Source organism: Pseudoduganella umbonata (genome assembly GCF_014192225.1).
Classification (GTDB): Bacteria; Pseudomonadota; Gammaproteobacteria; order Burkholderiales; family Burkholderiaceae_D; genus Rugamonas; species Rugamonas umbonata.
Genome location: NZ_JACHXS010000008.1, coordinates 285,614 through 341,816 on the forward strand (window position 1 = coordinate 285,614; position 56,203 = coordinate 341,816).

Genomic DNA, 56,203 nt, shown 5'->3' on the forward strand with positions numbered 1-56,203 from the left:
GCCGATCGCGCCGCCGTTGTCGCCGAACTGCAGCACCGCCGTGGGGCTGGCCTTGATGCCCAGCTTGTGCTCGATGGAGACGCAATGCGCGTCGTTGCGCGCGCCCAGCGAGCCGTCGGCGTTGACCAGGAACTTCGGCACGATGAACAGCGAAATGCCCTTCACGCCCGGCGGCGCATCCGGCGTGCGCGCCAGCACCAGGTGCACGATGTTCTCCGTCATGTCGTGCTCGCCGTAGGTGATGAAGATCTTGGTGCCGAAGATCTTGTAGGTGCCATCGCCCTGCGGCTCGGCGCGCGTACGCACGGCGGCGAGATCCGAGCCGGCCTGCGGCTCGGTCAGGTTCATCGTGCCGGTCCACTTGCCGGTGACGAGCGGCTCCAGGTAGGTGGCCTTCTGCTCGTCGCTGCCGGCCGTCATCAGCGCTTCGATGGCGCCGTCGGACAGCAGCGCGACCAGCGCGAAGGACAGGTTCGCCCCGTGCAGCATTTCCACGCAAGGCGTGCCGATCAGCTTCGGCAGGCCCTGGCCGCCGAAGTCCTGCGGGTGCTGCAGGCCTTGCCAGCCGGCGTCCGCGAACTGGCGGAACGCTTCCTTGAACCCTTTGGTCGTCGTGACCTGGCCGTCGTGCCAGAAACTCGGTTCCTTGTCGCCGGCATGGTTCAGCGGCTCGATCACGCCGCTGACGAACTTGGCGTTTTCTTCCAGCACGGCTTCGGCCGTATCGCGCGTGGCGTCTTCGCAGCCGGGCAGCGCGCTGACGGCATCCAGGTTGGCCAGTTCGCTCATCACGAACAGCATGTCTTTGATCGGGGCGTTATAGCTCATTGTCGTCTCCAAAAAAAAAGCCACGGTGGCCGGGCGGTGGTGCCTGGCCAGCGTGGCTCGATGTCAGCTTGTTCCCTCGTGCGGAATCAGCCCAGTTCTTTTACCAGTGCCGGAACGATCTCGAACAGGTCGCCGACGATGCCGTAGTCGGCCACCGAGAAGATCGGCGCTTCCGGATCCTTGTTGATCGCCACGATGGTCTTCGAATCCTTCATGCCGGCCAGATGCTGGATCGCGCCCGAGATACCGACGGCGATGTACAGCGACGGCGCAACGATCTTACCGGTCTGGCCCACCTGCCAGTCGTTCGGCACGTAGCCGGCGTCGACGGCGGCGCGCGAGGCGCCCATGGCCGCGTTCAGCTTGTCGGCCAGCGGTTCCAGGACCTTGAAGTTGTCGGCCGAACCGATGCCGCGGCCGCCGGAGACGATGACCTTGGCGGCCGTCAGCTCGGGACGGTCCGACTTGGCCACTTCGCGGCCCACGAAGCTCGACTTGCCGGAATCGGCGACGACGGTGACGTTTTCAACGGCAGCCGAACCGCCGGTGGATGCGGCCGAATCGAAACCGGTGGTGCGGACGGTGATGACTTTCACCTTGTCCGACGACTGCACGGTGGCGATCGCGTTGCCGGCATAGATCGGGCGCTCGAACGTGTCGGGCGAATCGACCTTGGTGATCTCGGAAATCTGCGCCACGTCCAGCTTGGCGGCCACGCGCGGCAGGATGTTCTTGCCGTAGGCGGTGGCCGGCGCCAGGATGTGCGAGTACGCGCCCGCAACGGCCAGGATCTGCTCGGCCACGTTCTCGGCCAGGCCGTCGGCGAAGTGCGGCGCGTCGGCCAGCAGCACTTTCGTGACGCCGGCGATTTGCGCGGCCTGCTGCGCGGCGGCCGCAGCGTTCGCGCCGGCGACCAGGACGTGGACTTCACCGCCGGCTTGCGCGGCGGCGGTAACGGTGTGGTGGGTGCTGCCTTTCAGGCTGGCGTTGTCGTGTTCTGCGATGACGAGTGCGACCATGATGTGTGATTCCTGTATTTTTAGATGACTTTTGCTTCGGTGCGCAGCTTCGACACCAGCGTGGCAACGTCCGGCACCATGACGCCGGCCGAGCGCTTGGCCGGCTCGGCCACTTTCAGCGTCTTCAGGCGCGGCGTCACGTCAACGCCCAGGTCTTCCGGCTTGACCGTTTCCAGCGGCTTCTTCTTGGCCTTCATGATGTTCGGCAGCGTCACGTAGCGCGGCTCGTTCAGGCGCAGGTCGGTGGTGACGATCGCCGGCAGGCTCAAGGACAGTGTTTCCAGGCCGCCGTCCACTTCGCGGGTCACGGTGACCTTGCCGTCTTCCAGCACGACCTTCGAGGCGAAGGTGGCTTGCGGCCAGCCCAGCAGTGCACCCAGCATCTGGCCCGTCTGGTTCGAATCGTCGTCGATCGCCTGCTTACCCAGGATGATCAGTTGGGGCTGCTCCTTGTCGGCCAGCGCCTTCAGCAGCTTGGCCACGGCCAGCGGCTCCAGTTCGGCCGTCGTTTCGATCAGCACGCCGCGGTCGGCGCCGATCGCCATGCCCGTGCGCAGCGTTTCCTGGCACTGCGTCACACCGGCCGACACCGCCACGATCTCGGTCACCTTGCCCGCTTCCTTCAGGCGCGTGGCTTCTTCCAGGGCGATCTCATCGAACGGGTTCATCGACATTTTGACGTTGGCGATATCGACGCCAGTGCCGTCGGACTTCACGCGTACCTTGACGTTGTAGTCGACCACGCGCTTGACAGGTACCAGGACTTTCATGGGATGCCTTTGGGAAAAGTGATAAGTGAAATGGGCTAGATTATAGAAGTTTTTCCAGGCCACGGCGGAATTAAAGCACGACCGTACGATTTCAGGTTAGTGGCTGTCTTCTAAAACGAATCTTGTTCGACGGGATCGCTTGAAAGTTGGTCAATATTCCGTTTCAGGCACTGGAAACGGCAATGCGACTACAACGGAAACAACAAGGGGACAGTCCTGCTGCCAGGAACTGTCCCCTTGTCCGCCGCTGTGGCGGCGCGATGGTTGTCGCCGGGTTACTTACGCTGCATCAGGAAAGTAAACTCAGCGCCCTGCTGGACATGCGACAACAAAGGATTGCCGGTCTGTTTGGCGAATGCCTGAAAGTCGCGCACGGAACCGGGATCGGTCGCCACGATGCGCAGCACCTGGCCGCTCTCCAGTTCGGCCAGCGCCTTCTTCGCCTTCAGGATCGGCAGCGGGCAGTTCAAGCCCCGTGCGTCGATTTCCTTATGAAATTCCATGATTTCGGTGTCGAGTAAAGTATCGCTCATCAAAAATTCTCACAAGTGATTGTGCTGAGTCATGACAGTCTACTCCAAAATGTGCCCCTTGACGCGGTGCACCAAAAGACTTCGTATCTGGTTGCAAAGTTGCAACAGGCGATACTCAAAAGGAAAGACAGGCGGGAGCCAGCGGCCGAAAACCGCAGTATAGGCGAAAATCAGGCTTTGACGCAGCGCGTCATGAGTAACCGATCGCAGCGCGTCATGAGTAACCGATCGCAGCGCGTCATGACCAACTGATCGCAGCGCAGCAGAGCGCGCCGGGGGAACGCGGGGCGCTCGCCTTCATGATACGGGCATGCCTTGCCGCGCCGCGCGCTCCTGGCCGGCCCGCACGGCATCTATCTTGTCGAGCAGGCTGGCGGAACGCTGCGCATCGAACTTGCGGGCGAACAGCTTGCCGGATGCGTACAGCGGCTCGAAGTCGCGGTCGACGAGCACGGCGGGATCCTCGCGCTCCGGACTCCAGTCGATATAGTGCAGCGACGCCTTGTTCTCGTTCTTCAGCTCGCCAGGCCGGCGCTGGCCGTCCACGTCGTACAGGTTCAGCGTGGCGGCATACGGAGAATTCAGCACGATGGTCTGGAAGTAGATCTCGTCGCAGCAGGAGACGCTGCGGAAGAAATCGACGAACCGGCCATTGCGCGGATCGTGGGTGAATTCGACGATATGGCGCGCGATGTCCTGGCTGATGCACCACGACGTGGAGCCGCGGTAGGCCTGCATGCCGTCGATGAAGCGCCGGTCCGGCAGGCGGGCGCTGATCCGGTTGACGGCGACCGCGGCGGCGCGCTGCAGGAAGCGCGTGGGCAGCCTGGCATACAGGTCGTAGGAAGCGAAATTACGGATCTTCTCGACCTGGGCCGTGCCGTCCGCCAGCGCGTAGAAGTTCATGTAGCTGCGGCCGGGATGGCGCTGCAGCACGTCCAGCAGGTGGCCGTGCGAGTGCAGCGGGAAATCGCGGCCGCTGAGGAAGATATAGTAGTCGTGGTGCCCTGCCCGCACCGCCTGCTCCAGCAGCTTGAGCATGGCGCTGACCTGGGAAAAGCCGCCCCAGTTCACCTTGACGGGATCCGGCGCGAAGTCCACGGCGACGCCCGCGCAGGCGCCGGCAAACGGGGCACGGTCGAATTTCGCATCGATATGGGCATAGATCGCCACATCCTGCGCATGTACGGCGCGGACCAGCCGGCCGAACATGTCCGGCTGGTCGTGGGCCAATATCAAGTATGCAATCCGCATTCGTTCTCCTTGCTTTCCCAATATTGCCAACCACTACAAAGTGGAAGAGTGTATAGCACATCTTGCACTTTAATCAATTGTCGCGTCGTAAAAAAGGCGGCCGAAGCCGCCGGTTTTTGCCAGGAATTTGCCGGCTTTCGCCGGCGCCGGCTGTCAGGCGCGCTGCTCGACCCAGCCCTGCACGCCAGCCAGGGCTTCCGGCAACGCGGCCGGGTTGGTGCCGCCGGCCTGCGCCATGTCCGGACGGCCGCCGCCCTTGCCGCCCACCTGCTGGGCGACGAAGTTCACCAGTTCGCCGGCCTTGACCTTGCCGATCGAATCGGCGGTCACGCCGGCGATCAGGCTGACCTTGTCGCCGTTGACGGATGCCAGCACGATCGCGGCCGTCTTCAGCTTGTCCTTCAGCTTGTCCATCGTTTCGCGCAGCGCGTTCACGTCGGCGCCTTCCAGCGTCGCGGCGAGCACCTTGATACCCTTGATGTCGACGGCCTTCGTGGCCAGTTCGTCGCCCTGGCCGGATGCCAGCTTCGACTTCAGCGCGTTCAGTTCCTTTTCCAGCGCCTTGACCTGGTCCTGCACCTGGCCGATGCGGGAGGTGATCTCTTCCGGCGTCGATTTCAGCGCCGCGGCGGCTTCGTTCAGGCGGCGGTTCATCGCCTGCACCAGCGCCAGCGCGCCCTCGCCCGTCACGGCTTCCACGCGGCGGATACCAGCCGCCACGCCGCCTTCGGAAACGATCTTGAACAGGCCGATGTCGCCGGTGCGCGTGACGTGCACGCCGCCGCACAGCTCTTTCGACGAGCCGATGTCCAGCACGCGCACTTCGTCGCCGTACTTCTCGCCGAACAGCGCCATCGCGCCATGCTTGACGGCGTCGTCGAACGACATGTGCTGCGCCTTGGTCGGATGATTTTCCAGGATCTCGGCATTGACGATCGCTTCCACCTGCGCGATCTGTTCGGCCGTGAGCGGTGCGTTGTGGCTGAAGTCGAAGCGGGTCTTGTCCGGATCGACCAGCGAGCCCTTTTGCTGCACGTGGCCGCCCAGCACTTCACGCAGCGCCTTGTGCATCAGGTGCGTTGCCGAGTGGTTGCGGATGGTGCGCGCGCGCTTCACGGTATCGACCTGCGCGGAGACCTTGTCGCCCACCTTCAGCGTGCCGTTTTCTAGCACGCCGTGCTGGCCGAACACATCGGCCTGGATCTTCAGCGTGTCGTCCACGGTGAACTTGGCGGTGCTGCTTTGGATGATGCCCTGGTCGCCTACCTGGCCGCCCGATTCGGCGTAGAACGGCGTGCTGTCGAGCACCACGATGCCCGCTTCGCCGGCCTTCAGTTCCTGCACCGGCGCGCCATTGGCGTACAGCGCGATGACGGCCGAATCGAACACCAGCTGGTCGTAGCCGACGAAGCTCGTCTTCGCGCCGGTGTATTCCACGTTGGCGGCCATCTTGAACTTGCCGGCGGCGCGCGCAGTGCGCTTCTGGTTTTCCATCGCCGCGGCGAAGCCTTCCTCGTCCAGCGTCACGCCGCGCTCGCGGCAGATGTCGGCCGTCAGGTCGAGCGGGAAGCCGTAGGTGTCGTACAGCGTGAAGGCGGTGCCGCCATCGAGCTTGTGCGGATCCTTGACCAGCTGCGCTTCGAGGATCTTCATGCCGTTTTCCAGCGTTTCGCCGAAGCGCTCTTCTTCCGTCTTCAGAACCTGCTGTACGTAGGCCAGCTTGTCCGTCAGTTCCGGATAGGCGGTGCCCATTTCCTTGTCCAGGTCCGCGGCCAGCTTGTAGAAGAACGGCTTGGTCTGGCCCAGCTTGTGGCCGTGGCGCAGCGCGCGGCGGATGATGCGGCGCAGCACGTAGCCGTGGCCTTCCGAGCTGGGGATGATGCCGTCGACGATCAGGAACGAGGCGGCGCGGATATGGTCGGCGATCACGCGCAGCGACTTGCTTTCCAGGTCTTCCGTATGCGTTTCGCGGGCAGCCGCCTTGATCAGGGCCTGGAACAGGTCGATCTCGTAGTTGCTGTGCACGTGCTGCAGCACGGCGGCCAGGCGCTCCATGCCCATGCCGGTATCGACGCACGGCTTCGGCAGCTTCGTCATGTTGCCGGCTTCATCGCGGTTGAACTGCATGAACACCAGGTTCCAGATCTCGATGAAGCGGTCGCCGTCTTCCTCGGCCGAACCTGGAGGACCGCCCCAGATCTCGGCGCCGTGGTCGTAGAACACCTCGGTGCACGGGCCGCACGGGCCGGTGTCGGCCATCTGCCAGAAGTTGTCCGACGCGTAGCGGGCACCCTTGTTGTCGCCGATGCGGATGATGCGCTCTTTCGGCACGCCGATCTCGTTGGCCCAGATGTCGTAGGCTTCGTCGTCTTCCTGGTAGACGGTGACGGTCAGCTTCTCGGCCGGCAGGCCATACACCTTGGTCAGCAGTTCCCACGCGTAGGCGATCGCGTCGCGCTTGAAATAGTCGCCGAAGCTGAAGTTACCCAGCATCTCGAAGAACGTGTGGTGGCGCGCCGTGTAGCCCACGTTTTCCAGGTCGTTGTGCTTGCCGCCGGCGCGCACGCAGCGCTGCACGGTGGTGGCGCGCGAATACGGGCGCGTATCCAGGCCGAGGAACACGTCCTTGAACTGCACCATGCCGGAGTTCGTCAGCAGCATGGTCGGATCGTTGCCCGGCACCAGCGGGCTGGAACGGACGATCGTGTGACCCTTGGACTCGAAGAATTTAAGGAACTTCTCGCGGATTTCGGATGATTTCATTTGGTTGGTGCAGGTTATTTGAGACAGGCTGAAGGCGAGCGCACGCCAGGACTGGTATGCAAAACGTCGATTATATAACGCTTATGCTTACTTGAAGTCGGCCGGCAGGAGGTCGATCCGGTCGGTGCAGATCGCATCCACTCCCCACGACAGCAAGGTGCGGGCGCGTCCGGGATCGTTGACGGTATAGCAAAACAGGCCGAATCCGGCCGCTTTGACGGCCTGCGCCAGCGCCGGCGTCAGCTGCACATGATCGACGTGCACCGACAGTACGCCCAGCTCGCGCGCTTGTCTTTCCCAGTTGTCCGGCAGGCCTTCGAAGGCGATCGCACGGGGCAGTTCCGGCGCCGCGGCCCGGGCGGCCCGCAGCGCGGCGGCGCTGAACGACGACAGCAGCGGCAGCCCGCTTGCGCAACCCCTTGCGTCGCTTCCCGCCCCGCTTTCGGCGGGGAACAGCCTGCGCACCGTTTCGGCCACATGGCGGCCGGTGGCTTCGTCATGGCCCGGCGCCGGCTTGATCTCCACGTTCATCCAGATACCGTGGCTCTTGCAGTATTCGGCGAACGGCACGAACAGCGGCACCGGCTCGCCGGCGAACTCGCTGCCGAACCATGAACCGGCGTCAAGCCTGGCGATATCGGCTGCATCGGTTGCGGCAATGCTGCCCGTTCCGGCCACCGTGCGCCCGAAGTCCGGGTCGTGCATGATGACGCCGATGCCGTCGCGCGACAGCATCACATCGAACTCGACCGCGCGATAGCCATGGCGCAGGCCGGCCGCCAGCGCGGCAATGGTATTTTCAGGAGCGGTCGAGCCGCCGCCGCGGTGAGCAATCATGGTTGGATAGGGCCACATGGTCGCGACACTACCACGCCTGCCGCAAAAGAGGCAAAGCGGCATGGGCAAAAAAAAGACCGCTTCGATATCGAAGCGGCCCTGCAAGGCGCCGGTTGCCACCGGCGCCAGCGCCCCAACTCAATGCAGGTGCTGCTTGAAGTCGATCAGTTCATTGTGCATGTGGTTGACGGCCGATTTCATCTGGCCCGACAGCGGCAGGCCGCTGCCGCACACGCGGCGCGCGCGGGCGCCCAGCAATTCCATGTCGCTGATCAGCTTGACGATGCGCGCGCGGTCGCGCAGCGCGAGAATGTCGGTGATGCGGTCGGTTTGCCGGTCCAGCTTTTGGATGTAATCGCGCAGTTCGCCAGGCAGGTTGCGCTCGGCGGACAGCGCCTGCGCGGCCTGCCCGACGGCGAGCTGGATGCTGCTGAGGCGGCTGCGGATTTCCTGTTCTCCCATATTCCCCTCCATGGATGTACGGCTGCGGATGCGCCGGTGATGCTTGGAGGGCCTGGCGGGCGGAAGGTTGCCTGAGTCCGCCACGCATTTGAGCGGACTCAACGTTCACTTAGTCAACGTTCACTTAGTCAACGTTCACGCAGTCAACGTTTACGCTTATGCCGCCTGCGCCTTCAGCGCCGCTTCCACGGGTACCAGCTTGCGAAGCCGCAGCGCGACCAGGGAACCGGCGGACAACAGCGACGCCAGCAGCGCTACCACGCCCGGCCAACCGGCATGCGCCCACAGTACGCCGCACAACCAGCCGACGGCGCTCGATCCCAGGTAGTAGAAGAACAGGTACAGCGCCGATGCCAGTGCCTGCGGCGCGCGGGCCCGCCGGCCCACCCAGCTGCTGGCCATCGAGTGGCTGGCAAAGAACGCAAAGGTAAACAACGCCATGCCGGCGACGATCGCCACCAGGTTGTCGGCCAGCGTCAGCAACAGGCCGGCCAGCATCGCCGACAGCGTGGCCCACAGGACCTTGCGGCGGCCCAGGCGGTCCGCCAGGCGACCGGCCCATACGGAACTGTAGATGCCCAGCAGGTACAGGAAGGAAATCCCGCCGACGATGCCCGGGCGCAGCGAGAACGGCTCGCCCATCAGCCGGAAACCGATGAAATTGTAGGCGCTGACGAAGCAGCCCATCAGCAGGAATGCCAGCGCGAACAGCCACGGCAGGCCAGCGTCGGACAAATGGCGGCGCAAGCCGGCAGCCATGCCGTCCAGCCCGCCCTGCGCGGGCCGGAAGTTGCGCGATGCGGGCAGGCTGCGCCAGAATTCCCAGGCCGCATACAAGCCGGCCGCGCCTATCGCCGCCAGTGCGACGCGCCACGAAAACACGTCGGACAAGGTCGACGTCACGACCCGCCCCAGCATGCCGCCGAACGCACTGCCGCTGATGTACAGCCCCATCGACAGGCCCAGCGACTCCGGTTCGATTTCCTCGCTCAGGTAAGCCATCGCGACCGCCGGCATGCCGCCCAGCCCGAGGCCCAGCAGCGCGCGCGCCGCCAGCAGCTGCGGGTAATTGCGCGCCAGCGCGCAGACCAGCGTCATCACGGCGGCCAGGAACAGCGCGGCGACCATCAGCCCCCTGCGGCCGATACGGTCCGACACGATCGACGACAGCAGTAGCGATACGGCCAAAGCCCCGGTCGACACCGACAGCGACAGGCTGCTCTGCGCCGGCGTCAGCGCGAACTGGTGCGCCAGCAGCGGCATCAGCGGCTGGACGCAGTACAACAGGGCGAAACAGGAAAAACCGCCGAAGAACAGCGCGCGGTTGGTACGCCGAAAGGCGGGACTGGCGGGGGAAATGCGCTCCATGGTGCTTTGCTTTCAAGGACGATGGAGCGATGGTAGGATTGCCCGGTATTACTGTCCAATATATATTTGAGTCATCATTAATACTTCAAAGCGATAACAGATGGAGCTTCGACACCTGCGTTATTTCGTCGCCGTGGCCGAGGAACTGAGCTTTACGCGGGCGGCCGAGCGCCTGCACATCGGCCAGCCCCCGCTCTCGCAGCAGATCCAGGCACTGGAACATGAAGTGGGCGCGCGGCTGTTCGAGCGCAGCAAGCGCTGGGTGCGCCTCACGGAGGCGGGCAAGCTGTTCCTCGTCGATGCGCGGCGCGTGCTGGCGCTGTCCGAACAGGCCAAGGAAACCGCGCGCCGCGCACAGCGGGGCGAAGCGGGCGAACTGCGCGTGGGCTTCACCTTCTCGACGCCGTTCACGGCGCTGTTCGCCTCCGTGGTACGGCGCTACCGGCAGCAGTATCCCGGCGTGCTGCTGACCTTCGTGGAGATGGCAACCTTGCCGCAGCTGGCGAAACTGGAGGCGCGCGAACTGGACCTGGGCTTCGTGCGCACGGTCAGCGTGCCGATCCCGGAAACCATCACGCTGACGACGCTGCGCCACGATCCGCTGCGGCTGGTGCTGCCGGCCGACTGGCCGATCGCGGCGATGGAACGCATCACGGTGAAGGACCTGGAGGGCTTGCCGTTCGTGATCTTCCCGAAGGATGCGGGCACCGGCATCCACCCGCAACTGTTCCGCATGTGCCGCGCCGCCGGCTTCACGCCGCAGATCGCGATGGAAGCGGGCGAGGCGTCGACGATCATCGGGCTGGTGGCCGCCGGCTGCGGCATCTCCGTGCTGCCCAGTTCATTCGAGGGCATCCACATGGACGGCGTGGTGTACCGGCCGCTGGACGACCCGCAGGCGACGACGGCACTGATGCTGGCGCAGCGCAGCGACGACGCCGGCCCGCTGGTCGAGGCATTCCTGGCATTGGCAAAAGCTGCCGCAGGGGAATAGTTGCCGGAAAAATGGGGACAAAAAACGGAGGACAGACGGCGTGCGATGCGGTCGACACGGCGGCGATCTGGTGTCGGACACCGGGTTGATGGTGTCGGACACCGGTTCTTGCGTGGTGACATACTGGCGAAAACCGGTGTCCGACACATGAATGTGTCCGACACCAGCGACGCGAACGCCGGCGCAATGTCGACGAAAACCATCGGCGGAGCGCTCAGTCGTAGTCGGGATCCAGTTCCGAGCCGGCGTAGTTTTCCAGCTCGGCGAACAGCGTCTTCATCGCCGTGCGCCCCGGAATGTGCTGCAGCACCGTGCATCCCTTGCGGTAGACGTCGATGCGGTTCAGCAGCACCGGGTGGTGCTGGGCAGGCACGGCGGCGGCCAGTTCGGCCCAGCCGGCTTCGAAATCGGGCTTGTTCGCGCGCACCGCCTTGACGAAGCGCTCGAAGTCCTTCTGGCCGGTGCGGGCCACGATACGGCCGCCGCCTTCGACGGCGAAGATGATCGCCAGCGCGATCACGCCTTCCGCGTTCAGGTCGGTATCCTTGATGGCACCGGCGCTGTTATGGCGGCGCAGCCAGTTGGCGAAACGCACCACCGCCTGCGCTTCCTGCCGCTGCTTCAACTGCTCCTGGTAGCGCGCCGGGCCGTCCCAGTTGGCGTTCGGGTCGGTCAGGCAGATGTCGAAGAAGATGTCGCGCAGGCGCCGCTGCGCATAGACCGGATCCTGGTCGTATTCGCCCACCAGCGTATCTTCCGGCATTGCGGCCAGGTCCTTCAGCTGGCGGAAGCCGGCCTGGAATGCCGCCTCGGCGCCGTTATCGACGAGGAAGTCCAGCGCGGCGGCGTCGCTGTCCACGGCGAGCAGTTGCTCGAGGCCCAGCGATACGCCGCCCACCGTCAGGTTGACGGCCTTCTGGATGCCTTCGGAAGTACGGTGGTTGGTGAACTTCTCGGCAACCATCGCCGTGATGCCGGCCAGCTCGTCGGCAAGCATCACGGCCGCATCCGGACGGGTATCGCCCGGCAGCAGCTTGATCGCGCGCGTCAGTCTCGGCAGGTTTTCGCGTACGAGTGCCGGCAGCATCAGGAGAAGATCCCCGTGCCGAGATTGCGGCGGCCGCCGCGCGTGCTGCCGCTGCGGGTGCTCGGCACCTGCTTGCGCAGCCGGTACAGCAGCTCTTTCGTCGAGCGCTGCAGCACCGACGGTTCTTCGTCGTCCGGATCGTCGGAATATTCGGCGTCGGCCAGGTCGGCGCTGTGGCGGAACTCGGGGAACAGTTCGAACAGTGCACGGTCCCAGCCATCCTCGCTGGCCTGCGCCAGCGCGACGGCCAGCGGTACCACGTCGCTGTCGGAGGACGACTGCGCCGTGATGTACTGGCCCTTCGAGATCACTTCGCCGGCCACTTCCAGCATTTCCTTCGGCGCCAGCGAGAACACGATCGCAAACACGGTCGCGCCATGGTCGGTGGCGGACGCTTCCTGCAGCAGCTCGCGGCGGCGCTCCTCATCCTCGGTGCCGAACACCACGCCGTGGATGTGCGAGAACAGCGACTCGGCGATGCGTTCGGGATCGTCCTCGATCATGTCCTCGTTCCACGTGGCGGCGATGTAGGCCAGGCTGTCGGCCCATGCCTTCGGCGGCACCAGCAGCGTGGCCAGCGACAGCTTGCCGCCGTCGAAGCCGGCCATGTGCAGCGCCGTCACGTGCGGCGGAATGTTCTGCAGCACCTCGGCCACGGCCAGGTCGCCGTGCTGCTCGGCCGCGTCGGCGAATGCCTGCTCGGCATGGCCCAGCGAACCGGCCAGCACCAGTTCCGTCACCTGCTTGCTGATTGCTGGCAGATTGGACTTTTCGTCGGACATCAACGCTCTCCTTCCTGGTCGAACATCTGGGTGAATTCCTCGCTGGCGCCGCCGTCTTCCTCGTCGTCATCGCCGTCGTCGCCTTCGGCGAGCTGGTCGAGCGAGGTATCGTCGTCGTCCCACATGCGCGGATGCTTGTGCAGGAACGCGGTCACGATGGCCTGGCGGCCCAGGTCGGGATGGTTTTCCTCGATGGCTTCCAGCATGCGGGCGGCCTCGCCGTCCGGGCACGATACGGCCGAGAACACGCGCGCCGGGTCGCCGAATTCGAAGTCCTCGGCATCGGCCAGCAGCGTTTTCGGTTCGGCGATCTCGATCACGTCGACCAGCGCGAACGCCATCATGTTCAGGTCCTCGATGCCGCCGCCATTGGCATACTCGGTCACCAGCGCCTTCGTCATCGCCTGGTAGTTCTTGCGGTCCGGCGGATCGCCCAGGATGCCTTCGATCTGATCGGCCAGTTCGCGCGCCTGGAAGGCGAACTCGGGGTGTACTCTTCTCATGTCAATCTTTCAAAAATGCGTGACCATTGTTGGCCTTGCGGGACCTCGAGAAATCGTCGGTTTATCGCGGCCCCTCGACTAGGCGGCAGGTAGTGTGACGCCGTGCAGGCTGAAGACGGAGCGCCACAACTGGTAGGCTTCCTCTTCCGGGTCGATGATGATCCGGTGGTTCAGGCTCTGGTTGTATTCTTCCCGCTTGGCCGGATCGGACAGTACCTCGTAGGCCTTGACGATGGCCTTGAAACGGGCATCGGCGCCCGGTTCGGGATTGCGGTCCGGGTGGAAGCGCATCGCCAGCGAACGGTAGATCTTCTTGATCTCGTCGTCCGTCGCGTTCGGCGCCACACCCAGCACGTTGTACAAATTATCCATGTATTTATCTGCCTAGTAACTCTTGTCCAAAACGAGGGCGTAAGGGCGAATTATCCTATAGAAAACGCTCCGCCGTCCCGCCGCGCTGGCGTGCGTACGGTAAAATGGCCGTCAATCGACTCCAATTCCCGCCTTCGTACATGAGCAACGACAAAAAGACTGCCGCAGCGGCCCCAGCGCCGAATTTCCTTCGCAACATCGTCGAACACGACCTGGCCACCGGCGCGCACCAGCGCGAGGGCCTGCCGCAAGTCATCACCCGCTTCCCGCCCGAGCCGAACGGCTACCTGCATATCGGCCACGCCAAGTCGATCTGCCTGAACTTCGGCCTGGCGCGCGACTACCAGGGCCGCTGCCACCTGCGCTTCGACGACACCAATCCTGCGAAGGAAGAGCAGGAATACGTCGACTCCATCATGGACAGCGTGAAATGGCTGGGCTTTTCCTGGGAAAACCAGGATCCCGCCGGAGGCGACGCCTACCTGCACTATGCCAGCGATTACTTCGACCGGCTGTACGAGATGGCCGAGTACCTGATCAAGGCCGGCTACGCCTACGTGGACAGCCAGAGCGCCGAGGAAATGGCGGCCAATCGTGGCAATTTCAATACGCCGGGCGTCAATTCGCGCTTCCGCAACCGCCCTGCCGAGGAATCGCTGCAACTGTTCCGCGACATGAAGGCAGGCAAGTATGCCGATGGCGAACACATCCTGCGTGCCAAGATGAGCGAAGACGCGATGGCGTCGCCGAACATGAACCTGCGCGACCCGGCCATCTACCGGATCCGCCATGCGCACCACCACCGCACCGGCGACAAGTGGTGCATCTACCCGATGTACGACTACACGCATCCGATCTCGGATGCGCTGGAAAACATCACCCATTCCGTATGCACGCTGGAATTCCAGGATCACCGCCCGTTCTACGACTGGCTGCTGGAAACGCTGGCCGAAGGCGGCTTCTTCAAGAAGCCGCTGCCCAAGCAATATGAATTCTCGCGGCTGAACCTGACGTACATCGTCACCTCCAAGCGCAAGCTGCGCCAGCTGGTCGAGGAAGGCATCGTCGACGGCTGGGACGACCCGCGCCTGTCCACGCTGGTGGGCATGCGCCGCCGCGGCTTCACGCCGGAAGGCATCCAGCTGATGGCCGAACGCACCGGCGTGACGAAATCGGATGGCTGGATCGATTTCGGCGTGCTGGAAGGCGCCGTGCGCGAAGACCTGGACCCGAAGGCGCCGCGCGCGATCGCCGTGCTGAAGCCATTGAAATTGATCGTCGACAACTTCGATGCCAACGACAGCGTCGAATGCAGCTCGCCCGTCCATCCGCACCACCCCGAGCTGGGCAACCGCACGTTCCCGTTCACCCGCGAACTGTGGATCGAGGAAGAGGACTTCATGGAAGTGCCGAGCAAGGGCTACTTCCGCTTCTATCCGCCGATCGGCGACCAGCCGGGGGCGCGCGTGCGCCTGAAATACGGCTTCGTGGCCGAATGCACCGGCTATGACAAGGACGACAGCGGCAAGATTACTGCCGTGCACGTCAACTACTTCCCCGACAGCAAATCGGGCACCGACGGCGCCAACAACTACAAGGTGAAGGGCAACATCCACTGGGTCAGCGCCAGCGCGGCACTGGAAGCGGAAGTACGCCTGTACGACCGCCTGTTCACGGATCCGCAGCCGGATGCCGGCGGCAAGGATTTCAAGCAGTTCCTCAACCCGAAGGCCAAGGAGGTCGTGACGGCGTACCTGGAACCGGGCCTGGAGGATGCGCAGGCCGAACAGCGCTTCCAGTTCGAACGCCACGGCTACTTCGTGGCCGACCGGGTCGATTCCCGGCCGGGCAAGCCCGTGTTCAACCGGATCGTCACACTGAAAGACAGCTGGGGAACAAAGTAATCCAAGGCAGACGAGGCCGCCCGCGAGGCGGCCTTTTTTCAGGCGCGCGCGAAACTTTAGTCACATTGTTTAGTCACATTGATCAGGCGCTTGCCTGTTGTCCACGACAGCGGGGATGCGGGCTGCGTCCGCCGCAACGGTTAACGTCCTATAGCGGGTTTGTTCTTGACGCAGCTCATACCGACTGCCTATATTTTGACCACGAACCCAGCTCTCCGCGCGTGCCGTCCATGAAACAACCTCTGTCAGGAAAACTGCACGAAGCCAAACCTTCCTGGTGGAGCGGCGTGCTGCTGTCGATGCTGGTCGGCGCCGGCTTCTATGCATGGATGGCCAATTCGCTGGAAAGCGAGGCGCTCGAGCGCTTCCGCAACCAGGCCCGCAGCATCCAGTACAACATTGCCGGCGGCATCAAGGCCTGTACCGACGTGCTGCGCGGCACCGCCAGCCATTTCCAGGCCAGCGAAGGCATGTCGCCGCAAAGTTTCCACCGCTATGTGCGCGGGCTGGACATCCCGCACAATTTTCCATCGATCGCCAGCATCAATTTTGCCCAGTACGTGCCGGACGACCAGCGCGCCGCCTTCGAGCAGCAGATGCGCGGCGCGGCGGTACGCGACCTGGGCTATCCGGAATTTCGCATTGCGCCACCGGGCAAGCGGCCTTACTACACGGTCATCACGCTGCTGGAACCGATGTATGGCGCCAAAGGCAAATTCGGCTACGACCTGTCGGCCCGGCCGGCCGGCGCGCAGGCGCTGGCCAGTGCGCGCGACACCGGCGAGATGTCCAGTTCCGGCGTGCCGGTGCTGTTGCCCGAGGCGCCCACGCAGTTCGGCATGCCCCTGCGCCTGCCCGTCTACCGCGCCGACATGCCGGTCGTGACGGTACAGGACCGGCGCGCCGCCTACCTGGGTTCGGTGGGGATCGGCTTCTCGGTACCGCGCCTGGTGGAAGCCGCGATGGTCGATACGCCGGTGCGCGAGATTCGCGTGCGGCTGTACAGCACCACTCCCGGCAAGCCGCCGAACGGCAAGGCACCGAACGGGCACCTGCTGTTCGACAGCGTCGAATCGTTCGCCGGCCAGGCGCCGCCGGACAACCATGTGCAACTGAGCCTGCCGCTCAATTTCAATGGCCGGCTGTGGCAGGTCTACTTCGATGCGCCGCGCTCCGCGCTGTTCTCCAGTTTCGATGCCTACCTGCCGTGGCTTGCCGCGCTGGTGGGATTCGTCAGCACGCTGCTGATGTATGCACTGTTCCATGCCCAGGTATCGTCGCGGCGGCGGGCACTGCAGATGGCGCGCGACATGACGCGCGAATTGCGCGACAGCCAGGCCAAGCTGCAACTGTCGCACCAGCGGCTGCGCCGGCTGGCCGCCCACGCCGAACAGATCAAGGAAGAAGAGCGCAAGCGCATCGCCCGCGAGATCCACGACGACCTGGGGCAGAACCTGCTGGCGCTGCGCATCGAGGCCGACATCCTGGCCAACCGTACCTCGCTGCGCCATCCGCACCTGCACGCGCGCGCCACCGGCACGCTGAAGCAGATCGACGACACGATCCGCAGCGTGCGCAACATCATCAACGACCTGCGGCCCAACGTGCTGGACCTGGGCTTGTCCGCCGCGGTCGAATGGCAGACCACCCAGTTCCGCAAGCGTTCGGGCATCGAATGCGACGTGGTGGACCCCGAGGGCACGCCGGACGTGGACGACCGCTGCGCCGTGGCACTGTTCCGGGTGCTGCAGGAATCGCTCAGCAATATCCAGCAGCACGCCCGCGCCACCCATGTGCGGGTCGAACTGCGCCAGCTCGGCGGTACCCTGCGGATGACGATCGCGGACAACGGCATCGGCTTGCACGATGGCAGCCGCAACAAGAATGGCTCGTTCGGCCTGGTCGGCATCGAAGAGCGCATGAGCCTGCTGGGCGGCGATTGTTCGATCGTCAGCCGGCCGCATGGCGGCACCACGGTCACCGTGACCGTGCCAATCGCCTGGCGCGCCACCCAGCCTGCCGTCGGCGCATTTGCCGGCTAATTCGCCGGCTAGATAGCGTCGAACAAAACCTCCATGGCTGCGTTGCAGCTCCTTGCCGTACCAAGCGTACTGTCTTCCTCGCTGCGCCTTGCCCCGAAGGCTTTGTTCGCCGGCCAGCAGCGCCGATGCGAGGCCCGCTCGCCTGCCGGTAGCGTAATAGAAGCTCCCTATAGCTTGATAAACATCAATAGACGTCTTTAAGCAAGGACAACAATAGTCCTTGTAACGACAACTAGTGATTTTTCTCAACCATAAGGAGCTTGCACATGACGGATTTCGACACTATCGACGCTCTGGACCTGGACCCCATCAAGGTCAAGCTGATGCACGAGGAGTCCGGCGAGGGATGGAGCCTGGAACGGGCCAATGCGGTGGAAAAGGAATATCGCCGCTTTCTGTACCTGATGAAGAAATTCCCCGAAGAACAAGCCGCGCCGCTGATGGACGTCGACACGTTCTGGCATTACCACATCCTCGACACGATGAAGTACGCGGCCGATTGCGACGCCGTGTTCGGGCATTTCCTCCATCACTTCCCCTACGTGGGATTGCGCGGCGCAGCGGACGAAGAGGCGCACCGGCAGATGGGCGAGCGCATGCGCTTGCTCTACGAAGAAACGTTCGGCGAGGATTACATCAGCGCCGGCACCACGGCATGGTCGGCCCGCGCGCCCGAACGCCAGGCCGGTACGGCATGGTCCGCTCGCGCCCCGGCGCAAACCGCCTGGTCGGCCCGCTCGCCACAGTCGCTGGCTGCCCAGACCGCGTGGTCGGCGCGGAGCGTTGCTGCCGAAACCGCCTGGTCGGCCCGCGCGCCGGCGGGCCTGGCCACCACGACGGCCTGGTCCGCCCGTGCGCCCGCTGCCCCGACGCCGTCCATGGCCTGGTCGGCCCGCTCGACCGTCGATGGGTTCTACACAGAACGTCCGCGACTGGTGCAACTGCCCTCATAAGAGTGATGTTGCGGGACTGCAACGCCAGTTCCGCATTTTTCCTTGAGACCCCGCACACGATTGAACGCGCGACGTTGCCATCCGTAATCTACTCCTATACTGGGACCTGTTGACGTTTCCATGAACCAACATTAATTTCAGGTGGCTTCCCGCACTCCGGCTGCCCCGTCGCCAGTAACCATCAGAGAGGATTACATGATTTCTTCCGAACAATTCCAACCGTTTGCCGAACTGGACCTGGAACCCATCAAGGTCAAGCTGATGCACGTAGAATCCGGCGAAGGCTGGTCGCTGGAAAAAGCCAACGCGGTCGAGTTCGAGTACCGCCGCTTCCTGTTCCTGATGAAGGCGTTCCCGAACGAACAGACGGCACCGCTGATGGACGTCGACACGTTCTGGCACTATCACATCCTGGATACGATGAAATACGCGGTCGACTGCGACAAGGTATTCGGCTATTTCCTGCATCACTTCCCTTACATCGGCCTGCGCGGCGAAGATGACGTGGAAGCGCACCGCCGCGTTGGCGACCGGATGAAGGAACTGTACGAAGAAACGTTCGGCGAGCCTTACGTACGCACTGCCGCGACCGCCTACTCGGGCCGCATCGGCACCGAAACCGCCTATTCCGGCCGCATCGGCACCGAAACGGCATACTCGGGCCGCATCGGCAGCGAAACGGCGTATTCGGGTCGCATCGGTACCGAAACCGCCTATTCCGGCCGGATCAGTACGGCGACGGCGTACTCCGGCCGGATCGGCACGCAAACGGCCTATTCCGGACGCATCGGTACCGATACCGCCTACTCCGGCCGCGTTGCCTACTCGGGCCGTGTCAGCGAACCCACCGTTGCCGCAAAAACGGCGTATTCGGGCCGGGTCAGCGATGCGAACGTCAGCCCGAAAACCGCCTATTCCGGCCGCATCGGCACCGAAACGGCCTATTCGGGCCGGATCGGCGCCACCACGGCTTACTCGGGCCGCATCGAAGCAGCCCCGGCGCAACCAGCGTTCTACACCGAACGGCCGCGCCTGGCAGATCGCGCCTGATCGGGTGCGCCAATGAAAAAGGCCGGTCCCGCGAACGGGGCCGGCCTTTTTTTCCACCGTGCCCATCTATTCACTACCGGGCATGGTGCACCTGGCTCAGTGCGTCATCAATTCGCGCAGCTCGCGGATCGAGTAATCGCTGATCTCGTGCATCCGGATCAGGATCGTGGCGCCGATCGGCAGCGTGTTGTGGCGGATCTTGCTGATGACGGGCGGCGCCACTTCGAGCGCGCGCGACAGCGCCGCATCGTTTTTCAGTTCCAGCTTGCTGATGATGGCGTCGAGGACACGGTTGGGATTGTACGACGGTGATACGGTCAGATCTTTCAGGAATGACATTTCAGACTCTCTCGGGCAGTGCTCTTGTGAGCAGTAGCAGGTTTACCAATATGTCGCCGGCTCGTTACCGGTCTATGGATGACAAACAATATCGCACGACAAACTAGTTTGCATGCGGACAATATGGTACACCGATTTACTTTATTTTTGGCAACGCGTGTGAGAATTAGAGAGATTTCACTACGATCGTTTATGTTAGGACAGCGGCGATATTCACCTTCCCGAGGGCTTCCTTAAGGCAGCGGCCGTGGACAATCGCGGGCCAGTTGCAGCAGTAACCAGTACCAGGTTACCGCCGTCAATGCCGCAAGTTCGGCCAGCAGGAGCGGTAGTGCCGGGATCGCGGCTTCCTGCCGCGCCACCGGCAACTGGTGCCAGCCCAGTTCGCGGCGGATCTCATCCGGCGAGGGCAGCGGCAACGGTAGTCCGGCGCGGGAGGAGACCTGGCGCCGGGCCATCCATGCCCGTACTTCTTCCTTGCTGGGATGCCGGCGGTTCGCGTCCATACGACCTCCTGATGGTGTCTGCCTACGTTAGTCGCAAGCAGCCATCGCGCGTTTGCGGCGGGTCAATCCTGCCGGACGGCCGTCATCTTTTGTAGCCCGTCGGCAACGGTTGGATAGCGCAGCCGCATCCCCAGCTCATGCTTCAGCCGGCCGTTGGCAAGGCGGCGCGACTCGGACATGAAGGACAGCAGCGTCGGCGATACCACCTGGGCCAGCTGTGGCCGAGGCAGCCGCGGCGGGCGAGGCAGTCCGACCGCATCGGCCACGGCATCGAAGTACTCGGCCATCCGCATGCGGCTGTCGTCGACGGCGTGGTAGACACGCTGCGGCTGGCCGCGGTACAGGGCCGCCCGGACCAGCCCCGCCAGGTCGTCCGCGTGGATATGGTTGGTGTAGACGTCATCCGCCGCATCGAGCGCGGGCGTACCCTGGCGCAGGCGTTCCAGCGGCAGGCGGTCCGCCGCATAGATGCCCGGCACGCGCAGGATGGACAGCCTGCCCTGCGCACGGCGAGCCCAGCCGCGCAGCACCCGTTCCGCGTCGACCCGGCGGCGCGCGCGGATATTGCGGGGGGCCACCGGCTGCGTTTCATCGACCAGGCGCCCCGCCAGATCGCCATAGACACCAGTGGTACTGACATAAACGACCCTGGCCGCCTCGGGTAGAATGGCGGCTACATTGCGCGTGCGCGTATCGCGCTCGCCGGTGGCCGGCGGCGGCGCCAGGTGGATCACCGTGTGCGCCAGGCCGGCGAGACGGCGCAGCGACGCCGGCTGGTCGAGATCGGCCAGCACGGGTACCGCGCCCGCCGCGCGCAACATGCCGATGTCGGCCATATCGCGTGTGACGGCAAAAACGCGGTAGCGCGCGCAGAGCAGCGGCAACAGCCGCATGCCCACGTCGCCGCAACCGAGGATCAGCAGCTTCGGCTTCCCGAAGCGCGGTTTCACCAGGTGCGGCTGGCCGAGGGGCGGCTTCCCGAGGTGCGGCTGTCCGACCTGCGGCTGGCCGGGCGGCGGCTTCACGGAATGCGGCTGGCCTGGCGCCTGCCCCGGACTTTGTTTGGTTAAGCTTTTCATCTCAAGGATTGTATGACGTTTCAGATTACTGTTCAGCCCAGCGGCCACCAGTTCGCATGCGACGAAGACGAAACCGTGCTGGCAGCCGCGATGCGCGCCGGTGTCGGGCTGCCGTACGGCTGCAAGAACGGCGCCTGCAGTTCCTGCAAGGGCAAGGTGGTTGCCGGTTCGATCTCGCACAAGCCGCACCAGCGCCGCGCGCTGTCCGAGGAAGAAGAAGCCCAGGGCATGTCGCTGTTCTGCTGCGCGCTGCCCCATTCCGACCTGGTGATCGCCGCCCGCGAAGTGGCCGGCAGCGGCGATTTCCCTGTCAAGAAAATGCCGTCGCGCGTGACGACGCTGGAAAAGGTCGCGCCGGACGTGATCGTGATGACGCTGCAGTTGCCCGCCAATGAAGTACTGGAGTACCGTGCCGGCCAGTATATCGAATTCCTGCTGCGCGACGGCAAGCGCCGCAGCTACAGCATGGCCAGCGCTCCGGGTGCCGGCCCGGTCTCGCTGCACATCCGGCACATGCCGGGCGGCCTGTTTACCGACCAGGTATTCGGCACGATGAAAGAGCGCGACATCCTGCGCTTCGAAGGCCCGCTGGGCACGTTCTTCGTGCGCGAGGACTCCGACAAGCCGATGGTGCTGCTGGCGTCCGGCACGGGCTTCGCTCCCATCAAGGCGATCGTCGAGCAGATGAAGGCTTCCGGTTCGCAACGCAAGATGGTGCTGTACTGGGGCGGGCGCCGGCCGCGCGACCTGTACATGCATGCGCTGTGCGAACAATGGGCCAGCGAGATGCCGAATTTCAGTTATGTCCCGGTGGTATCCGACGCACTCGAGGAAGACGGCTGGACCGGCCGCACCGGCTACGTGCACCAGGCCGCGGTCGCCGACCTGCCCGATCTCTCCGGCTGGCAGGTGTATGCCTGCGGCGCGCCGATCGTCGTCGAATCGGCCAGGCGCGATTTCGTGGCCCGGTGCGGCCTGCCGGAAGACGAGTTCTACGCCGACGCCTTCACCACCGAAGCCGACCTGGCCCAACCTTAATCCCCCCGCGATCCCGGTCCCCACCGGCCCGGCCGGCCGGGGCGGGGCCGCATTTCATCACTGATCGCTTCATGTCCTCATCCAACGGCTTTGCCGTCCTGCGTCACCGTAATTTCTCGTTCTACCTGTCCGCCCGCATCCTCGGCACGCTTGCCGTGCAGATGCAGAACGTCGCCGTCGGCTGGCAGGTCTATTCGATGACCCACAACCTGTTCTACCTCGGCATGATCGGCCTGGCGCAGTTCGCGCCGTTCCTGCTGCTGATCCTGCCGGCCGGCCACGTGGCCGACCGCTACAACCGCCGCAACATCGTCACCGCCTGCCTGGCCACGCAACTGCTCGTCGGCCTGCTGCTGCTCGCGTTCGCCCACAGCGCGATGCACCTCGTCTGGCCCGTGTTCGCCGTGCTCGTGCTGTTCGGCAGCGCGCGCGCATTCATGGGGCCGGCCACCCAGGCGATGCTGGTCAACCTGGTGCCCCAGCAGGATCTCAGCAAGGCCGTCGCGCTGTCGTCGTCGAGTTTCCACGTCGCCGTGATCCTCGGTCCCACGCTGGGCGGCCTGCTGTACATCCACGGCCCGATCGCCGTGTATACAGTCGCCGCCACGCTGCTGCTGCTGGCGACCGTGCTGATGGCGCTGACCAAGGCGCCGCCGCAGGCCAGCAACCGCGAGCCGGCCACCTGGCACAGCGTGCTGGAGGGCCTGCGCTTCGTGATGTCGCGCCCGATCGTGCTGGGCGCGATTTCGCTGGACCTGTTCGCCGTGCTGTTCGGCGGCGCCACGGCACTGCTGCCGGCGCTGGCCCACGACGTGCTGCACGTGGGCCCGACCGGCCTGGGCCTGCTGCGTACCGCGCCGGGTGCCGGCGCGGCGCTGTGCTCGATCGCGCTGGCGTTCTTTCCCATCACGCGCCGGGTCGGCGCCTGGATGTTCGGCGGCGTCGCCGTGTTCGGTATCGGCACCGTGGTGCTCGGCACCACGACCACCTTCGCCGTCGCCCTCGCCTGCCTGCTGCTGATGGGCGCCGGGGACATGATCAGCGTCTACGTGCGGCACCTGCTGGTGCAGTTCGAGACGCCGGATGCGATCCGCGGCCGCGTCAGCGCCGTCAACTCCGTGTTCATCGGCGCCTCGAACGAACTGGGCGAATTCGAATCCGGCGTCACGGCCGGCTGGATGGGCCTGTCGCGCGCCATTGTCTTCGGCGGCGCCGCCACCCTCGTCGTGACGGGTGCGTGGATCAAGCTGTTCCCCGTGCTGGCGAAGATGGACCGTTTCCCCCATCACGAGAAAGAACTGGCCGAACAGGCGAAGTAAGCCTTGAAAACCCGGCAATGTGCTGCACTTAACAACAAAAGGGACCTGTACGACGTAACATCGCACCTACACAACGAGGAGGAAACATGCAAGTTCAAGTCAATACCGACAAGGCCATCACCCATGACGTCAACCTGGAAAACCACGTGGAAAGCGTGGTGCGCTCGGCGCTCGAGCGCTTCGGCGAGCAGGTCACCCGGGTCGAAGTCCACCTGGGCGACAACAACAGCAGCCACAAGTCGGGCCCGAACGACAAGCGCTGCATGATGGAAGCCCGCGTGGCCGGCATTCCGCCGATCGCCGTGACGGACCAGGCCGGCGACCTGCACCAGGCCATCACCGGGGCATCCGGCAAGCTGGTGCGTGCGCTCGATACCGCCATCGGCAAGCGCAGCGACGTCAAGCACAACACGCCCGTTGCCGACCTGGTGCAGCCGGACCCCGTCGACGACTGACCGGCAGGATCGCGGTCAGCGCGCCGCGGCAAGTTCACGCAGGTACGCCAGCCCGTCCAGCGCGCGGCTGCCGTACCACGACATCATCTCCCCATCCACCAGCTGCACCGGCTTGCCGAGCTGCTTTTCCAGCGCATCGGCATGCGCTTCCGTAAAGCGGTACGGCTCGGTGGACAGCAGTACCTGGTCGATGTCCGCCACCAGCGCCGCATTCCAGTCGAAGCGGGGATAGCGGCCGGCGCCCAGCGCCGGTACGCTCCAGCCGATTTCCGCCAGCATCGCCGCGATATACGTGTCGCGCGACACCGTCATCCACGGGTCTTGCCAGATGCAGTACAGCACGCGCTGCGGCGGTCCTTTCGGCATGGCGCGCAAGGCGGCCAATGCCGCGGCAAACGCATCGCACCAGCGCGCCGCCGCCTCGTCCGCGCAAAATACCCCGCCCAGCAGGCGCGCCAGCGCAAGATTGTCTTCCGGACGCAGCGGGTGAGTGACGATCACGTTCGGCACGAATCCGGCCAGCAGGTCGACGGTGGGCTTTTCGTTTTCGTCGATGTTGACCACCACGTGCGTCGGCGCCAGGGCGCGCAGCTTGTCCAGGTTGACATCCTTGGTGCCGCCGACCTTAGCAATGCCGCGCACCACGTCGCGCGGGTGGATGCAGAAGCCGGTCCGGCCCACCAGTTGCCGCGCCAGTCCGAGGGTGCACAGCAGTTCGGTAATCGACGGCACCAGCGAAACGATGCGGGCATCCGGATCGGGCCGGTGCGCACGGCCGAGGGCATCGGTAAACATAATGTAATTGGGAAATTAAATGTAATGTGTTGAAACAAGTTGGGGCACGGTCCCGTGCCTTGCATGCGCTATCATGGCATGACTTCCTGGAACCTCCGCCGTGAAACTACTCAGCACTTTCGCCGCTTCTTCACACGACCTCGCTACCCTGCAACTGTTTCGCGACGCCGATACGGCCAGCGCCGCCGCGTTGCTGGCGGACTGCCCGGTAATGCTGGCGGCCCCGGGCGAAGTGGTATCGGACCCCGCCGTTCCCCGCCTCGTGATCGTGCTGCGCGGCGCGCTGGCCGATGCCACCGGCGACGGCGCCACCACGAAGATCCTGCCGGGAGAAAGCACCGGCGAACAATCGGTGCTCGATGGCGAAACCGACCTGTCGGGCCTGGCGGCACTGGAAGAAAGCGAACTGCTGCTGGTCGATGCGGACCTGGCATGGCGCCTGATCGAGGAAGCCGACGGGGTGGCCCGCAACCTGCTGCGGCTGCTGTCGTTCCGCATCCGCGCCGCCAGCATGCAATTACGCCGGCGGCAAAAGCTGGGCGAATTCTACCGCCAGCTGTCGTTGAACGATGGCTTGACGGGTTTGTACAACCGGGCCTGGCTGAACGACGTGCTGCCACGGCTCGTCGCCACGGCCCATGCGACCCGCGCGCCGCTGTCGCTGGTCATGCTCGACCTCGACCGTTTCAAGCAGTTCAACGACCATCACGGCCACCTGCAGGGCGACAGCGCGCTGCGCATCGCCGCGCACGTGCTGGCCGGCGCGCTGCGCCCCACCGATTTCGCCGTGCGCTACGGCGGCGAGGAACTGATGGTCATCCTGCCCGACACGCCGGGCCCGGTGGCGGCCGGCGTGGCCGAGCGGCTGTGCGAACGCATGCGCGAAGCGATCGTGTTCGACGACATGCGGCTGCCGCTGCCACACGTCACCGCGTCGTTCGGCGTGGCTTCGCTGCAGGAGTCGCAGGGCGACCATGCGCTGATCGCGGCCGCCGACGGGGCGCTCTACCGCGCCAAGGCGGCCGGGCGCGACCGGGTGGTCGTGGCCTCGGGAGCCTAGCCGTCACTCGACGTTGAGCCGGTCCGGTCAGAGACCCCTGCTCCCCCCTGTTTCATGCTCGGCTTTACCTGCCCTTGCCCGCCTTGACCGCGGATGCCGGAGCGAAGACGCGCAGGCAGCGCGATGCTGCCTGAAGCTGCGCCGGCTGTTTTCACATTTTCAGTTTTTTCACGATCCGTGAAAATCGATATTTATTGAAAGACCACTCGATCCTTCCTATCTCGGAGTCCGTGAACAAGGGAAATGAAATGCGCGAACCTCGAGTACGTGGCATCTTGCCACCCCTCTTGCCTGCCCGGGAGCAGCTGATTCTGGAAGCAATGGCAGCCCTGCGGGACAAAACCGCCATCGAGGCCGAGCTGCTGGCGCCAGGGGCCGACTCGCCCCAGGCCGAGGCCCGCATCGACCTCCACTACGACAACAAGAAATTTCGCTATATCGTCGAGTGCAAGCCACTGGTGGATCGGCGACAGTTGATTGACCAGGTCCGCCGCCAACTGCCTGAAGGATCAGGGCTGCTGATCACCTCATACCTGTCCCGGGAACTGGCGCATTACTGCCGCGAAGTGGGGCAGCAATACATGGACACATGCGGTAACGCCTATCTGCGCGGGAAGGGTTTGTTCGTGTTCATCAGCGGCGAGAAAGACGAGAACAGGCTGCGGCAGCCACGCACGCCGCGAGGCCTGAACGCATCGGGCCTGCGTGTCGCGTTTGTCCTGTTGACGCAGCCTCGTCTCATCAACGCGCCGCTCAAGGATATTGCGCAAGCAGCTGGTGTAGCGCTCGGGTCGGCGTACAACATGCTCGATGAACTGGCAGCCCGCGGCTATCTGCTGAAGATCGATCGGCACCAGCGGCGCCTTCTCGAACCAGGCCGCCTGATCGATGAGTGGGCGATCAATTATCCTTTCGTGCTGCGTCCGAAGCTGGCGCCAAGGCGATTCACCGCACCCGATGCCCAGTGGTGGAAGACATCGGACGAAGACATCCCTTTCGCGTGGGGAGCGGAAGTTGCGGCAAACATGATGACGAGCTACCTCAAGCCAGCCACGCAGACGCTGTACATCGAGCCTGGCCATATGGAGAGCGCACTGCGTACGCTCGTCAAGCGCCATCGCCTGCGGCCCGATCCGGCAGGACAGATCGAGGTACTCGAACAGTTCTGGCGCATTGAAGAGGGACCGAGGCCGGCCACGGTGCCGCCGCTCCTGGTCTATGCCGACCTGCTTGCCATCCTGGACCCTCGGGCCAGTGAAACGGTCAGGATCATCAAGGAGAAGTTCATTGACCACACGTTCGATTCGCCTTGACCGGCCAATAGATCCGGTTATCACCGAGATTCTCGCTGCAGTGGCGGAAGCAGCGCGAGCGGGAGGCATTGCGCATATGCTCGTCGGCGCAGCGGCACGCGATATCCTTCTCACCCACGTGCTCGGCCTTGACGCACCTGGCGAATACAGGAACCCGGCAGGTGCTGGTACGGATTCTCGAGCGGGATTTCTCCCGGCTTACCAGGGAAATGATCAGACCTTACCGGCATCTCGGCAATGTGGAACACCTCGTCGTATCAGGACTCGGGCTCCTGCTGCGCGCGCTCGCCGAATCCAGGGACGACGGCGATCAAGGCGATGAATAGCCAGTGCGCGGCACGTTGGACGGTGCCGGCCAGGTCATCAAGAGAGCCGTCGCCCGGCGATCAGGCGGCTTCCGGTTCTTCCTTCGGTGCCGCGGCGCGGGCGGCGAAGTCGTCGAACCCCTTCATCACGAATTCATAGGTCCGGTCGACATTGGCGGCCACGTCGCCGCCCAGGATGTTCAGGCCTTTCAGGATGTCGCGGGCTTCCTTGAAACCCTGTTCGACGCCGCCTTTCACCGCATCCATGAACTTTTGCAGCGCCGCGTCGTCTTCCATCTGGGGATTCTGGCGCCGGAACACGTCGTAGAAACCGGTGGCCAGCGACACGATGCGGCCGGCCGTCGCCTGCGGCGAGTTGTCCAGCCGGGCGGCGCTCTGCACGGCGTTCTCACCCAGCTCGGCGCGCAGCGCTTCGTTGATGCTGGTGATCGCCGACTTGTACAGCAGCGCCTGAGGATTGCTGCCCACGCCGATCGAGATCGACGCGGAAGCTTCCATGATCGATACGTTCAGCTGCAGTTTCGCCCGGGCCGCGGTGACCTCGCCCTGGTTGGCCACCTTCGAATCGGTCGAGATGGCCTTCGAATTGAGGGAAACGCTATTTGCCACGATAATCTCCGGTTATGACACGACTAAGCTACTCATGAGCAACCACACCTTTCTCTGGCACGACTACGAAACGTTCGGGGCCGTGCCACGCCGCGATCGTCCCGCGCAATTTGCCGCCATTCGCACCGACGCCGACCTGAACGAGATCGGCGAGCCGGTCATGCTCTACTGCAAGCCGGCGGACGATTACCTGCCCGACCCGCAGTCCTGCCTGATCACCGGCATCACGCCCCAGCACGCCTTGCGCGAAGGCGTACCCGAACACCGGTTTGCCGCCACCATCCTAGAACTCTTTGCCGAACCCGGCACGATCGGCGTCGGCTACAACACGATCCGCTTCGACGACGAGTTCACCCGCTTCCTGTTCTGGCGCAACCTGATCGATCCCTATGCGCGCGAGTGGCAAAACGGCTGCGGCCGCTGGGATTTGCTCGACGTGGTGCGCATGTGCCACGCGTTGCGGCCTGATGGCATCGAGTGGCCTACAGGCGATAACGGCAAGATCAGCTTCAAACTTGAATTATTGACATCAGTCAACAATCTGACGCACGACGCGGCGCACGACGCGCTGTCCGACGTGCGTGCCACGATCGCGCTGGCACGGCTGATCCGGCAGAAGCAGCCGCGCCTGTGGGAGTTTTGCCTGGCGCTGCGCGACAAGGGGCGCGCGGCGGACGAGATGGGCCTGCACCTGGCGCGCGAGCTGCGCAAGCCGTTCCTGCATGTGTCCGGCATGTTCCCGGTGGAACGGGGCTGCCTGGCGCTGGTGTGGCCGCTGGGCACGCATCCGACGAACAAGAACGAGGTGCTGGTCTGGGATTGCAGCCATGACCCGCGCGAATTGTTCACGCTGGACGCGGAAACCATCCGCACCAGGCTGTTCAGCCGGGCCGACAGCTTGCCCGAAGGCATGACGCGCCTGCCCATCAAGAGCGTGCACCTGAACAAGTCGCCGATGCTGGTGGGAAATCTGAAAACGCTGAGCGCGGACATGGCGCAGCGCTGGGGCATCGACGTGGAACTGGCGCTCGCGCATGCCCAATACGCGGCCAGCGGCCCCGATCTGTCGGCGCTCTGGGAACAGGTATTCCACCGGCCGCCGGCGGAACCGGCCGATGTCGACGAGGATCTATATGGCGGCTTCATCGGCAAGGAAGACCGCCGGCTGCTCGACTCGCTGCGCCGCGAACCGCCCGCCAGGCTGGCCACCATGTCGCCGCATTTCCAGGACGATCGACTGGCCGAGCTGCTGTTCCGTTACCGCGCCCGCAATTTCCCGGATACGCTGTCGGAACAGGAACAAGAACACTGGGCGCAGCACCGCGCCGCGCGGCTGCTGGAAGGCGCCGGCGGCGCGCGCAGCCTCGACCAGCTGTTCGGCGAGCTCGAAACACTGGCGCAGACGGCCGACGAGCGTGCCGAGGGCATCCTCGGCGAGCTGTACGACTACGCCGAAATGATCGTGCCGCAGGACTTTTAACCGAAGCAAAACTGTGGACGGGCCCCGGTCGAGAACCTCAGTTTTGCGCTTTGGTGTCGGACACCGGCTTCCTGGTGTCGGACACCGGTTTTGCCCGCACTGCAAAGAATGGCGTCGAAAACCGGTGTCCGACACCTGAAGGTGTCCGACACCAGTAACGCAGGCGCTGCCGGCAACGGTGCAAACGCTTATCCGAACAGCTTCAGGGAGTGTTTCGGTTTTCTCAGCGGTGGGCGTTGATTGCCCGTCGCGTCTCGTCGGCCACGCGCCGCGCGGCTTGCGCGAAATCTTCGCCGGCCTGCGGCGCCGCATACAGGATCGCGCGCGAGGAGTTGATCATCATGCCGGTGCCGGCATCGGTGCGGCCGGCTCGCACGGTGGCTTCGATATCCCCGCCCTGTGCGCCGATGCCTGGAATCAGCAGCGGCATGGCGCCGACGATGGCGCGCACGGCGCGGATCTCTTCCGGGAACGTGGCGCCGACCACCAGCGCGCACTGGCCGTTGCCGTTCCACTTGTCCGCCACCAACTGCGCCACGTGCTGGTACAGCGGCTTGCCGTTTACCTCAAGAAACTGCAGATCGGACCCGCCCGGGTTCGACGTGCGGCACAGGACGATCACGCCGCGGTTCCATTCCATGTAGGGTTCCACCGAGTCGGAACCCATGTACGGGCTGACCGTGACGGCATCCGCGCCGTAGCGGTCATAGGCTTCGCGGGCATACTGCTTCGCCGTCGCGCCGATGTCGCCGCGCTTCGAATCGAGGATCAGCGGAATGTGCGGGTGCTTGTCGCGCAGGTAGGCGGAAATGCGCTCCAGCTGGCCTTCCGCGCCCAGCGCCGCGAAATACGCGATCTGGGGCTTGAATGCGCAGGCCAGGTCGGCCGTCGCGTCGATGATCTCGGTGCAGAAGCGGTAGATGCCATCCGGGGTGCCGCGAAATTGTGCCGGCAGGCGGTCCAGGTCCGGATCCAGGCCTACGCACAGCAGCGAATCGTTGGCGGCCCAGGCGGCGTTCAGTTTGTTGATGAAATTCACGGCGGCCCCTTATCGAAAATAGTGCAAACCCACCATTATAGTGGACGCGGGATCGCGCGATGGTCGCGTCCGGTGCGTCGTCGAGCTATGTGCTGCACCGAACACTACGCAGCTTGCCATCCCTGTATAGTCGCTTCAACAAGGGAATGTGTCATTTCAAGGAGGAAGCATGCGCAACCATTTCGTACGCTGGATTGTCCTTGGCCTGCTGACGGCCACGCTGACCGGCTGCGGCTACAACGATTTCCAGAGCAAGGATGAAGCGACCAAGGCAGCCTGGGGCGAAGTCGTCAACCAGTACCAGCGCCGGGCCGACCTGATTCCCAACCTCGTCAACACCGTGAAGGGGTACGCCTCGCACGAGCGCGAAACGCTCGAAGCGGTCACTGCCGCACGCTCGCGCGCGACCAGCATCCAGGTCACACCCGAAGTGCTGAACAATCCCGCCGCGTTCCAGAAATTCCAGCAGGCGCAGGGCGAGCTGTCGTCCGCCCTGTCGCGGCTGATGGCGGTATCCGAACGCTACCCCGACCTGAAAGCCGACACCAGTTTCCGCGATCTGCAATCGCAGCTGGAAGGCACGGAAAACCGGATCACGGTGGCACGGCAGCGCTACATCGCCTCGGTACAGGACTACAATGTACTCGCGCGACGCTTCCCCACCAACCTGACGGCGATGATGTTCGGCTATGACGTCAAGCCGAGCTTCACGGTGGAAAACGAAAAAGCCATCTCGACCGCACCGACCGTCGATTTCGGCGCGAAGAAATAAGTCGTCGATCGTGCCGGCAACCATGCAGGAGCAGAAAACCGCCATGCCGCTGGGTCCGCAGGACAAACCCGCACCACCCGCCGCCCCGCGGCGGCGCACGCGCGAACATCCTTCCGAAGGCAAGTGGCTGGGTACCGCCGAGAACACCAGCGAGCGCGAAGTGCACGACGCCGGCCGCCGGCGCGGCTTGCGCCGCCTGGTGCCCAGGCCATCGAAAAGCTGGCTCGGCCATTGGCTGGTGCGTTACACGCTGCTGGTGATCCTGCTGTGCTTTGCGCTGCTGTTCGTCGAGGCGGCGCGGGCACAGGCGGCCAGTCCGGCGCAGGCCGATCCATTCGTACCGGTCCCCGAACTGTCGGCCCGCGTTACGGACCAGGCCGGCATGCTGACGGCCCAGCAGCGCGGCGCGCTCGAAGCCGTGCTCGCCGATTACGAAACGCGCACCGGCAGCCAGATCGCGGTCCTCACCGTGAACAGCACGGCCCCGGAGCCGATCGAACAGTACAGCATCCGCGTCACCGATGCCTGGAAACTGGGCCGCAAGGGCGTCGACGATGGCGTATTGCTGGTGGTGGCGAAGGATAATCCCTCTTCGCTGCGCCGCCTGCGCATCGAGGCGGGCCGCGGCGTCCAAGGCGTGCTGACCGATGCCCAGTCGAAGCGCGTGCTGCAGGACGTGATCGCGCCGCACTTTCGTAACAACGATTACTACGGCGGCTTGACAGCAGGGGTGTCCGCCATCGCCACCTTGCTGGACAAGGAACATTTCCCGGCGCCGCAACAGCAGTCAACCCAGCGGCAGGCCCAGGCGGACGGCATCGGTGGATGGGTATGGCCGGCGATCCTGTTCGGCGTCTTCATCCTGTTGCCGATGTTTCGCGGCCGCGGGCGCAGCAGCAGCCTGCATCGCTCCGGCTGGGGCTCGAATGCCGCGGGCGTGCTGATCGGCAGCGCGCTCGGCAGTGCACTGGGCAGCGCCCACCGTGGTGGCGGCTTTGGCGGCGGTGGATTCGGTGGCGGTGGATTCGGTGGCGGTGGCGGCGGCACCTTCGATGGCGGCGGCGCCTCGGGAGACTGGTAATGGATGCGATTGCACGCTGGCGCCGCGCGTTGCGCCACTTGATGACGGGTGCCGGCACGGGCCGGCGCTGCTTCCCCGAAGCGGCATTGCAAGCGATTGCCGCCGCGATCGGGGATGGCGAACGCCGCCACCGCGCCGAAGTCCGGCTGGTGGTGGAACCGGCGCTGCCGTTCGGCGCCGCGCTCGATGGCATGACAAACCGGGATCGCGCCCGCGCGCTGTTCGCACAATACGGCGTGTGGGATACGGAAGAAAACTGCGGGGTGCTGATCTACGTGAACCTGGCGGATCACGCGGTGGACATCGTGGCCGACCGCAATGTAGGCCGCCGGATCGCCGAAGCGGAATGGCAGGCCGTCTGCAGTACGATGACCGAGGCCTACAAGCGCGGCGAGTTCCGCGAAGGGACCGTGGCAGCACTGCACCAGCTTGCCGACCTGCTTCAGCGGCACTTCCCTTCCGACGGCTCGCGCCCCAATCAGCTGCCCGACGAGGCCGTCATCCTTTAACGAAGCCCTTACAGCGCACTGATGAGATATTCGCCATTTGCATATCTATTATCGAAATTCAAAATTGGACGTATATGTGGCGCTGCAGCATAATTGCACCTGTCTCCACTATTCTCCTCCAAGATAATAGTTTGAAGCCCGCCGAATCAGCGGGCTTTTTTTTTGCCGATACTGTTTGCACGCTTCTATCGCCAGGACTATCGCTGGCGTATCGCACCGGGTTTGCGCGTTGTCATGGCGCCGTCACAAGTCTTCCTTATACTCGACCCATCTGCCACACATGCAACCGATATGCGTGGTGGCAGACCTGGTGTGCTTCGGCACACCTCTTTTGAATTCGCATTCCGGTTTCATCGTCCCAGATCCCGATCCGCACCGATCCGAACCTTGATTCCGCGAATGCACGGCTTTTCAGCGTTGTTCCTGCACCGATCGATTCCTGCACCGATCGATTCCTGCACCGATCGATTCCTGCACCGATCGATTCCTGCACCACTTATTGGTCTCTTGGCCCGAACAGGGTTTGAGCCCGCCGCAACGGCGGGCTCTTTTTTCTCGGCCGTGCTATCGTTACGCTTTTGCCAATTCCACTGCCCGCCGTGCTGAAACTTCTTCATCTCCTGCTGCTGACTCCCGCTTATGCGCGCCTGCGCTACTGGGGTGCGATGGCGCTGTTCGCGCTGATCGTCATCATCGGTTCGATTCCCGGCGCCCGGGCGGATGCCGCTGAAGTCGCATCCGGCGTCGTGCTGCATTCCTGTGCTTATGCGGTGCTGACTTTCCTGATCTTTACCGGCAGTACCGGCACCCCGGCGCAACGCGCTGCGAAAGCCGTGCTGACGATCGCCGCGATGGGCACCGTGGATGAAGTGGTGCAGAGTTTCCTGCCCTATCGCCACGGCGCCATCGGCGACTGGCTGGTCGATTGCACGGCCGCCATCGTCACTTCCACGCTGCTGTGGGCACTGTGGGCCAACCGCAAGGTTGCCAACTGATCCCGCAGTCAAGTCTTCCCGCAATCGTTTTCAACACTGCGAAAATTTTTTTCGCCCTGAGCAGCATTCGCTGACGATACGGGGTTCGCGTCCCGTCGAAAAATCTGCTCGTTCCGGGCAGCCTTCGCGGACGAGACCGGCTTGGCGTCCCGTGCAGCTGCCCAGTCGCGTTCCAAGCGCGCCTGGTCGGCATCCACGTCCATGCCGATCTTGCGCAGCAGCGCTTTCGTCTGGCGGCGCTGGCCCGCGCCGACCATGCCGCCCGTGGCGCGTTCGGCATCGAGCCGCATGTCCACCAGTTGTTCCACCTTCGCCAGCCGTACCAGCGCGTACAGCGCCTGGCGTAGCACATGGCGCTTGCGCCGCCCGCTCCGGCCGGCCTGCCCGCCATGCGCGGCCTCGACAAGGTCCGCAATCACCGCTTCCGTCCGATGCTTGAGCATATCGCGCCTTATAGTTATCTAATATCTAATTATCAAGCTGCACCGGACTATACAGTTTGATTTGCATCAAAGCCCACCTCGCACACGGTGAGGTATGGGTAGCCAACGCTAAAGCGGGAACGGAGCCCGGGACGGGCAAGCACAGGCAGCCGGAAGCCGGGCCGGGCAGGCGCGGCGAAAACTGCACTATCGAATGGAGGACGCGGGATTGCGAGATCGGCTGCCGCGCCAGCGGGCACCTGGAGGCAGGCGGCTGGCGCGGCAATCAGGGGGCAGCGAGGGAGCCGGTACAAGAAGATCAGTGCAGGAGGATCAATGCAAGAAGATCAGTGCAAGCGGATCAGTGCAAGCGGATCAGTGTAAAGGGGATCGATGCAACTGCAACACTACCAGGCGATCAGTACATCTTCTCAACATCGTAGCCGCGGCGCCGCAGCAGCTCCGGCACGCTTTCCTCGCCAACGAGGTGCAGCAATCCGATGCCGACGAAAGCCACCTCGTCGCTGCGCATGATCTCTTCGATGTGGGCGGTCATTTGCGGGTTGCGCTGTCGCAGCAGCGTGCGGTCCATGAACGTGGCCGATACCGTGTCGCCCGTCGTCAGCTCGCGTGCCAGCGCAGCGATGCGCGCCGCGTCGGCGGTACTCCAAGCATCGATCAGGCCGGCCGACTTCTGCAGGGCCTTGCCGTTATCCAGGTCGTCCAGGTTTTCGATGAGGTATTTTTCCTGTTGCGCATCGTCCAGCGAAGCGAACAGGCTGAGCTGATAGTCCGCCGTTTCCAGCTCGCGCACGGTCTTCTTCTGCTTCACGGCGGCGGACAGCAGGAAACCTTCGACGCCGTTGCTGCGGTGATAACCGTGCTTTTCGATCTCGCTGCCAACGAGGATGTTTGCCACCAGCCACGGCCGGTAACCTTCGACATTGCGCATGGCAATGCCGGCCTTGGCAAGCGCCTTTTCCAGCCGCGCCAGCGCCCCCGGCGACAGGTGGCGCGTGATCGATTCGCCGGCGGGATAGTTGCCATACTTCGCCAGCGCGACCTGGAACGGCTCGTGGTGACGCGTATCGATTTCCAGCACCAGCGAGCTGGCATGGTCGAGCGCCCGCGTCACTTCCGGCTCCAGCGGGAAAAAGCCCTGCTTGCCCACATGGATGGTGCCGAACAGGTAGCTGGTCTTGCCGTCGTGCCGGACCCGGTACAACGCGCCACGCCGGGGTACCGGCTTCAATTCGATTGGTTCCGCGGTGGCGACCGCGTTGGGGACATTCATTTCCATACTGTTGGCGGACCAGGAAATCAATAAGGCAACGGTAAAAGTCAGGTAGCGCAGCATGCAAATCCCCGGCCGGCCTTCGATAAAAGGCCGGCATTGATCCGACAACGATGAACAGTGAATGCCCTAGAGTCAGCCGGGCAGTGGCTGGCGACCGCGTGGGGACGGCTCTGTTGCTGATGGTAAATGAATTTGCGCGCTGAGGAAATTTATTTGTGCCGCACGAATGAAATCGGCCGGATTGAAACAACAATTTGTTTCAATTCCGGCCGAATGACTGATTCGATAATCTTGCTGCTTATGCCAGCAGTGCTGGCGTTATGTCATGCGATAACGGCGCATTATCCATTCGATCATGACAGCTCCAGTGGTTTAAACGTTATCTTTAAACTTCACTCTTTAAAACTTCACTCGTTAAAACTTCACTGGTTAATATTTCATTGATTCAATCTCAAGGATGAATATTCATGGCGGGGTCGCACAATCCCTTATCTGGCCAGTTCGACCAGTACCGCCGTATACATCTGCAGATTCAGCGACAGCTGTTTCTCGCTGATGAACTCATGCTCCGAGTGACCGGTATACACGGCGCCCGGCATGCCTGGCCCGAAACTCACCGCATTCGGAAACAGGCGCGAATTGGTGCCGCCGCCGATCGATACCGGCTTTGCATCGCGTGCGCCCGTGTAATGACTGAACACATCGAGCAGCACCGGTACCTGCGGCGCATCGTCGCGCACCCACGGTTCGCCGATCTGCGCTTTCAGCGTTGCCTGCGGTGCGCGGGCCGCCTTCCAGCCGTCGAACGCGGCATGGAATTGACGCTCCAGTTCGGGGCCCGTCTTGCCGCGCGGGCGGCGCAGGTTCAGGTTCAGTTCCAGCGCATCGCCATTTGCCTTCAGCACCACCGGCGCCACCGTCATCGGTCCCATGAAATCGTCGCGATACGCCACCTGGCCGAATTTTTCGCCGTAAAGGCCGGTCCCGACCAGGTCGTTGACGAACGACACCATCGTGCCCGCGGTCGTGCCCGTCCATGGCTGTACCGCCAGCGCATCGGCCAGCATCGCGATCGCGTTGACGCCATCCTCAGGCTTGGACGAGTGCGCCGACACGCCTTTCGCCGTGACCTTCAACTGCGGGCCGGTGCGCACGAATCCGTAGCGCATCCCTTTCTGGCCGGCGGCGCGCGCACGGATGCGCTCCTCCAGTTCCGGCGTGGCGCCGTCGATCACCGCCACAGCGTCCTCGGGGATCTGGCTGTTGAAAAAGCCGCCGGTGAACGACGTCACCGCGGCACCGGTGGCCACCGGTGCCGGCTGCTTCGGCAGTGCCACGGTGACCAGCCCCCAACCCTTTTCGGCCGTCACCGCCGGGTACTCGGCATCGAGCGTGATGCTCACCTGCGGCGGCGTATGCGTCTTCAGGTAGGCTTCCAGCGGCCCCCAGTCCGATTCTTCGGCCATGTAGACGTACAGCTCGATACGCTTGGTCAGCGGCACCTTGCGGTCGCTGATCGCCTTCATCGCATACAGCGCGGTGGCGATCGGCCCCTTGTCGTCCTCGGTACCGCGGCCCACCAGGAGGCCGGGCTCGCTGGTGCGGTCCAGCGTGAACGGCGACTGCTGCCACTTCGACGGGTCGACGGGCTGCACGTCGCCATGCGTGACGATGCCGACGCGCTCGCTGCCTTTGCCGTAACCGATGACAAGCACGCAGCCGGCATCGTCGACATCGAAGCCCAGGCGCCCGGCCTCCTCGCGCAGATAACGCTTGAACGCCATGTGCTGCGCATTGCGTTCGCACGGCACACCCTCCTGCGCGACCGTGTTGAAACTCACCATCCGCGCCAGGCTGTCGATCACCTTGCCGTGGTAAGCGGTGCGGGCATGTTCGGCCGTCGCCAGCGCGACAGGGCTCGGTGCGGCCGGGGCGGCGGCGTGGAAAAACATTGGCAGCAATGAAACCAGCGTGGCTTTTTTCAGCATTGTCATGTCAGGATTGGTCGTGGTGGCCCGCAACAGGTGCGGCGGTTCGCGCATTGCCCGCTGTCATCGGACACAAGCTTATGGTAACGTGATACAACTATTAACGAGTGTACACGCACCTCCATATCTCGTGCAGACAAGCCCCGGTCAGCTGCCATCCCACGTCCACCCGCGCCTGCCTACCATCCGTTTTCGGCTGGCATTGCTGGTGCTGAGCTGCGTGCTGCCCGCCGCCATCGTCTCGGCATTCCTGATCTACGACCACTACCGCGTCGAGCGTGCCAGCCTGCTGGGCGAGGCGATGGCCACGGCGCGCTCGATGGTATCGGTGGTGGACCGCGATTTCGACACCGTCATCACCGCCCTGTCGGCCCTGTCCGTATCGGACGATATCGACGAGACCGACATCGCCGAATTCCGGCGGCAGGCCACCAATGTCCACGCGATCCTGCCGATCACGGAAATCGTGTTGTACGACGCGCCAACCCGGCGCCAGCTGATGAATACCGCGGCCGGCTCCTCTCCCGTCGCCGCCGGCAATGCGGCGCTGCTGCGCGACGTGATGCGCACCGCGCAGCCGGTCGTGACGGGCCTGACAGCCGGTGGCGCCGACGGCCAGACGATCACGGTCGGCGTCCCGGTCGTGCGCGGCGGCGTGGTGCGCTATGTGCTGGCGGCGCAGGTGCTGCCGGCGGCGCTCGGCGCCATCCTGCGCGACCAGCAGATCCCGGCCACGTGGCGCGCATCGGTCCTGGATGACGGGCTGCGCATCGTCGCCCGCAATGTCGACATCGAGCGCTACCGCGGCACCCTGCCCGCCCCCGACCTGGTCGAGCGCATGCGCCGCCAGCAGGAAGACACGTTCGAAGGCTCCACGGTCGACGGCAACCCGGTCGTGATGCTGTACAGCCGCTCCACCAAGTCCGGCTGGGGCGTCTCGCTCGGCATTCCCCATGCGAACCTGGCGGCCGGGCTGATGCGCACGCTGGAATCGCTGATCATCGCCACCGTGGTGATCCTGGCCCTCGGCCTGGGCATGGCGTGGCTGGTCGGCGGACGCATCGCCCATTCGGTGCAGGCGCTGATCGGACCGGCCACCGCGCTGGGCACCGGGCAGCACGTGCAGCCCGCCGTGGTGGATTTTTCCGAAGCCCAGCAGGTGGCCGATTCGCTGCTGCGCGCCGCCGCCGCGCTGGACGACGCGCGTGGCCGCGCCGACAACGAACTGCGCGAACGCCGCGCGGCCCAGGAAGCGCTGCAGGCCGCCGACCTGCGCAAGGACGAGTTCCTCGCCACGCTGGCGCACGAGCTGCGCAATCCGATGGCGCCGCTCGTCAACGCGCTGGAGATCATGCGCCTGGGCGGGCCCGGCAAGCCGCCGCCGCCGAACGTGCTCGACATCATCGGCCGCCAGCTGAAGCAGATGGTGCGGCTGGTGGACGACTTGCTCGACGTGTCGCGCATCACCACCGGCAAGCTGGGCATCCGTGCCGAGCCGGTCGTGCTGCAGGACGTGGTCGCCCATTCGCTGGAAACGTCCGGCCCGCTGATCGCGCAGCGGCGGCACGCGCTGTCGGTCGACATGCCGGACCAGCCGGTCGCGCTGCACGGCGATCCCACCCGCCTGGCGCAGGTGCTGTCCAACCTGCTGAACAACGCTGCCAAGTACACGCCCAATGGCGGACGCATCGCCTTGCACGCGGTACGCCTGCACGAGCCGGACCGCGTGCGCATCGAGATCAGCGACAACGGCATCGGCATCGCCGCCGACGTGCTGCCGCAGGTCTTCGACATCTTCTACCAGGCCGACCGCTCGCTGGGCCGCGCGCAGGCGGGGCTGGGCATCGGCCTGTCGCTGGCGCGCCGGCTGGTCGAACTGCATGGCGGCGCGCTGACCGCGTCCAGCCCTGGCAAGGACCTGGGCAGCACGTTCGCGCTGGAACTGCCGGTAGCGCTCGACGGAGCCGTGCCGGCACAGGACGACGATGCCGGCACGGCGCCACTGCCGCCGCTGCGCGTGCTGGTGGCCGACGACAACATCGACCACGCCAACACGCTGCGCACGCTGCTGATCGCGGCCGGGCAAACGGTCACGGTGTGCTACGACGGCCTGTCGGCGCTGCGCAGCGCCGACACGTTCGAACCGCAGATCGCCTTCCTCGACATCGGCATGCCGCGCATGGATGGCTACGAACTGGCGCGCCGGCTGCGCGCCGACCCGCGCCAGCGCGATTGCATGCTGGTGGCCGTCACCGGCTGGGGCCAGGAAAAAGACCAGCAGGATTCGCGCGCCGCGGGTTTCCACCGGCACATCGTCAAGCCGCTGGCCCCCGCCCAGCTGCGCGCCCTCCTGCAGGAACGCGCCAGCCGTGCCACAATGCACGACACCGTTTGATCAAACCCATCCGGTTTTGCTCCAGGCGGAACTTTGCATGAAAGGCAGGGGCCCGCCGGTCAGGTGGGAAATTTCCCCTGATTACTCCGATGACTCCACCAAATATTCCTCTTTCAATTCTCGATCTTTCCCCGATCGCCGAAGGCAGCCACGCCGGTGAATCGCTGCGCAACACGCTGGACCTGGCGCAGCACGGCGAACGCTGGGGCTTCAACCGTTTCTGGCTGGCCGAGCACCACGGCATGCCGGGCATCGCCAGCGCCGCCACCGCCGTCGTCATCGCCCACGTGGCCGGTGGCACGAGCACGATCCGTGTCGGTGCCGGCGGCATCATGCTGCCGAACCACTCGCCGCTGGTGATTGCCGAGCAGTTCGGCACGCTGGAAGCGCTGTTCCCGGGCCGCATCGACCTGGGCCTGGGCCGCGCTCCCGGCTCCGACCAGACCACCGCGCGGGCACTGCGCCGCAACCTCGGCTCCGATGCCGACGAATTCCCGCAGGACGTGCTGGAACTGCAGGACTACATGAGCGACTCGCCGCGCCAGCGCGTGCTGGCCGTGCCGGGCCAGGGTGCCAGGGTGCCGCTGTGGATCCTGGGTTCGAGCCTGTTCGGCGCCCAGCTCGCCGCGCATCTCGGCCTGCCCTACGCCTTCGCCTCGCACTTTGCGCCGCAGATGATGATGCAGGCGGTTCACTTCTACCGCAGCAACTTCAAGCCCTCGGCGCAGCTCGCCAAGCCCTACGTCATGCTGGGCTATAACGTGTTCGCCGCCGATACCGACGAGCAGGCGCAGTTCCTCGCCACGTCGATGCAGCAAGCCTTCGTCAACCTGCGCACCGGCCGCCCGTCGAAACTGCCACCGCCGATGGCCGACTACCGCAGCACCCTCGGCCCGCAGGAAAACGCGATGCTCGACTCCGTGCTGTCCTGCACTGCCACCGGCTCGCCCGCCACCGTCGCCGCCCAGCTGAACGCCTTCATCGCCAGCACCCAGCCCGACGAACTGATGGTCACCTCGCAGATCCACGACCACCGCGCCCGGCTGCGCTCGTACGAAATCCTCGGCGACATCCTGCGCGGCTAGCGCGCCCTGGCCTTGGGATCGCCCCAAGGCCTGTCAAAAAGTACCGGCTGAAAATATTGCCCAAAACCGTACGCCAAGTCCGGTCTTGGGCAACTATTGCGTTATCGGCATCAACAAGGAATGGCAGTGCACACGAAACAGCAAGAACAACAAGAACAACACGGACAACACGATATTTCCGCCGCGATGGTGTGGCTGATGGCCACGGCCACCGGCCTGATCGTCGCCAACCTGTATTACGCGCAGCCGCTGATCGGGCCGATCAGCCAGGCAACGGGGCTGCATCCCGGAGCGGCCGGCCTGATCGTCACGCTCACGCAGTTGGGCTACTGCCTCGGCATGATCTTCATCGTGCCGCTCGGCGACCTGGTCGAGAACCGCCGGCTGATCGTCACGGCGCTGGCGGGCACCGCATGCGCACTGGCCGTCGCCGCCTTCAGCACCAGCGCGGTCCTGTTCCTCGCGGCGATGTTCTGCATCGGCATGGGCTCGGTGGCGGCACAGGTCATCGTGCCGTTCGCGTCGCACCTGGCGCGGCCGGAAACGCGCGGCCAGACGGTGGGTACGGTCGTCAGCGGACTGATGCTGGGGATCATGCTGGCGCGGCCCGTGGCCGGCCTCGTCGCCGATGCGCTGGACTGGCACGCGATCTTCGTGCTCTCGGCACTGGTCATGGCCGGCCTGGCGCTGCTGCTCAAGCGCCGCCTGCCGCAGCGCGATCCGGCGCAGGCGGGCGCCGCGCAGCACACCTATCCGGCATTGCTGGCATCGCTGTGGTACCTGCTGAAGACGACGCCGATCCTGCGCCGCCGCGCCGCCTACCAGTTCTGCATGTTCGGCGCGTTCAGCCTGTTCTGGACCACCGTGCCGCTGATCCTGGCCAGCCCCGCCTTCGGCCTGTCGCAATCGGGCATCGCGCTCTTCGCACTGGCCGGCGTGGCCGGCGCCCTCGCGTCGCCGGTCGCCGGCCGCCGCGCCGACCAGGGCAAGTCCCGCTCGACGACGGCCATCGCGCTGGTGGCCGCCGTGCTGTCGCTCGCCGTCCCGCTGCTGGTGCATGGCGGCCGCATGTTCGAACTGGGCTTGCTGGTGGTGGCCGCGATCGTGCTCGACGGCGCCGTCTCCGCCAGCCTCGTCACCGGCCAGCGGGCCCTGTACGCGCTCAGCGCCGACGTGCGTTCGCGCCTGAACGGCCTGTACATGGCGATCTTCTTCATGGGCGGTGCGCTTGGCTCCTCGGCGGGCGGCTGGATGTATGCCCACCATGGCTGGCAGGGCGTGCTGATGACGGGCCTGCTGTTCCCGGCCGCCGGCATGCTGGTCTTCGCCACCGAACGGGTCCGGCCCGCCGGTTGACGCCCCGCGGCCGGTTCCCCGATACTGCCCGCATGACTTTCCGTACGACGCCCAGCATGGTCCCCAGTATGCCCTCCAGGATGACACCGTATCGCGGCCGCTTCGCCCCCTCCCCCACCGGCCCGCTGCACCTCGGCTCGCTCGTCGCGGCGATGGCGAGCTACCTCGATGCGAAGGTGCACGGCGGCCAGTGGCTGGTGCGTATCGAGGACCTCGACCGCGACCGCAACGTGCCCGGCGCCGACGAGCACATCCTCGCCTCGCTGCGCCGCTGCGGCATGGCATGGGATGGCGAGGTGACATGGCAAACGCGCCGCGAGCCCCTGTACGAGACGGCGCTGGCGCAACTGGCACAGCATGTCTACCCGTGCGGCTGCTCGCGCAGGGAAATCGCCGACTCGCAAACCAGCCTCCGGGCGCACCTGCAGGGGCGCCCCGGCCTGCCGCACACTGCGACGCCGGTCTATCCAGGCACCTGCCGCGCCGGCCTGGCGCCGGGCAAGGCACCGCGCGCGCTGCGCCTGCGCACGCCGCAGCACCCCGCGCGCGTGATCGGTTTCGACGACCGCTGGCATGGCCATGTCGAGCAGGACATCACGGCCGAGGTGGGCGATTTCGTGATCCGCCGCGCCGACGGCTTCTGGGCCTATCAACTGGCGGTCGTCGTCGACGATGCCGCGCAGGGCATCACCGACATCGTCCGCGGCGCCGACCTGCTCGATTCCACGCCCCGCCAGCTGTACCTGCAGGAACTGCTGGGCGTGCCCCACCCGCGCTACCTGCACGTGCCCGTGGTCGCCAATGCCGATGGCGAGAAACTGTCGAAACAGACCGGCGCGGCGGCCTTCGACAACGGCGCGCCGCCGGCGCAACTGCTGGCGCAAAGCCTGATCCCCGCCGCCCGCTTCCTCGGCCTGCACGTTGCGGCCGAGACCATCGACGGGTTCTGGAGCGCCGCCGTCCCGGCCTGGGAACGCCTGCTGCGCGAACACGGCCGGGTGTAAGGCCGGCAGCGACCGGGTAAGCAGCCCGGACAATCACGCATGCCGCTGTAGGACTGGTCCTCCGGGCGACCGTGGGTTGGCGAACAGACCCGCGCGCGCCCGCGGCGCACACTCCCTCCATCGCTTGAACAGGAGGTAAATCATGCGTCGCTTCATCATTCCCGCCGCACTCGGCCTGGCCGTACTGGCCGGCTCGGGCGCCGTCGCAAACGACCAGATCTACAAGTGCATCGATCCGAATGGCGCCACGATGTTGTCCGACAGGCCTTGCGCCATCGTCGAATCGGTTCCCGCCGATACCGGCAGTGGCACCGGGACCGACACCGGTGCCGTGGCAGCCATGCCAGCCGTGATCGAAAGCCGTCCGCAGGTGGTCAAGGAATATTTCACGCTGCCCGCAGCGGAAATCGACCATGGCCAGCGCGGCAAGGTGCAGCTCGTCAGCACGCCGCCGAAAGTCGACGTGGCCACGCTGAAAGCTGCCCGGCTGAAGCTGGAGCTGGAAGACAAGACCGCCTCGTTGCGGCAAGCCAGCCTGGATTGACCGTGGCGCCGGAGCGACACTCCGGCTTGCATGAATAAAGTCACTGCGGTTCCAGGCAGCGCCAGCCGCCAGTCCACCGCGGCGCAGGCTGCACAGCACAGTATTTCGTCATTGTTCGCGCTAGCGCTACCAGAGTTTATTTCCCCCGTCCTCTTCCCTTCCGAACACAGCCGTATAAGCACGGCACTTTGTTACAAATAATTCATGTTTCTCCTTTGACACATGGTTTGCACCTGCCGAGAATGGGTTCGCCGCATCGACCAAAAGTCGTTCGTGCCGGATCTCCCGGCCGCGGCATTAGGGTGCTTAAATCAACCACGATAAGGAATGCACATGAAGATGAAGCAGGCATACATGGTGTTGGCATTGGCTCTCGCCGCGGGCAGCGCCGCCGCGGCCACGACGGATTTCTCTTCCGGCACACAGGGCTGGGAGGGAACGCAACCCCTGGACGGGAATGGCGGTTCCGGTATCGACAACACCCTGGGCAATGACGCACCGGCCTATCGCACCATCATCAACAACTTCGGCATCACCTTCGCCAACACCACGAACGCGGAGTTCGTGCGCGACTACACGGCCACCTCGTCCGTCACGTTCGGCATCGACGTGCTGACCCAGCAGGTCAACTACTTCGGCCAGGACGTCACGCGCGACCTGGTGCTCGAACTGCGCGATTACGATAACGCCGGCAACGGCCTGCCTTACACCAGCGTCTGGTACACGGTGGGCACGCTCGATGCGGCGAACGAAGGCTGGAAGCACTTCTCGGTCACCATCGACGATACCTCGGCCATCGGCCTGCCGTCCGGCTGGGGCGGCTACGGTGCCGAAGAGGCCGACGGCACGCCGTACCTGCCGACCGACCGCACGTTCGCCAGCGTGCTGGCCGGCGTCGACGAGATCGCGTTCACGACCTACAAGCCGGGCTTCATGTACGGCTTCACCGACTTCGACGTGGCAGTCGACAACATCAGCGTCAGCCCGGTGCCGGAACCGGGCACCTACGCGATGATGCTGGCCGGCCTGGGCCTGGTGGGCGCCGTCGCCCGCCGGCGCAAGCAAGCCTGATGACCTCTTGACCGAATGAACGTCCGCCGGCGCGGTGCGGCCGCACGCGCCGGCGGACGACGCAACTGGACGACGATCGCCGGCCCGGCGTCGTCGTCTTTCGCATGGTTCCAGAAGCGCGGCAGTTCTATAATGCGCGCTCTGCCGACACCGCGAAAACACCATGACCACTGCCGCTTTACTTCCCGACCGCCGTCCCGCCGTCGTGCTGCTGCACAGTTCGATGAGCTCGCGCAGCCAGTGGGCCGCGCTGATGAGCGAGCACGAACGGAGCTATCGCTTCCTCGCGCTCGACCTGCTGGGCTACGGCAAGGCGCCCTTCCCGGATCACGCGATGCGGGCCAATTTCTCGCTCGCGCATGAAGTCGAGGCCGTGCAGGCCGCGCTCGCAACGCACCTGGCGCCGGACGAACCGTTCCACCTGGTCGGCCATTCCTATGGCGGCGCCACCGCGTTGCGGCTGGCCCGCACGTTGCCGGCCCGCATCCTGTCGCTGGCCGTGTTCGAGCCGGTCGCCTTCCACCTGCTCGACGAAAGCGACGCGGAGCGCGCCGAGATCGGCGCCGTGATCGCCGCGATCGAAACGGCCGTCACGCCGGAAGACGCGACGCGCCGCTTCATCGATTACTGGAACGGCCCGGGCGCCTTCGATGCGCTGACCGCGCCCGTGCGCGCGCGCTTTGCCGCACAAGTCGCCAAGGTCAGGCTCGACTTTACCGCGCTGCTCGGCGAGCCCGCCACGCTGGCCGATATGGCCGCCATCGCCGTGCCGGCGCTGCTGTTGTCCGGCCGTGCCGGCCCCGCCTCCACCCGTGCCGTCGTTACCCGCCTGGCCGCCGCCCTGCCCCATGCCACCACCGCGCAAACGCCCGGCGGCCACATGGCCCCGGTCACCCACGCGGCCGACGTCAACCGCGAGCTGGCCGCGTTCCTGGCGAGAGTGTCCTAGGCGGCCAGCCGGAACACGCCCATCGTCCGCACCAGGGCGCGGGCCTGTTCTTCCAGGCTGGCCGATGCGGCGGCGGTCTGTTCGACCAGCGCGGCGTTGTGCTGGGTGGCGCCGTCGATCTGGATGATCGCCGTGTTCACCTGCTCGATGCCCGAGCTCTGCTCGCCCGAGGCCTGGGCGATGTCCTGCACCAGCCCGGCCACGCGGCCCACGCTGTCGAGGATCTTCGCCATCGCCTCGCCCGCGCTGCCGGCCAGCGCATTGCCGACGCCGACCTTGTCGACGCTGGCGTCGATCAGCGTCTTGATTTCCTTCGCGGCGGCGGCCGAGCGCTGCGCCAGCGTGCGCACCTCGCTGGCGACGACGGCAAAGCCGCGCCCCTGCTCGCCGGCGCGGGCCGCTTCCACGGCCGCATTCAGCGCCAGGATATTGGTCTGGAACGCGATGCCGTCGATCACGGCGATGATGTCCACGATGCGGCGCGAGCTGGCATCGATCTCGCCCATCGTGTCCACCACGCGCAGCACCACGTCGCTGCCCTGCTGCGCCATGGCGCTGGCCGTGCGCACCAGTGTGCTGGCTCCTTGCGCATGCTCCACGTTCTGCCGCACGGTGGCGGTCAGTTCCTCCATCGACGACGCCGTCTCTTCCAGGTTCGAAGCCTGCGCTTCGATGCGCGCCGACAGGTCGGCGTTGCCGCTGGCAATGTCGGCGGTGGCCGAACTGATCGTATCGACGCTCCCGCGCACGTCGCCGACGATGCGCCGCAGGCTGTCGTTCATGTCGCGCAGTGCGCGCAGCATCTGCCCCACCTCGTCCGGCGGTCCCACGTCGATGTCGCTGGCCAGGTCGCCGGCGGCCACGCGCTGCGCCACCTCGACCGCGCGGTTCATCGGCACCGTCACCGAACGCGCGATCAGAAGGCCGGCCGAACCGGCCAGCGCCACCAGGGCCGCCAGCGCCGCGAGCATCAGTGCGTGGATGCGCTCGAATGCGGCGATGCGCTCGGCGAACACGGTGTTCAGTACCGCGCGCGATGCGTCGTTCAGCGCGAACAGCGCATCGATCGCCTGCGTGGCTTCCTGGAAGAATGCGTCGGACGATGCCGTGATCGCAGCCGGCGCCACCACCTCGTCGCTGGCGCGCCGCGTCAGCGCGCGCACCCCGTCGGCGCCGGCCTTCATCTGCGCGCCCAGCTCGGCGGCGAAGCGCGGATTGGCGCGCGCGGCCTTGTCGAACGCATTCATCGTCTGCGCCAGCCGGTCGTCGGCACGCGCCAGCAGCGCGGCAACGGCAAAGCGCTCTTCGGCCGAGCCTTCGTGCCGCGTCAGCAGCACCGAGGCACGGGCCCGCAGCCTGCCCAGTTCCTCGGTCAGCGCCGGCATCTGGAACACCGTCGCCTGCAGCAGCTCGTAGGTATCGGCCTCGGGGTCGAGCGACAGCCCGTAATGGTCGCCGATCAGTTCCTGCAGCCGCATAAGGCGCTGTACGATGGAGGAATGCGCCGTGAAACTGTCGGCCGCCGTCATCTGCTTGCGGGCGACGGCGCGGACGACGCCTTGCCAGTCGCGCCGTACGCCTTCCCACAGCGCGGCCAGGCTGGCGTCGCCGGTGGCGGCAACGGCGCCGTCGATGATGCCGAATGCGGCATCGGCCTCGCGCTGCTTGGCGGCGCGGCGCGCCTCCGCGTCGCCACCGGCCAGCACCACCCCGGACAAGCCGCGATGCTGCTGCGCCAGCTGCACTCCCTTCAGCACCTGCGCCACCGCGGGCATGCCGGCCAGTTCGGCCTCGTAGCTGGCCAGCGCCTTGCCGCTCTCGTGCAGGTACAGCCAGGTGGGAATGGCCGTCATCAGCAGCGCCAGCAAGGCGAGCAGCAGGAATTTGTGGGAAAGCTTGAGGCGGGCCAGCGACTGCGGGAACATCGGGTACTCTCCAGGGTTACGCTCTATTGGTGAAGATTCTATCGTGCAACTAGTTCCTTACCGCAATAAATTCGGTTGCGTAAAATAAAGTCTGTACATGATTGTTGGAATTAAAGGACACACCCGGCCGTTGACTTCCGGTGAAATCGCCTGTTGCCGCAAGCTGTTCGGGGCGGCGATCGACTACGAGCGGGTGCGCATCCACGCGCGCGGCTGGTTCTTCGGGATGCAATGGCGCCACACGGCGATGGCGCCGGATGGGCACATCTGGTTCCGGCCGGAAGACCACCAGGACGATTTTTCGCGCGCGCCCGCGTGGCGGCTGCTGTGGTTCATGCACGAGATGGTGCACGTGTGGCAGTGGCAGCTGGGCTACCCGGTCATGTGCCGCGGCGCCTTGCGCGCCGGGCTCTCCTACCGTTACCGGCTGGCGCCGGGCCGGCGGCTGGCCGACTTCAACATGGAAGCGCAGGGCGACCTGCTGGCCGACTGGTTCGCGCTGCGCTGGCTCGGCGAACCGGGCGCCATGCGCCAGAAACAGTATGCCGGCGACGCGTGGCTGTTCGAAGAAGTACTGGCCGATTTCCTGGCCGATCCGGCCGACCCGCGCAGCCTGCCACGCCTGTCCTTGCCGTTCGCCCGGCCGGCCATGGCGCTGCTCAGGCGCCGCCGGGCCGCCTGAGCCAGGCCGCCAGGTCTTCGCTCGGCAGCGGCCTGGCGTACAGGTAGCCCTGCCCCTTGTCGCACTGCAGCGTGCGCACCACCGTGGCCTGCGCGGCCGTTTCGATGCCTTCGGCCACGGTGCTCATGCCCAGGCTTTGCGCCACCTTCACGGTGGCCTCGATCAGCACGCGGTGATGATGGCTCGTCTCGCTCTGGCTCACGAAGGAGCGGTCGATCTTCACCGTATCCACCGGCAGCAGGTGCAGGCTGGCCAGCGACGAATAACCGGTACCGAAATCGTCCAGCGCCAGCGTGATGCCGAGCGCCTTCAGTTCGTGCAGGCGCTGCTGCACATCGGTATCCTGCGCCGCCAGGCTTTCCGTCACTTCGAGCTGCAGCCGCTGCGCCTCCATGCCCGTTTTCGCGAGGATGCGCGCCACCGTGCCGGCCCAGTCCTGCTGCCCCAGCTGCGCGCGCGACAGGTTGACGGCCAGCAGCCGCGGCGCCAGGTCGCCCAGCTCGCCCTGCCAATGCACGAAGTCGCGGCACGCGCGCTCCAGCACGAAGTCGCCCAGCGCGCAGATCAACCCGCACTCCTCGGCCACGCCGATGAACTCGAACGGCGGCACGATGCCGCGCACCGGGTGCCGCCAGCGCACCAGCGCCTCGACGCCGGCCGAATGGTCGGTGCCGCCATCGGCACACAGCGCCACTACCGGCTGGTACACGACGAACAGCTGCCCGTTCTGCAGTGCCTGCCGCAGCTCGAGTTCGATATCGTTGCGGCGCGCGGCCCGCTCGCGCATCTCGGCCGCGAAACGCACGACGCGGGCACCGCCGGCGCGCTTGGCCTCCAGCATGGCGATGCCGGCATCGCGCAGCAGCGCATCGGGCTCGTGGCCGTCGCCCCAGGCGATGCCCACGCTCACGTTGCAGATCACGTCCTGCCCCTGCAGGTGGTAGGCGCGGCCGATGGCGCCGATCAGCCGGGCGGCCACGCTTTCGGCATCCTCCACACGGCGCAGGCCATCGAGGACCACCACGAATTCGTCGCCGCCGATGCGCGCAGCCAGTTGCCCGCCACGCTCGCCCACGGTGATGCGGTCGCTGGGCGGGCGCAGCACGTTGCGGATGCGTTCGGCCACCAGCACCAGCAGCTGGTCGCCCATTGCCTGGCCCAGCGTGTCGTTCACCTGCCGGAAACGGTCGCAGTTCATGAACAGCACCGCGAAGCCGGCGCGGCTGCCGGCCTTGCGCCGTTCCAGGATCGCCCGCAACTCCTCGTGCAGGGCGGCGCGGTTCGGCATCCGCGTCAGCGCGTCGGTGCGCGTCGCGGAGGACAGCCGGCTGGCCAGCCGCTCCTGCTCGCGCCGGGCTTCCAGCGTGATGTCGTTGATCGTCGCCATCAGGCGGTTACGGTCGATCTTCATCACCGACAGCGACAGCACCTGCGGTCCGTCGCGCCCGGGCGGCGCGTCGATCCGCAAGCCTTCCACCACCGCGCCGGACGGCTCGGTGCAGCGCGCCACCGCGGCGCGCAGGTCCGGCGCCGTGGCCGCGAAGATCGCATACAGGTTGTCGAGCGCACCTTCAGGGGCCAGCGGCATCAGCAGCTGCGCGGCCATCGGGTTGAGCATGTCGATGGCGCCGCCGATGTCCGCCTGGAGCAGGCCGATCGGCGTGCGGTACATGAACTGCACCAGCGCCTCGTAGGCCAGTTTGTCGTCGTGCGCCATCATCGAGCAGTTTCTGCCAGGTCGGCAGTCCAGCCGACCACGCGATTACGGCCGCCGGCCTTGGCGGCATACAGCGCCCGGTCGGCACGCTTTTGCAGGTCGTCGATGCCGCCCAGTTGCGGATCCCACTCAGCGACACCGGCGCTGACGGTGAAGTTCACCGCGGCTCCGTCGACCCGTACCGTCATTCCCTCCACGGCCGCCAGCAGGCGGCGCGCCACGGCGCTGGCCTGCGCCGCGTCGGTCGACGGCAGCAGCACGGCGAACTCCTCGCCGCCCAGGCGCGCCACCACGTCCACGGCGCGGAACGTATTGCGCAGCAGGTCGGCGAACGCGCGCAACACGGCGTCGCCCACCGGGTGGCCATGCGTGTCGTTGACACGCTTGAAGTAATCGAGATCGAACAGCACCAGCGCGACGGGCCTCGGGAAACGGCATGCGCGGCCCAGTTCCAGTTCGGCGGCGTGGAAAAAGCCGCGGCGGTTGGCCACGCCGGTCAGATGGTCGGCAAACACGGCCTGGCGCCAGCTTTCGCTGGCGGCGCGCCGGTCGCTGATGTCGCGCAGGACCAGGCAATAGGCCGGGTCGGTATCGGCCGCCGCGGGATCGCGCTCGGGCAGCGGCGTGATCATCGCACTCCCCCAGAACGGCGTGCCGTCGGCGCGCAGGCGCAGGCCTTCATCCACGCTCCAGCCGCTGGCATCGGCCTCGCGCAGCAGGTCGCGCGCACGTTCCGCCGTGGTCATATCGTCCGGTTCGAACACGGCATACGAGCTGCCCACCACGGCGTCATCGTGGCCGGTCACCCGTCCAATGCTGCCGTTCCATTGCTCGATCCGGCCTTCGCGGTCCAGGCTCACCAGCGCGTAATCGGCAACGCTGGCCAGCAGTGCATTCAGCCAGGCGTCGCTTTGCCGCAACTGGCGGTCGCGCTGCACCTGCAGCGTCACGTCCTGCAGCACCGCCATCAGGCGCCCGGCGTCGAGCTTGACGATCGACAGCGCCAGGATGCCCGGGCCGTCGCGCCGGCCGCCGCCGTGCAGCGGGATGTGGACACCGTCGCAGATCCTGCCGCGCGGCGCGGTGAACGCCTGGCATAGCCTGCGCACGTCCGGCGCCACGTCCTGCAGCGCGGTGAACAGGTTGTCCAGGCAGCCGTCGCGCGACAGCGGCATCAGCAGCTGTGCGGAAATCGGATTGATCAGCGTTATTTCGCCATCGGCCTTCGCCTGCACCAGACCCACGGGTGCCAGGTACAGGAACTGCATCAGCGCCTCGTGTTCGGCCGCCAAGTCAGCCGCAAGTTCAGCATCGTGACCGGCGTCGGGGCCGGATGCCGCCTGGGTGCTCACGGCTGCCGTTGCACGAGCACGTAGCGCGTTGCCGCGCCGGGCAGCGCCAGCAGGCGCAGCTGCACTTTGGTGGGACGCATCCGCAATGTCAGCACATAGGGAATCGTTGCGTCGAGCGCCGCGCCGTCAGCCTGGGCATCGTCGAAACGCTGCGCGACCAGGAAATTGTTCATGCAGGGAGCAACGCTGGTGAAAAAAGGCTGCCCCACGACGCTAGGCTGCGACAGGCCGGCCGCCTGCGATTCGAAGCGGTTATAGCGCCGTACCACGGTCGCGTCATCGAAGCCGATGATACCGAACGTGGCATCGTCGAGCTGTTCGTCGGTCAGTGCCGCGAGGCGTTGTCCCAGGTCGGGCTGGTCGAAGGCGAGAGCGGTCATTGGTAACTCCAGGTAACTGATTGCAGATGCACCTGGCAGGTCACCAGGTTGATGTGTGGAAACATATGCTGACATGGCCATAATGCCCTGTCAATCCACGCACGATTGAAAGCCGTAGTTCTCTCTGCGGAAACATCGTTTTCGAAGGGTAATGGAACGCGGTCCTGTTGCATCTAATGCTACGATCAAAGCTCGAGTCACCAATCAACCCATTGAAAAAGGAACTGATCATGACCATGACCAAAGCTATCTTCGCGGCAGCCCTGTGCTTCGGCCTGGCCGCATGCAGCACGACCGACAGCACCAGCGGCACGGGCGACAGCTCGGCAACCGGCTCGGGCACCACGTCGGGCAGCAGCTCGATGGATTCTGGTACCGCCGGCTCCGCTGCGTCGGGCTCCACCTCGGGTTCCAGCACGTCGGGTTCCAGCACCTCGGGTTCCACTTCCGGTTCGGCCGGCTCGGGCCAGTGGAACCAGTCCGGCAGCACGTCGCCGACCGCAACGCCGGGCACCTCGCCCAGCAATCCAAGCAACGCGGACGACAACTCCGTGAAAAAATAAGCACCACGCCTCAATAAAAATGGCCCGCCGATGCGGGCCATTTTTTTATTTCGACTCATTCATTGCGACGCCCCGGGTGCGATTCGCTACCCGCCGCCAGCCGGTAGCGCAGCTTGGTCCGCTCGCCTTTTCCATACGTAGCGTACCACGGCGGGATCGGCACCGCTTCCACGAATGTGCAGCCGATCCGCTCCAGCGTGCGCCGGCAGGCGGCATTGTCCGGCGTGGTGGTGATCCACACGGTATCGAGACCCAGCCTGGCAGCTTCCGGCAGCAGCGCCAGCACCGCCAGGCCGGCCAGGCCCTGCCCGCGAAACGGCGCATCGACGGCAAAGCCGATATGGCCGAGCAGGTGCGTAAACACGTGCGAATGGCCATCGCGCAGGCTGATCGTGCCGGCACGCTTGCCGTCCGCCATGATGTGCCAGCGCCAGGCGCGCACGCCCCACGGCGAATTGGCGGCATGGTAGGCAGTGTGCAACACCAGCGACACGCGGTCGGCACGCACTTCGGCAAGCGGCGGGGTGGAGAGGGAGAGCAAGATCGGCAGGCACGGATGTGGAAGCCGCAAGCTTACCATCGGCGGCGGAGGCCTGCGGGGATGCCGCGTCACCGGTATCGAAGCTGCCATGGGATCCCGAGTCGCGCCTCTAGCGCGCCTCTTGAAGCATCGCGCCATTTACGGCAAGATCGCTCTTTACCCGGCAATTTCAACGATGTTTACTTCATCTTTCATCAATATTGCGCAGCGCACTACGTTGCTGGCTGGCTTGCTGCTGTCCGCGTCCGCGAGTGCGCTACCGACGCAGGCTCGGCATGCGCCGGATCTGGCCACCCTCATCAACGCCTACCGCGCCGCACCGGGCAGGTGTGCCGGCGTGCCAGCCACGCCGGTGCCGCCGCTGGCCGTGGAAGCCGCGCTGTCGCAGATCCGCATCGTTTCCGGCACATTCCTCGAGCCGGCGCTGGAGAATGCTGGCTACCCCGTCGAACATGCCGAAGCCCTGTTCATTTCCGGCGCCGCCGATGCGGCCGAGGCGATGCAGGCGCTGCGCGAAGGGTACTGCGCGCGCCTGCTGGGCACGGACATTGCCGCGGTCGGCACGATCCGCGCGGGCGATGGCTGGCACGTGGTGCTGGCCCGCCCCGAGCGGCGCGAGCTGCCGGCGCCGGAGAGCATCGGCGAGGCAACGCTGGCCGCCGTGAATGCCGCGCGCGCCGCGCCCCGCCAGTGCGGCGAGCGGCAATTCGCCGCCGCCCCGCCGCTGCGGCTGAACCGGGCGCTCGATGCCGCTGCCCTGTCGCACAGCCAGTACATGGCGCAGGTACGCTACTTCAGCCACAAGCAGAAAAACGGCAGCGTGGTGGGCGACCGCGCGCTGCGCGCCGGCTACCGGTGGCGCACGATCGGCGAGAACATCGCTTCCGGCCAGCGCACCGCGCAGGAAGCCGTGCAGGGCTGGCTGGACAGCCCCGGCCACTGCGCCAACATCATGAACGCGGCTTTCGTGGAAATGGGCGTCGGCTATGCCGTCAACCCGGCGCGGGGCACGCTGTACTGGACGCAGGTGCTGGCACGCTGATCCGCGGTTACGGGCGCTCACAGCGTATTCCTCACGTCCCTGACCGCCTGCGCCGCGGCGCGGGCGATTTCGGCGATGTCCTGGTCGCGCCGCCGGTCGAGCCAGCGCACCACGCCGCCCAGCAGCCACCACGCGGGCAGCGCGGCCACCACCAGCATCGGCACCGCCACGATGGCGACACCGAGCGATGCATCGATGCCGCACAGCGCCATCACCGAACCGGCCGAGACGAACAGCGTGGGCCACCACGAATGCAGCGCCGCCAGCAGGAATGGGCCGGCGATGCCGGCCATGGCGATCGCGCAGGCGAAGCGCACCCACCCTTCGCGGCGCGTGCGTGGCCACATGAACAGGAATGTCAATGCACACGCGATGGCGCCGGCCAGCAACGGCGCCGCAAAGATGGTGAGAAGCGCGCTGCCGGCCGCGCCGATTTCGATGGTCATGATGCCTGTCTCCTGAGGAAATAAGCAGCTTGAAAGTTCCGTGCCTCCGTTTGAGCGAGGGCAAAAAAACATCAGACCGCTTGCAACCGACTTTATCAATTGCTATATTCCGAGTCAAGCGTTTGCTTATCTATCGAAAATCACCTGCTGCATGAAGTGGATTCCATGAACATCTACCAACATCGACGAGAGCGGCTCACCTCCCTGATCCGCGAACAATATGCGGGCACGCGCAAGGCGCTTGCCGAGGCCTGCGGCTGGAGCGAGGCGCGCCTGTCGCAAATCCTGTCCGCCACCTATCGCGAAGGCCGCGCATTCAGCGAAAAGATCGCCCGCAAGCTGGAAGGCGACCTGTCGTTGCCGGCCATGTTCTTCGACCATGGCGCGATCGCGCCGGGCGAGGAACCGGCCATGGCGCCGAACTTCCTGCGCGTGCGCGCGATCGATGCGCACAGCCCCGGCATCGTGCAGATCCGCCGCGTGCGGCTGCGCCTGTCCGCCGGCATCGTCGGCTTTGCCGTGGAGCCGGACGAGGAAGCCGGCGGCTCCTTCGGCGTCGAAATCGACTGGATGACGCGCAACCGCTACAAGTGGGAAGACCTGCTGGCCCTCGAAGTGACCGGCGAAAGCATGGAACCGCGCCTGTACAAGGGCGACCTGGTGGTGGTGAACACGGCCGACAAGACGCCGGCGGACGGCCAGGTCTTCGCCGTCAACTATGAAGGCGAGACCGTGGTCAAGCGGCTCACGCGAGACGCCGGCCACTGGTGGCTCACGTCCGACAATCCCGACCAGCGCCGTTTCCCCCGCAAGCTGTGCGACGGCGTGACATGCCTGCTGATCGGCCGGGTGGTGCTGAAGAAAAGCGAGAACATCTGATGGCGGCACGGCGCCTTGCCTGTGCGTTCGTCGACGGCGTGGACAATGCCGGCACGCAGTCGCTGCATTTCATCGGCGGCGCGCACGACCGGATATTGCTGGAAGCGCCCGGCGCCGTCGCCGAACTGTGCATCTGGGCCAGCGTGGAAGTGTGCCCCGATGCGGCATCGGCCGGGGCGCCGCCGCTGCGCAAGCTGGCGCTGTCGCTGTGGGCGCACGGCATGGAGATCGACTGGATCACCTACGAGGATGCGGCAGTGGCGCCACCTGCCGGCCGGACCGATGCCGCGTACACGGTCGACCACATCTTCCCCATTCCCGCCTGGCTG

The 56,203-nt window shown here is 65.3% G+C and carries 56 protein-coding genes (2 of these 56 cut by a window edge); 27 read left to right on the top strand and 29 right to left on the bottom strand.

Features of this window, described 5'->3' with window-relative positions:
* From FHS02_RS20865 to FHS02_RS20905, 9 genes are all read right to left on the bottom strand, one after another.
* A protein-coding gene (locus FHS02_RS20865) for an acyl-CoA dehydrogenase (protein ID WP_137316502.1) crosses the window boundary here: on the bottom strand, positions 1-828 show its 5' end (the start). It extends 975 nt beyond the left edge of the window; the window shows 828 of its 1,803 coding nt (coding positions 1-828); it begins with the start codon at positions 826-828; the stop codon falls past the left edge of the window.
* 86 nt (positions 829-914) lie between these two features.
* Positions 915-1,847 carry an electron transfer flavoprotein subunit alpha/FixB family protein gene (locus FHS02_RS20870; RefSeq protein ID WP_137316501.1) on the bottom strand — a complete coding sequence of 311 codons (933 nt, stop codon included), beginning with the start codon at positions 1,845-1,847 and terminating at the stop codon, positions 915-917.
* A 20-nt stretch (positions 1,848-1,867) separates the two neighbouring features.
* Positions 1,868-2,617: an electron transfer flavoprotein subunit beta/FixA family protein gene (locus FHS02_RS20875; protein ID WP_137316500.1), complete on the bottom strand. Its 750-nt coding sequence runs from the start codon at positions 2,615-2,617 to the stop codon at positions 1,868-1,870.
* 275 nt (positions 2,618-2,892) lie between these two features.
* Positions 2,893-3,120 (bottom strand): sulfurtransferase TusA family protein, encoded by a 228-nt coding sequence (locus tag FHS02_RS20880; protein ID WP_130190229.1) that lies wholly within the window; start codon positions 3,118-3,120, stop codon positions 2,893-2,895.
* Positions 3,121-3,447: 327 nt separating this feature from the next.
* Entirely contained in the window at positions 3,448-4,404 is a 957-nt protein-coding gene (locus FHS02_RS20885) for a beta-1,6-N-acetylglucosaminyltransferase (protein WP_137316499.1), read from the bottom strand.
* A gap of 153 nt (positions 4,405-4,557) precedes the next feature.
* Entirely contained in the window at positions 4,558-7,167 is a 2,610-nt protein-coding gene (alaS, locus tag FHS02_RS20890; protein ID WP_137316498.1) for an alanine--tRNA ligase, read from the bottom strand.
* Positions 7,168-7,254: 87 nt separating this feature from the next.
* Positions 7,255-8,067, bottom strand: a complete 813-nt coding sequence (gene ugpQ / locus FHS02_RS20895; protein WP_371870574.1) for a glycerophosphodiester phosphodiesterase — start codon at positions 8,065-8,067, stop codon at positions 7,255-7,257.
* A gap of 75 nt (positions 8,068-8,142) precedes the next feature.
* Positions 8,143-8,466 carry a hypothetical protein gene (locus tag FHS02_RS20900; protein ID WP_137316496.1) on the bottom strand — a complete coding sequence of 108 codons (324 nt, stop codon included), beginning with the start codon at positions 8,464-8,466 and terminating at the stop codon, positions 8,143-8,145.
* 156 nt (positions 8,467-8,622) lie between these two features.
* A complete protein-coding gene (locus tag FHS02_RS20905; protein ID WP_137316495.1) occupies positions 8,623-9,834 on the bottom strand; it encodes an MFS transporter in 1,212 nt (403 codons plus the stop codon).
* Between the two features lie 100 nt (positions 9,835-9,934).
* On the opposite strand from FHS02_RS20905, the gene FHS02_RS20910 reads away from it, so the two are divergent.
* A complete protein-coding gene (locus tag FHS02_RS20910; RefSeq protein WP_137316494.1) occupies positions 9,935-10,828 on the top strand; it encodes a LysR substrate-binding domain-containing protein in 894 nt (297 codons plus the stop codon).
* 214 nt (positions 10,829-11,042) lie between these two features.
* Here FHS02_RS20910 and FHS02_RS20915 read toward each other — a convergent pair whose 3' ends face one another.
* The 4 genes from FHS02_RS20915 to FHS02_RS20930 form a co-directional block, all read right to left on the bottom strand.
* Positions 11,043-11,915, bottom strand: a complete 873-nt coding sequence (locus FHS02_RS20915) for a hypothetical protein (RefSeq protein WP_137316493.1) — start codon at positions 11,913-11,915, stop codon at positions 11,043-11,045.
* A complete protein-coding gene (locus FHS02_RS20920; protein WP_137316492.1) occupies positions 11,915-12,697 on the bottom strand; it encodes a hypothetical protein in 783 nt (260 codons plus the stop codon). Before FHS02_RS20920 ends, FHS02_RS20915 begins: the two co-directional genes overlap by 1 nt.
* Positions 12,697-13,200 (bottom strand): hypothetical protein, encoded by a 504-nt coding sequence (locus FHS02_RS20925; RefSeq protein WP_137316491.1) that lies wholly within the window; start codon positions 13,198-13,200, stop codon positions 12,697-12,699. Before FHS02_RS20925 ends, FHS02_RS20920 begins: the two co-directional genes overlap by 1 nt.
* Before the next feature lie 78 nt (positions 13,201-13,278).
* Entirely contained in the window at positions 13,279-13,572 is a 294-nt protein-coding gene (locus tag FHS02_RS20930) for a DnaJ domain-containing protein (RefSeq protein WP_137316490.1), read from the bottom strand.
* Positions 13,573-13,712: 140 nt separating this feature from the next.
* On the opposite strand from FHS02_RS20930, the gene FHS02_RS20935 reads away from it, so the two are divergent.
* From FHS02_RS20935 to FHS02_RS31645, 4 genes are all read left to right on the top strand, one after another.
* Complete coding sequence (locus tag FHS02_RS20935) at positions 13,713-15,476, top strand: glutamine--tRNA ligase/YqeY domain fusion protein (RefSeq protein ID WP_137316489.1); 1,764 nt, start codon at positions 13,713-13,715, stop codon at positions 15,474-15,476.
* A 230-nt stretch (positions 15,477-15,706) separates the two neighbouring features.
* On the top strand, positions 15,707-17,518 hold the full coding sequence (locus tag FHS02_RS20940; RefSeq protein WP_229422386.1) for a CHASE domain-containing protein: 1,812 nt from the start codon (positions 15,707-15,709) through the stop codon (positions 17,516-17,518).
* A gap of 266 nt (positions 17,519-17,784) precedes the next feature.
* Positions 17,785-18,471: a glycine-rich domain-containing protein gene (locus FHS02_RS20945; RefSeq protein ID WP_137316488.1), complete on the top strand. Its 687-nt coding sequence runs from the start codon at positions 17,785-17,787 to the stop codon at positions 18,469-18,471.
* Positions 18,472-18,666: 195 nt separating this feature from the next.
* The gene (locus FHS02_RS31645; protein ID WP_229422385.1) at positions 18,667-19,521 is read left to right on the top strand and encodes a glycine-rich domain-containing protein; all 855 of its coding nucleotides are present in this window, start codon (positions 18,667-18,669) and stop codon (positions 19,519-19,521) included.
* A 96-nt stretch (positions 19,522-19,617) separates the two neighbouring features.
* Here FHS02_RS31645 and FHS02_RS20955 read toward each other — a convergent pair whose 3' ends face one another.
* From FHS02_RS20955 to FHS02_RS20965, 3 genes are all read right to left on the bottom strand, one after another.
* Complete coding sequence (locus FHS02_RS20955) at positions 19,618-19,860, bottom strand: hypothetical protein (RefSeq protein WP_137316487.1); 243 nt, start codon at positions 19,858-19,860, stop codon at positions 19,618-19,620.
* 233 nt (positions 19,861-20,093) lie between these two features.
* Entirely contained in the window at positions 20,094-20,366 is a 273-nt protein-coding gene (locus FHS02_RS20960; RefSeq protein WP_137316486.1) for a hypothetical protein, read from the bottom strand.
* 62 nt (positions 20,367-20,428) lie between these two features.
* Entirely contained in the window at positions 20,429-21,391 is a 963-nt protein-coding gene (locus tag FHS02_RS20965; protein ID WP_371870575.1) for a sugar nucleotide-binding protein, read from the bottom strand.
* Between the two features lie 66 nt (positions 21,392-21,457).
* On the opposite strand from FHS02_RS20965, the gene FHS02_RS20970 reads away from it, so the two are divergent.
* The 3 genes from FHS02_RS20970 to FHS02_RS20980 all read left to right on the top strand — a co-directional run bounded on the left by FHS02_RS20970 (position 21,458) and on the right by FHS02_RS20980 (position 24,257).
* On the top strand, positions 21,458-22,483 hold the full coding sequence (locus FHS02_RS20970; RefSeq protein WP_137316484.1) for a CDP-6-deoxy-delta-3,4-glucoseen reductase: 1,026 nt from the start codon (positions 21,458-21,460) through the stop codon (positions 22,481-22,483).
* 71 nt (positions 22,484-22,554) lie between these two features.
* Complete coding sequence (locus FHS02_RS20975) at positions 22,555-23,802, top strand: MFS transporter (RefSeq protein ID WP_137316483.1); 1,248 nt, start codon at positions 22,555-22,557, stop codon at positions 23,800-23,802.
* Positions 23,803-23,888: 86 nt separating this feature from the next.
* Positions 23,889-24,257 (top strand): HPF/RaiA family ribosome-associated protein, encoded by a 369-nt coding sequence (locus FHS02_RS20980; protein ID WP_137316482.1) that lies wholly within the window; start codon positions 23,889-23,891, stop codon positions 24,255-24,257.
* A 15-nt stretch (positions 24,258-24,272) separates the two neighbouring features.
* On the opposite strand, the gene FHS02_RS20985 is transcribed toward FHS02_RS20980, so the two are convergent.
* Positions 24,273-25,052 (bottom strand): helical backbone metal receptor, encoded by a 780-nt coding sequence (locus FHS02_RS20985; protein WP_137316481.1) that lies wholly within the window; start codon positions 25,050-25,052, stop codon positions 24,273-24,275.
* Positions 25,053-25,152: 100 nt separating this feature from the next.
* Here FHS02_RS20985 and FHS02_RS20990 point away from each other — a divergent pair, with 100 nt between their 5' ends.
* From FHS02_RS20990 to FHS02_RS31245, 3 genes are all read left to right on the top strand, one after another.
* On the top strand, positions 25,153-26,112 hold the full coding sequence (locus FHS02_RS20990; RefSeq protein ID WP_137316480.1) for a diguanylate cyclase: 960 nt from the start codon (positions 25,153-25,155) through the stop codon (positions 26,110-26,112).
* Between the two features lie 194 nt (positions 26,113-26,306).
* Positions 26,307-27,425, top strand: a complete 1,119-nt coding sequence (locus FHS02_RS20995; RefSeq protein ID WP_221403915.1) for a type IV toxin-antitoxin system AbiEi family antitoxin — start codon at positions 26,307-26,309, stop codon at positions 27,423-27,425.
* Between the two features lie 128 nt (positions 27,426-27,553).
* Entirely contained in the window at positions 27,554-27,751 is a 198-nt protein-coding gene (locus FHS02_RS31245; RefSeq protein WP_221403916.1) for a hypothetical protein, read from the top strand.
* A gap of 60 nt (positions 27,752-27,811) precedes the next feature.
* On the opposite strand, the gene FHS02_RS21000 is transcribed toward FHS02_RS31245, so the two are convergent.
* Complete coding sequence (locus FHS02_RS21000) at positions 27,812-28,360, bottom strand: DUF5610 domain-containing protein (RefSeq protein ID WP_137316478.1); 549 nt, start codon at positions 28,358-28,360, stop codon at positions 27,812-27,814.
* Positions 28,361-28,394: 34 nt separating this feature from the next.
* Here FHS02_RS21000 and sbcB point away from each other — a divergent pair, with 34 nt between their 5' ends.
* Positions 28,395-29,840: an exodeoxyribonuclease I gene (sbcB, locus tag FHS02_RS21005; RefSeq protein ID WP_137316477.1), complete on the top strand. Its 1,446-nt coding sequence runs from the start codon at positions 28,395-28,397 to the stop codon at positions 29,838-29,840.
* 223 nt (positions 29,841-30,063) lie between these two features.
* Here sbcB and pyrF read toward each other — a convergent pair whose 3' ends face one another.
* Complete coding sequence (gene pyrF, locus FHS02_RS21010) at positions 30,064-30,879, bottom strand: orotidine-5'-phosphate decarboxylase (RefSeq protein ID WP_137316476.1); 816 nt, start codon at positions 30,877-30,879, stop codon at positions 30,064-30,066.
* Positions 30,880-31,048: 169 nt separating this feature from the next.
* Here pyrF and FHS02_RS21015 point away from each other — a divergent pair, with 169 nt between their 5' ends.
* The 4 genes from FHS02_RS21015 to FHS02_RS21030 all read left to right on the top strand — a co-directional run bounded on the left by FHS02_RS21015 (position 31,049) and on the right by FHS02_RS21030 (position 34,236).
* Entirely contained in the window at positions 31,049-31,651 is a 603-nt protein-coding gene (locus tag FHS02_RS21015; RefSeq protein ID WP_137316475.1) for a LemA family protein, read from the top strand.
* Between the two features lie 259 nt (positions 31,652-31,910).
* Positions 31,911-32,732: a TPM domain-containing protein gene (locus FHS02_RS21020; RefSeq protein WP_371861489.1), complete on the top strand. Its 822-nt coding sequence runs from the start codon at positions 31,911-31,913 to the stop codon at positions 32,730-32,732.
* Positions 32,732-33,241, top strand: a complete 510-nt coding sequence (locus FHS02_RS21025; protein WP_137316474.1) for a TPM domain-containing protein — start codon at positions 32,732-32,734, stop codon at positions 33,239-33,241. The genes FHS02_RS21020 and FHS02_RS21025 overlap by 1 nt, the downstream gene beginning before the upstream one ends.
* Positions 33,242-33,819: 578 nt before the next feature.
* The gene (locus FHS02_RS21030) at positions 33,820-34,236 is read left to right on the top strand and encodes a VanZ family protein (RefSeq protein ID WP_229422384.1); all 417 of its coding nucleotides are present in this window, start codon (positions 33,820-33,822) and stop codon (positions 34,234-34,236) included.
* A gap of 8 nt (positions 34,237-34,244) precedes the next feature.
* Here FHS02_RS21030 and FHS02_RS21035 read toward each other — a convergent pair whose 3' ends face one another.
* The 3 genes from FHS02_RS21035 to FHS02_RS21045 form a co-directional block, all read right to left on the bottom strand.
* Entirely contained in the window at positions 34,245-34,679 is a 435-nt protein-coding gene (locus tag FHS02_RS21035) for a hypothetical protein (protein ID WP_137316473.1), read from the bottom strand.
* 397 nt (positions 34,680-35,076) lie between these two features.
* The gene (locus tag FHS02_RS21040; RefSeq protein ID WP_137316472.1) at positions 35,077-35,952 is read right to left on the bottom strand and encodes a TraB/GumN family protein; all 876 of its coding nucleotides are present in this window, start codon (positions 35,950-35,952) and stop codon (positions 35,077-35,079) included.
* Positions 35,953-36,443: 491 nt separating this feature from the next.
* The gene (locus FHS02_RS21045; protein ID WP_229430113.1) at positions 36,444-37,949 is read right to left on the bottom strand and encodes a dipeptidase; all 1,506 of its coding nucleotides are present in this window, start codon (positions 37,947-37,949) and stop codon (positions 36,444-36,446) included.
* A 202-nt stretch (positions 37,950-38,151) separates the two neighbouring features.
* On the opposite strand from FHS02_RS21045, the gene FHS02_RS21050 reads away from it, so the two are divergent.
* The 7 genes from FHS02_RS21050 to FHS02_RS21080 all read left to right on the top strand — a co-directional run bounded on the left by FHS02_RS21050 (position 38,152) and on the right by FHS02_RS21080 (position 46,347).
* Positions 38,152-40,338, top strand: a complete 2,187-nt coding sequence (locus FHS02_RS21050) for a hybrid sensor histidine kinase/response regulator (protein ID WP_137316471.1) — start codon at positions 38,152-38,154, stop codon at positions 40,336-40,338.
* A gap of 89 nt (positions 40,339-40,427) precedes the next feature.
* The gene (locus FHS02_RS21055; RefSeq protein ID WP_137316470.1) at positions 40,428-41,423 is read left to right on the top strand and encodes an LLM class flavin-dependent oxidoreductase; all 996 of its coding nucleotides are present in this window, start codon (positions 40,428-40,430) and stop codon (positions 41,421-41,423) included.
* A 186-nt stretch (positions 41,424-41,609) separates the two neighbouring features.
* Positions 41,610-42,779 (top strand): MFS transporter, encoded by a 1,170-nt coding sequence (locus FHS02_RS21060; protein ID WP_137317710.1) that lies wholly within the window; start codon positions 41,610-41,612, stop codon positions 42,777-42,779.
* An 80-nt stretch (positions 42,780-42,859) separates the two neighbouring features.
* A complete protein-coding gene (gene gluQRS / locus FHS02_RS21065; RefSeq protein WP_137317709.1) occupies positions 42,860-43,783 on the top strand; it encodes a tRNA glutamyl-Q(34) synthetase GluQRS in 924 nt (307 codons plus the stop codon).
* Between the two features lie 142 nt (positions 43,784-43,925).
* A complete protein-coding gene (locus FHS02_RS21070; RefSeq protein WP_137316469.1) occupies positions 43,926-44,327 on the top strand; it encodes a DUF4124 domain-containing protein in 402 nt (133 codons plus the stop codon).
* Between the two features lie 333 nt (positions 44,328-44,660).
* Positions 44,661-45,398, top strand: a complete 738-nt coding sequence (locus tag FHS02_RS21075) for a PEPxxWA-CTERM sorting domain-containing protein (protein WP_137316468.1) — start codon at positions 44,661-44,663, stop codon at positions 45,396-45,398.
* A gap of 163 nt (positions 45,399-45,561) precedes the next feature.
* Positions 45,562-46,347, top strand: a complete 786-nt coding sequence (locus FHS02_RS21080; protein ID WP_137316467.1) for an alpha/beta fold hydrolase — start codon at positions 45,562-45,564, stop codon at positions 46,345-46,347.
* Here the strand turns inward: FHS02_RS21080 and FHS02_RS31975 are convergent.
* Positions 46,344-48,272: a methyl-accepting chemotaxis protein gene (locus FHS02_RS31975; protein WP_137316466.1), complete on the bottom strand. Its 1,929-nt coding sequence runs from the start codon at positions 48,270-48,272 to the stop codon at positions 46,344-46,346. The genes FHS02_RS21080 and FHS02_RS31975 overlap by 4 nt on opposite strands.
* Before the next feature lie 130 nt (positions 48,273-48,402).
* On the opposite strand from FHS02_RS31975, the gene FHS02_RS21090 reads away from it, so the two are divergent.
* The gene (locus FHS02_RS21090; protein WP_229422381.1) at positions 48,403-48,954 is read left to right on the top strand and encodes a Rhs element Vgr protein; all 552 of its coding nucleotides are present in this window, start codon (positions 48,403-48,405) and stop codon (positions 48,952-48,954) included.
* Here FHS02_RS21090 and FHS02_RS21095 read toward each other — a convergent pair.
* Genes FHS02_RS21095 through FHS02_RS21115 form a run of 5 tightly spaced genes read right to left on the bottom strand, consistent with a single transcriptional unit; the run spans position 48,932 to position 53,507 of the window.
* The gene (locus FHS02_RS21095; RefSeq protein WP_229422380.1) at positions 48,932-50,674 is read right to left on the bottom strand and encodes a putative bifunctional diguanylate cyclase/phosphodiesterase; all 1,743 of its coding nucleotides are present in this window, start codon (positions 50,672-50,674) and stop codon (positions 48,932-48,934) included. The genes FHS02_RS21090 and FHS02_RS21095 overlap by 23 nt on opposite strands.
* On the bottom strand, positions 50,671-51,963 hold the full coding sequence (locus FHS02_RS21100; protein WP_229422379.1) for a sensor domain-containing diguanylate cyclase: 1,293 nt from the start codon (positions 51,961-51,963) through the stop codon (positions 50,671-50,673). Before FHS02_RS21100 ends, FHS02_RS21095 begins: the two co-directional genes overlap by 4 nt.
* 56 nt (positions 51,964-52,019) lie before the next feature.
* Positions 52,020-52,403: a phosphonate transporter gene (locus FHS02_RS21105; protein ID WP_137316465.1), complete on the bottom strand. Its 384-nt coding sequence runs from the start codon at positions 52,401-52,403 to the stop codon at positions 52,020-52,022.
* A 40-nt stretch (positions 52,404-52,443) separates the two neighbouring features.
* Positions 52,444-53,007, bottom strand: a complete 564-nt coding sequence (locus FHS02_RS21110) for a hypothetical protein (RefSeq protein ID WP_137316464.1) — start codon at positions 53,005-53,007, stop codon at positions 52,444-52,446.
* 14 nt (positions 53,008-53,021) lie between these two features.
* On the bottom strand, positions 53,022-53,507 hold the full coding sequence (locus FHS02_RS21115; protein ID WP_175424923.1) for a GNAT family N-acetyltransferase: 486 nt from the start codon (positions 53,505-53,507) through the stop codon (positions 53,022-53,024).
* A gap of 175 nt (positions 53,508-53,682) precedes the next feature.
* On the opposite strand from FHS02_RS21115, the gene FHS02_RS21120 reads away from it, so the two are divergent.
* On the top strand, positions 53,683-54,549 hold the full coding sequence (locus FHS02_RS21120; protein ID WP_175424922.1) for a CAP domain-containing protein: 867 nt from the start codon (positions 53,683-53,685) through the stop codon (positions 54,547-54,549).
* A gap of 17 nt (positions 54,550-54,566) precedes the next feature.
* Here FHS02_RS21120 and FHS02_RS21125 read toward each other — a convergent pair whose 3' ends face one another.
* The gene (locus FHS02_RS21125; protein ID WP_137316461.1) at positions 54,567-54,995 is read right to left on the bottom strand and encodes a hypothetical protein; all 429 of its coding nucleotides are present in this window, start codon (positions 54,993-54,995) and stop codon (positions 54,567-54,569) included.
* A gap of 165 nt (positions 54,996-55,160) precedes the next feature.
* Here FHS02_RS21125 and FHS02_RS21130 point away from each other — a divergent pair, with 165 nt between their 5' ends.
* Positions 55,161-55,874: a LexA family transcriptional regulator gene (locus tag FHS02_RS21130; protein ID WP_137316460.1), complete on the top strand. Its 714-nt coding sequence runs from the start codon at positions 55,161-55,163 to the stop codon at positions 55,872-55,874.
* A protein-coding gene (locus tag FHS02_RS21135) for a hypothetical protein (RefSeq protein WP_137316459.1) crosses the window boundary here: on the top strand, positions 55,874-56,203 show its 5' portion. Its footprint extends 96 nt past the window's final position; the window shows 330 of its 426 coding nt (coding positions 1-330); its start codon is at positions 55,874-55,876; its stop codon lies beyond the right edge, outside the window. The genes FHS02_RS21130 and FHS02_RS21135 overlap by 1 nt, the downstream gene beginning before the upstream one ends.

Bases quoted from the DNA above. Each gene is read 5' to 3' on its own strand.
- FHS02_RS20870 (WP_137316501.1), bottom strand. From the start codon at position 1,847: ATGGTCGCACTCGTCATCGCAGAACACGACAACGCCAGCCTGAAAGGC.
- FHS02_RS20875 (WP_137316500.1), bottom strand. From the start codon at position 2,617: ATGAAAGTCCTGGTACCTGTCAAGCGCGTGGTCGACTACAACGTCAAG.
- FHS02_RS20880 (WP_130190229.1), bottom strand. From the start codon at position 3,120: ATGGAATTTCATAAGGAAATCGACGCACGGGGCTTGAACTGCCCGCTG.
- FHS02_RS20885 (WP_137316499.1), bottom strand. From the start codon at position 4,404: ATGCGGATTGCATACTTGATATTGGCCCACGACCAGCCGGACATGTTC.
- alaS (WP_137316498.1), bottom strand. From the start codon at position 7,167: ATGAAATCATCCGAAATCCGCGAGAAGTTCCTTAAATTCTTCGAGTCC.
- ugpQ (WP_371870574.1), bottom strand. From the start codon at position 8,067: ATGCCGCTTTGCCTCTTTTGCGGCAGGCGTGGTAGTGTCGCGACCATG.
- FHS02_RS20900 (WP_137316496.1), bottom strand. From the start codon at position 8,466: ATGGGAGAACAGGAAATCCGCAGCCGCCTCAGCAGCATCCAGCTCGCC.
- FHS02_RS20905 (WP_137316495.1), bottom strand. From the start codon at position 9,834: ATGGAGCGCATTTCCCCCGCCAGTCCCGCCTTTCGGCGTACCAACCGC.
- FHS02_RS20910 (WP_137316494.1), top strand. From the start codon at position 9,935: ATGGAGCTTCGACACCTGCGTTATTTCGTCGCCGTGGCCGAGGAACTG.
- FHS02_RS20915 (WP_137316493.1), bottom strand. From the start codon at position 11,915: ATGCTGCCGGCACTCGTACGCGAAAACCTGCCGAGACTGACGCGCGCG.
- FHS02_RS20920 (WP_137316492.1), bottom strand. From the start codon at position 12,697: ATGTCCGACGAAAAGTCCAATCTGCCAGCAATCAGCAAGCAGGTGACG.
- FHS02_RS20925 (WP_137316491.1), bottom strand. From the start codon at position 13,200: ATGAGAAGAGTACACCCCGAGTTCGCCTTCCAGGCGCGCGAACTGGCC.
- FHS02_RS20930 (WP_137316490.1), bottom strand. From the start codon at position 13,572: ATGGATAATTTGTACAACGTGCTGGGTGTGGCGCCGAACGCGACGGAC.
- FHS02_RS20935 (WP_137316489.1), top strand. From the start codon at position 13,713: ATGAGCAACGACAAAAAGACTGCCGCAGCGGCCCCAGCGCCGAATTTC.
- FHS02_RS20940 (WP_229422386.1), top strand. From the start codon at position 15,707: ATGAAACAACCTCTGTCAGGAAAACTGCACGAAGCCAAACCTTCCTGG.
- FHS02_RS20945 (WP_137316488.1), top strand. From the start codon at position 17,785: ATGACGGATTTCGACACTATCGACGCTCTGGACCTGGACCCCATCAAG.
- FHS02_RS31645 (WP_229422385.1), top strand. From the start codon at position 18,667: ATGATTTCTTCCGAACAATTCCAACCGTTTGCCGAACTGGACCTGGAA.
- FHS02_RS20955 (WP_137316487.1), bottom strand. From the start codon at position 19,860: ATGTCATTCCTGAAAGATCTGACCGTATCACCGTCGTACAATCCCAAC.
- FHS02_RS20960 (WP_137316486.1), bottom strand. From the start codon at position 20,366: ATGGACGCGAACCGCCGGCATCCCAGCAAGGAAGAAGTACGGGCATGG.
- FHS02_RS20970 (WP_137316484.1), top strand. From the start codon at position 21,458: ATGACGTTTCAGATTACTGTTCAGCCCAGCGGCCACCAGTTCGCATGC.
- FHS02_RS20975 (WP_137316483.1), top strand. From the start codon at position 22,555: ATGTCCTCATCCAACGGCTTTGCCGTCCTGCGTCACCGTAATTTCTCG.
- FHS02_RS20980 (WP_137316482.1), top strand. From the start codon at position 23,889: ATGCAAGTTCAAGTCAATACCGACAAGGCCATCACCCATGACGTCAAC.
- FHS02_RS20985 (WP_137316481.1), bottom strand. From the start codon at position 25,052: ATGTTTACCGATGCCCTCGGCCGTGCGCACCGGCCCGATCCGGATGCC.
- sbcB (WP_137316477.1), top strand. From the start codon at position 28,395: ATGAGCAACCACACCTTTCTCTGGCACGACTACGAAACGTTCGGGGCC.
- FHS02_RS21015 (WP_137316475.1), top strand. From the start codon at position 31,049: ATGCGCAACCATTTCGTACGCTGGATTGTCCTTGGCCTGCTGACGGCC.
- FHS02_RS21025 (WP_137316474.1), top strand. From the start codon at position 32,732: ATGGATGCGATTGCACGCTGGCGCCGCGCGTTGCGCCACTTGATGACG.
- FHS02_RS21035 (WP_137316473.1), bottom strand. From the start codon at position 34,679: ATGCTCAAGCATCGGACGGAAGCGGTGATTGCGGACCTTGTCGAGGCC.
- FHS02_RS21040 (WP_137316472.1), bottom strand. From the start codon at position 35,952: ATGAATGTCCCCAACGCGGTCGCCACCGCGGAACCAATCGAATTGAAG.
- FHS02_RS21045 (WP_229430113.1), bottom strand. From the start codon at position 37,949: ATGACAATGCTGAAAAAAGCCACGCTGGTTTCATTGCTGCCAATGTTT.
- FHS02_RS21055 (WP_137316470.1), top strand. From the start codon at position 40,428: ATGACTCCACCAAATATTCCTCTTTCAATTCTCGATCTTTCCCCGATC.
- FHS02_RS21060 (WP_137317710.1), top strand. From the start codon at position 41,610: ATGGTGTGGCTGATGGCCACGGCCACCGGCCTGATCGTCGCCAACCTG.
- gluQRS (WP_137317709.1), top strand. From the start codon at position 42,860: ATGACACCGTATCGCGGCCGCTTCGCCCCCTCCCCCACCGGCCCGCTG.
- FHS02_RS21070 (WP_137316469.1), top strand. From the start codon at position 43,926: ATGCGTCGCTTCATCATTCCCGCCGCACTCGGCCTGGCCGTACTGGCC.
- FHS02_RS21075 (WP_137316468.1), top strand. From the start codon at position 44,661: ATGAAGATGAAGCAGGCATACATGGTGTTGGCATTGGCTCTCGCCGCG.
- FHS02_RS21080 (WP_137316467.1), top strand. From the start codon at position 45,562: ATGACCACTGCCGCTTTACTTCCCGACCGCCGTCCCGCCGTCGTGCTG.
- FHS02_RS31975 (WP_137316466.1), bottom strand. From the start codon at position 48,272: ATGTTCCCGCAGTCGCTGGCCCGCCTCAAGCTTTCCCACAAATTCCTG.
- FHS02_RS21095 (WP_229422380.1), bottom strand. From the start codon at position 50,674: ATGATGGCGCACGACGACAAACTGGCCTACGAGGCGCTGGTGCAGTTC.
- FHS02_RS21105 (WP_137316465.1), bottom strand. From the start codon at position 52,403: ATGACCGCTCTCGCCTTCGACCAGCCCGACCTGGGACAACGCCTCGCG.
- FHS02_RS21110 (WP_137316464.1), bottom strand. From the start codon at position 53,007: ATGGCCCGCATCGGCGGGCCATTTTTATTGAGGCGTGGTGCTTATTTT.
- FHS02_RS21120 (WP_175424922.1), top strand. From the start codon at position 53,683: ATGTTTACTTCATCTTTCATCAATATTGCGCAGCGCACTACGTTGCTG.
- FHS02_RS21125 (WP_137316461.1), bottom strand. From the start codon at position 54,995: ATGACCATCGAAATCGGCGCGGCCGGCAGCGCGCTTCTCACCATCTTT.
- FHS02_RS21130 (WP_137316460.1), top strand. From the start codon at position 55,161: ATGAACATCTACCAACATCGACGAGAGCGGCTCACCTCCCTGATCCGC.